Source organism: Micromonospora sp. AMSO31t, assembly GCF_008868175.1.
Classification (GTDB): Bacteria; Actinomycetota; Actinomycetes; order Mycobacteriales; family Micromonosporaceae; genus Micromonospora.
Genome location: NZ_WBKT01000024.1, coordinates 1 through 52,378, shown reverse-complemented (window position 1 = coordinate 52,378; position 52,378 = coordinate 1). Strand labels below are relative to the sequence as shown.

General features: G+C 74.4%; 48 protein-coding genes and 1 pseudogene. 28 read left to right on the top strand and 21 right to left on the bottom strand.

Translation table 11 applies throughout. The annotated features are described in order from the left end of the window. Window positions 1-218 precede the first annotated feature (218 nt). The 4 genes from F8274_RS08635 to F8274_RS08620 all read right to left on the bottom strand — a co-directional run bounded on the left by F8274_RS08635 (window position 219) and on the right by F8274_RS08620 (window position 4,148). Window positions 219-923, bottom strand: a complete 705-nt coding sequence (locus F8274_RS08635; RefSeq protein WP_151461759.1) for a fasciclin domain-containing protein — start codon at window positions 921-923, stop codon at window positions 219-221. 73 nt (window positions 924-996) lie between these two features. Continuing rightward, the gene (locus F8274_RS08630; RefSeq protein WP_225853676.1) at window positions 997-2,862 is read right to left on the bottom strand and encodes a M14 family metallocarboxypeptidase; all 1,866 of its coding nucleotides are present in this window, start codon (window positions 2,860-2,862) and stop codon (window positions 997-999) included. 106 nt (window positions 2,863-2,968) lie between these two features. Then, window positions 2,969-3,625 carry a response regulator transcription factor gene (locus F8274_RS08625; RefSeq protein ID WP_151461757.1) on the bottom strand — a complete coding sequence of 219 codons (657 nt, stop codon included), beginning with the start codon at window positions 3,623-3,625 and terminating at the stop codon, window positions 2,969-2,971. A gap of 94 nt (window positions 3,626-3,719) precedes the next feature. Beyond that, window positions 3,720-4,148, bottom strand: a complete 429-nt coding sequence (locus F8274_RS08620) for an NUDIX domain-containing protein (protein ID WP_151461756.1) — start codon at window positions 4,146-4,148, stop codon at window positions 3,720-3,722. A 93-nt stretch (window positions 4,149-4,241) separates the two neighbouring features. Here F8274_RS08620 and F8274_RS08615 point away from each other — a divergent pair, with 93 nt between their 5' ends. Continuing rightward, window positions 4,242-5,135 (top strand): alpha/beta hydrolase, encoded by an 894-nt coding sequence (locus F8274_RS08615; protein ID WP_151461755.1) that lies wholly within the window; start codon window positions 4,242-4,244, stop codon window positions 5,133-5,135. A 36-nt stretch (window positions 5,136-5,171) separates the two neighbouring features. Here the strand turns inward: F8274_RS08615 and F8274_RS08610 are convergent, their stop codons facing one another. After that, entirely contained in the window at window positions 5,172-5,672 is a 501-nt protein-coding gene (locus tag F8274_RS08610) for a GNAT family N-acetyltransferase (protein ID WP_151461754.1), read from the bottom strand. A gap of 63 nt (window positions 5,673-5,735) precedes the next feature. Continuing rightward, window positions 5,736-5,930 (bottom strand): DNA-binding protein, encoded by a 195-nt coding sequence (locus F8274_RS08605; protein ID WP_151461753.1) that lies wholly within the window; start codon window positions 5,928-5,930, stop codon window positions 5,736-5,738. Window positions 5,931-6,019: 89 nt separating this feature from the next. On the opposite strand from F8274_RS08605, the gene F8274_RS08600 reads away from it, so the two are divergent. Then, window positions 6,020-6,220 carry a hypothetical protein gene (locus F8274_RS08600; RefSeq protein WP_151461752.1) on the top strand — a complete coding sequence of 67 codons (201 nt, stop codon included), beginning with the start codon at window positions 6,020-6,022 and terminating at the stop codon, window positions 6,218-6,220. A 54-nt stretch (window positions 6,221-6,274) separates the two neighbouring features. Here F8274_RS08600 and F8274_RS08595 read toward each other — a convergent pair whose 3' ends face one another. Beyond that, window positions 6,275-7,672, bottom strand: a complete 1,398-nt coding sequence (locus tag F8274_RS08595; RefSeq protein WP_151461751.1) for a glycosyltransferase family 4 protein — start codon at window positions 7,670-7,672, stop codon at window positions 6,275-6,277. Between the two features lie 319 nt (window positions 7,673-7,991). On the opposite strand from F8274_RS08595, the gene glgX reads away from it, so the two are divergent. Genes glgX through treZ form a run of 3 tightly spaced genes read left to right on the top strand, consistent with a single transcriptional unit; the run spans window position 7,992 to window position 14,181 of the window. Then, complete coding sequence (glgX, locus tag F8274_RS08590; RefSeq protein WP_151461750.1) at window positions 7,992-10,112, top strand: glycogen debranching protein GlgX; 2,121 nt, start codon at window positions 7,992-7,994, stop codon at window positions 10,110-10,112. Window positions 10,113-10,114: 2 nt separating this feature from the next. Next, entirely contained in the window at window positions 10,115-12,451 is a 2,337-nt protein-coding gene (treY, locus tag F8274_RS08585; protein ID WP_151461749.1) for a malto-oligosyltrehalose synthase, read from the top strand. Continuing rightward, window positions 12,448-14,181: a malto-oligosyltrehalose trehalohydrolase gene (gene treZ / locus F8274_RS08580; RefSeq protein ID WP_151461748.1), complete on the top strand. Its 1,734-nt coding sequence runs from the start codon at window positions 12,448-12,450 to the stop codon at window positions 14,179-14,181. Before treY ends, treZ begins: the two co-directional genes overlap by 4 nt. 6 nt (window positions 14,182-14,187) lie before the next feature. Here the strand turns inward: treZ and F8274_RS08575 are convergent, their stop codons facing one another. The 3 genes from F8274_RS08575 to F8274_RS08570 all read right to left on the bottom strand — a co-directional run bounded on the left by F8274_RS08575 (window position 14,188) and on the right by F8274_RS08570 (window position 17,621). Next, window positions 14,188-15,930, bottom strand: a complete 1,743-nt coding sequence (locus tag F8274_RS08575) for a tetratricopeptide repeat protein (protein WP_225853675.1) — start codon at window positions 15,928-15,930, stop codon at window positions 14,188-14,190. Further along, a complete protein-coding gene (locus tag F8274_RS31810) occupies window positions 15,927-16,865 on the bottom strand; it encodes an AfsR/SARP family transcriptional regulator (RefSeq protein WP_225853674.1) in 939 nt (312 codons plus the stop codon). Before F8274_RS31810 ends, F8274_RS08575 begins: the two co-directional genes overlap by 4 nt. A 120-nt stretch (window positions 16,866-16,985) precedes the next feature. Continuing rightward, window positions 16,986-17,621, bottom strand: a complete 636-nt coding sequence (locus tag F8274_RS08570; protein ID WP_151461747.1) for a calcium-binding protein — start codon at window positions 17,619-17,621, stop codon at window positions 16,986-16,988. Window positions 17,622-17,769: 148 nt separating this feature from the next. Here F8274_RS08570 and F8274_RS08565 point away from each other — a divergent pair, with 148 nt between their 5' ends. After that, window positions 17,770-18,345, top strand: coding sequence for a GNAT family N-acetyltransferase (locus F8274_RS08565; protein ID WP_151461746.1), 576 nt, complete (start codon window positions 17,770-17,772; stop codon window positions 18,343-18,345). A gap of 10 nt (window positions 18,346-18,355) precedes the next feature. Here the strand turns inward: F8274_RS08565 and F8274_RS08560 are convergent, their stop codons facing one another. Then, entirely contained in the window at window positions 18,356-19,834 is a 1,479-nt protein-coding gene (locus F8274_RS08560) for a glutamate--cysteine ligase (protein ID WP_151461745.1), read from the bottom strand. Window positions 19,835-19,997: 163 nt separating this feature from the next. Between F8274_RS08560 and F8274_RS08555 the strand changes: the two are divergent. Beyond that, window positions 19,998-20,219 (top strand): annotated as a pseudogene (locus F8274_RS08555) (DUF3817 domain-containing protein); the annotation flags it as partial. A 128-nt stretch (window positions 20,220-20,347) separates the two neighbouring features. Here F8274_RS08555 and F8274_RS08550 read toward each other — a convergent pair. Together F8274_RS08550 and F8274_RS08545 are read right to left on the bottom strand one after the other, a co-directional pair. Beyond that, window positions 20,348-21,208, bottom strand: a complete 861-nt coding sequence (locus tag F8274_RS08550) for an alpha/beta fold hydrolase (protein ID WP_151461744.1) — start codon at window positions 21,206-21,208, stop codon at window positions 20,348-20,350. Window positions 21,209-21,245: 37 nt separating this feature from the next. Next, window positions 21,246-21,794: a hypothetical protein gene (locus F8274_RS08545; RefSeq protein WP_192579756.1), complete on the bottom strand. Its 549-nt coding sequence runs from the start codon at window positions 21,792-21,794 to the stop codon at window positions 21,246-21,248. 141 nt (window positions 21,795-21,935) lie between these two features. Here F8274_RS08545 and F8274_RS08540 point away from each other — a divergent pair, with 141 nt between their 5' ends. The 4 genes from F8274_RS08540 (at window position 21,936) to F8274_RS08525 (ending at window position 27,864) form a co-directional block, all read left to right on the top strand. Further along, window positions 21,936-23,060 (top strand): Vms1/Ankzf1 family peptidyl-tRNA hydrolase, encoded by a 1,125-nt coding sequence (locus F8274_RS08540; RefSeq protein WP_151461742.1) that lies wholly within the window; start codon window positions 21,936-21,938, stop codon window positions 23,058-23,060. Beyond that, entirely contained in the window at window positions 23,053-24,813 is a 1,761-nt protein-coding gene (locus F8274_RS08535) for a thiamine pyrophosphate-binding protein (RefSeq protein WP_151461741.1), read from the top strand. Before F8274_RS08540 ends, F8274_RS08535 begins: the two co-directional genes overlap by 8 nt. Before the next feature lie 277 nt (window positions 24,814-25,090). Further along, window positions 25,091-26,488: a hypothetical protein gene (locus F8274_RS08530; RefSeq protein ID WP_192579758.1), complete on the top strand. Its 1,398-nt coding sequence runs from the start codon at window positions 25,091-25,093 to the stop codon at window positions 26,486-26,488. A gap of 242 nt (window positions 26,489-26,730) precedes the next feature. Then, window positions 26,731-27,864, top strand: coding sequence for a SigB/SigF/SigG family RNA polymerase sigma factor (locus F8274_RS08525; RefSeq protein WP_151461740.1), 1,134 nt, complete (start codon window positions 26,731-26,733; stop codon window positions 27,862-27,864). Between the two features lie 140 nt (window positions 27,865-28,004). On the opposite strand, the gene ctaD is transcribed toward F8274_RS08525, so the two are convergent. From ctaD to F8274_RS08500, 5 genes are all read right to left on the bottom strand, one after another. Further along, the gene (gene ctaD / locus F8274_RS08520; protein ID WP_151461739.1) at window positions 28,005-30,005 is read right to left on the bottom strand and encodes a cytochrome c oxidase subunit I; all 2,001 of its coding nucleotides are present in this window, start codon (window positions 30,003-30,005) and stop codon (window positions 28,005-28,007) included. 59 nt (window positions 30,006-30,064) lie between these two features. Next, on the bottom strand, window positions 30,065-30,823 hold the full coding sequence (locus F8274_RS08515) for an ATP-binding protein (RefSeq protein WP_225853673.1): 759 nt from the start codon (window positions 30,821-30,823) through the stop codon (window positions 30,065-30,067). 88 nt (window positions 30,824-30,911) lie between these two features. Beyond that, window positions 30,912-31,376, bottom strand: a complete 465-nt coding sequence (locus F8274_RS08510) for a DUF4383 domain-containing protein (RefSeq protein ID WP_151461738.1) — start codon at window positions 31,374-31,376, stop codon at window positions 30,912-30,914. Between the two features lie 82 nt (window positions 31,377-31,458). Continuing rightward, on the bottom strand, window positions 31,459-32,613 hold the full coding sequence (locus F8274_RS08505; protein ID WP_151461737.1) for a glycosyltransferase: 1,155 nt from the start codon (window positions 32,611-32,613) through the stop codon (window positions 31,459-31,461). Between the two features lie 36 nt (window positions 32,614-32,649). Then, a complete protein-coding gene (locus F8274_RS08500; RefSeq protein WP_225853677.1) occupies window positions 32,650-33,630 on the bottom strand; it encodes a glucosyl-3-phosphoglycerate synthase in 981 nt (326 codons plus the stop codon). Window positions 33,631-33,878: 248 nt separating this feature from the next. Between F8274_RS08500 and F8274_RS08495 the strand changes: the two genes are divergently transcribed. From F8274_RS08495 to F8274_RS08465, 7 genes are all read left to right on the top strand, one after another. Beyond that, window positions 33,879-34,919, top strand: a complete 1,041-nt coding sequence (locus F8274_RS08495) for a Gfo/Idh/MocA family protein (protein ID WP_151461735.1) — start codon at window positions 33,879-33,881, stop codon at window positions 34,917-34,919. After that, window positions 34,912-36,000 (top strand): zinc-binding alcohol dehydrogenase, encoded by a 1,089-nt coding sequence (locus F8274_RS08490; RefSeq protein ID WP_151461734.1) that lies wholly within the window; start codon window positions 34,912-34,914, stop codon window positions 35,998-36,000. Before F8274_RS08495 ends, F8274_RS08490 begins: the two co-directional genes overlap by 8 nt. A 29-nt stretch (window positions 36,001-36,029) precedes the next feature. Then, window positions 36,030-37,778 carry an ABC transporter ATP-binding protein gene (locus F8274_RS08485; RefSeq protein WP_151461733.1) on the top strand — a complete coding sequence of 583 codons (1,749 nt, stop codon included), beginning with the start codon at window positions 36,030-36,032 and terminating at the stop codon, window positions 37,776-37,778. A gap of 109 nt (window positions 37,779-37,887) precedes the next feature. After that, complete coding sequence (gene secA2 / locus F8274_RS08480) at window positions 37,888-40,182, top strand: accessory Sec system translocase SecA2 (protein WP_151461732.1); 2,295 nt, start codon at window positions 37,888-37,890, stop codon at window positions 40,180-40,182. A 214-nt stretch (window positions 40,183-40,396) separates the two neighbouring features. Beyond that, window positions 40,397-41,113, top strand: a complete 717-nt coding sequence (locus tag F8274_RS08475) for a GAF and ANTAR domain-containing protein (RefSeq protein ID WP_192579755.1) — start codon at window positions 40,397-40,399, stop codon at window positions 41,111-41,113. Window positions 41,114-41,189: 76 nt separating this feature from the next. After that, a complete protein-coding gene (locus tag F8274_RS08470; protein WP_151461730.1) occupies window positions 41,190-41,693 on the top strand; it encodes a DUF2231 domain-containing protein in 504 nt (167 codons plus the stop codon). A gap of 43 nt (window positions 41,694-41,736) precedes the next feature. Continuing rightward, the gene (locus F8274_RS08465; protein WP_151461729.1) at window positions 41,737-42,495 is read left to right on the top strand and encodes a class I SAM-dependent methyltransferase; all 759 of its coding nucleotides are present in this window, start codon (window positions 41,737-41,739) and stop codon (window positions 42,493-42,495) included. 11 nt (window positions 42,496-42,506) lie between these two features. Here F8274_RS08465 and F8274_RS08460 read toward each other — a convergent pair whose 3' ends face one another. Then, window positions 42,507-43,430, bottom strand: a complete 924-nt coding sequence (locus tag F8274_RS08460) for a DUF3500 domain-containing protein (RefSeq protein ID WP_151461760.1) — start codon at window positions 43,428-43,430, stop codon at window positions 42,507-42,509. A 99-nt stretch (window positions 43,431-43,529) separates the two neighbouring features. Here F8274_RS08460 and F8274_RS08455 point away from each other — a divergent pair, with 99 nt between their 5' ends. The 8 genes from F8274_RS08455 (at window position 43,530) to F8274_RS08415 (ending at window position 49,056) form a co-directional block, all read left to right on the top strand. After that, window positions 43,530-43,907 carry a signal peptidase I gene (locus F8274_RS08455; RefSeq protein WP_151461728.1) on the top strand — a complete coding sequence of 126 codons (378 nt, stop codon included), beginning with the start codon at window positions 43,530-43,532 and terminating at the stop codon, window positions 43,905-43,907. Window positions 43,908-44,023: 116 nt separating this feature from the next. Continuing rightward, the gene (locus tag F8274_RS08450; protein WP_151461727.1) at window positions 44,024-44,476 is read left to right on the top strand and encodes a cysteine dioxygenase family protein; all 453 of its coding nucleotides are present in this window, start codon (window positions 44,024-44,026) and stop codon (window positions 44,474-44,476) included. A gap of 50 nt (window positions 44,477-44,526) precedes the next feature. After that, window positions 44,527-45,135, top strand: coding sequence for a winged helix-turn-helix domain-containing protein (locus F8274_RS32575; protein ID WP_151461726.1), 609 nt, complete (start codon window positions 44,527-44,529; stop codon window positions 45,133-45,135). A gap of 290 nt (window positions 45,136-45,425) precedes the next feature. Beyond that, window positions 45,426-46,034, top strand: a complete 609-nt coding sequence (locus tag F8274_RS08440; RefSeq protein WP_151461725.1) for a winged helix-turn-helix domain-containing protein — start codon at window positions 45,426-45,428, stop codon at window positions 46,032-46,034. Between the two features lie 103 nt (window positions 46,035-46,137). Then, window positions 46,138-46,767 (top strand): uridine kinase, encoded by a 630-nt coding sequence (locus tag F8274_RS08435; RefSeq protein ID WP_151461724.1) that lies wholly within the window; start codon window positions 46,138-46,140, stop codon window positions 46,765-46,767. Window positions 46,768-47,012: 245 nt separating this feature from the next. Continuing rightward, on the top strand, window positions 47,013-47,411 hold the full coding sequence (locus F8274_RS08430; RefSeq protein ID WP_151461723.1) for a TraR/DksA C4-type zinc finger protein: 399 nt from the start codon (window positions 47,013-47,015) through the stop codon (window positions 47,409-47,411). Between the two features lie 47 nt (window positions 47,412-47,458). Beyond that, on the top strand, window positions 47,459-48,331 hold the full coding sequence (locus F8274_RS08425; protein ID WP_151461722.1) for a DUF72 domain-containing protein: 873 nt from the start codon (window positions 47,459-47,461) through the stop codon (window positions 48,329-48,331). A 296-nt stretch (window positions 48,332-48,627) separates the two neighbouring features. Further along, window positions 48,628-49,056 (top strand): DUF2267 domain-containing protein, encoded by a 429-nt coding sequence (locus tag F8274_RS08415; RefSeq protein ID WP_151461720.1) that lies wholly within the window; start codon window positions 48,628-48,630, stop codon window positions 49,054-49,056. On the opposite strand, the gene F8274_RS08410 is transcribed toward F8274_RS08415, so the two are convergent. Beyond that, complete coding sequence (locus F8274_RS08410; RefSeq protein ID WP_151461719.1) at window positions 49,041-49,850, bottom strand: DUF72 domain-containing protein; 810 nt, start codon at window positions 49,848-49,850, stop codon at window positions 49,041-49,043. The two genes, F8274_RS08415 and F8274_RS08410, sit on opposite strands and share 16 nt — an antisense overlap. 9 nt (window positions 49,851-49,859) lie before the next feature. Further along, window positions 49,860-50,603 carry a PIG-L deacetylase family protein gene (locus F8274_RS08405; RefSeq protein WP_151461718.1) on the bottom strand — a complete coding sequence of 248 codons (744 nt, stop codon included), beginning with the start codon at window positions 50,601-50,603 and terminating at the stop codon, window positions 49,860-49,862. A gap of 199 nt (window positions 50,604-50,802) precedes the next feature. Here F8274_RS08405 and F8274_RS08400 point away from each other — a divergent pair, with 199 nt between their 5' ends. Then, on the top strand, window positions 50,803-51,090 hold the full coding sequence (locus F8274_RS08400; protein ID WP_151461717.1) for a hypothetical protein: 288 nt from the start codon (window positions 50,803-50,805) through the stop codon (window positions 51,088-51,090). Between the two features lie 9 nt (window positions 51,091-51,099). After that, entirely contained in the window at window positions 51,100-52,371 is a 1,272-nt protein-coding gene (locus F8274_RS08395; protein WP_192579757.1) for a cupin domain-containing protein, read from the top strand. Window positions 52,372-52,378: the final 7 nt, after the last annotated feature.

Here is a 52,378-nt window from a genome sequence, read left to right as displayed (position 1 = left end):
CCCGCACAGGGCGGTCCCCACGAGAAGAACGGCCGGCGCGCCTCCGAGCAACGGCGTCAGGCCGGCGAGCAGGAGCAGCGCGGCGACGCCGGCCGTTCTTCTCGTGGGGACCGCCCTGTGCGGGCGCTTCGACAGGCGCATCGGATGCCTCGTTTCACTCGGGGGCAGATCGAGCGAGCTGGATCGAACGTATGAGCTGCGGTTTCCTGGAGCAAGAGTCAGTGGGCGCGGTGCCCGCCCTCGCCGCCGGTGGTGGGCAGGCTGCCGAGCACGTGGTTGATGATGTGGATCCGCGCGCCGGCGGCCCGGTAGTCGGCGCACACGGTGTCGGCCTGACCGGCCAGGCGGGCCGTCCCCCCGCCCCCGGTGACCGTCACCGTGGTGCCGGCGAGCGTGGTGACCGTGCCCGCGGCCACCAGGTCGGCCAGCGACAGCGACCCGGCGACGAGGTGTTCGCGGAGCAGGCCGCGGAGCTTGTCCTTCTCGGCCAGCAACAGGTGGTCCAGGTCGTCCTCGGAGAACTTGGCGGCGAAGGCGTCGTCGGTCGGGGCCAGGATGGTCACCCCCGGGCCGCCGTGCAGGTCGGCGGACATGCCGGACGCCCGCACCGCCGCCTCGAAGGTGGTGAGGACGGGCAGCCACTGCAGGGCCGCCTCGGCCGGCTGACCGGCCAGCGCCGCCGGGTTGCCCGGGTCGCTGCCGGAGGGCAGCAGGTCGCACAGCGGGCCGCTCACGAGAGGCGCCGCGGTCGGTGCGGCGCCGCCGGCCGCAGCCGGCGAAGCGGCGCCGGGGCCGGAGCAGCCCGTGCCGGTGAGCATCAGGGCCAGCGCGCCCGCGGCGAGCGCGGCGGTCCGCCGCCGGCGGGCCGGCCACCGGAGCCGGGGGAGAGATCGGGATCGCGGGGGGATGACGGGCGGTTCCACGGCATTCTCCGGTCGAGTCGGGTCGTACCGGCAGGCCCGGGAGGCCGGACCTGCCGGTACGACGGTCAACGGGTCAGAGGCTCGCGCACTGGCCGCTCTTCGGGCCGAGCACCGAGTTGCCCAGCCCGAGGTCGACCGGTGCCGGGCTGTTGCCGCCGCAGCGCAGGGGGCCGGTCACGGTGTTGGCCGCGACCAGCGGCGCCTCGCCGCGGTTGTCCGACACCTCGACCGGGCCGGTGACCTTCGTGTCGACGACCACCACCGGGCCGGTGCCCTGCGCCACCCGGACCGGGCCGGTGACCGTGCTGTCGGTCAGGAAAACCCCGGCCGCGCCGGTGGCGTCCACCGGGCCGGTGATCGACGAGCCGGTGGCGACCAGCGTGCCGCCCGGCCGCACCCGGACCGGGCCGGCCACCGTGGCGTCCCGCAGGCAGGTGACGCCGGAGACCACCAGCGGGCCGGTGTGCCGGCCGGTCACCGTCGGGTAGACCCGCTCGGCGTCGACCAGCTTCTCCACCGCCTGCCCGTCGAGCAGCAGCGGAATGAGCCCGCGTTCGGGCTGGGCCAGCGGCACGAGGTACCTGCCGGCGACCGTGACGACCTTCCAGCCGTGCGCGGCCAGCCGCTGTGCCACGGTGGTCCGCTGGCCGGCCGGGCCGTCGGTGCGCTCGCCGTGGTACTGCTCCTCGGTGAGCCGGTAGGCGCACGGCACGTCGGTGAGGATCTGGTCCTCGCGCGGGGCGTCCAGGGGCGGCGGGGCCTCGCCCGCGTGGGGCGACGGGTACGCGGCGATCGGCCGGGAGCCGCGGAAGACGATCCGGCCGGTGTTCGACACCTGGAACGTGATCCCGCCGGCCCGCGCCGAGGTGATCTCCTTGAGGCTGGCGCGGTGGTAGTCGAGGAACTGGTTGAAGGTCCAGAGCGCCGAGTACGCCTTGCGCCGCCGGTTGTTCGCCGTGTTGCCCTCGTCCGGCCGGGTGGCGCCACCGGCGCTGCGCAGCTCCAGCAGGGAGTTCACCACGTTCTTGAGGCCCAGCGTGTTGCGCAGGATGGTCTCCTCGCTCAGCCCGACGTTCCCTCCGCCGTTGCACCCGTACGGGCAGGGCCACCAGCCGTCCTTGGCGCCCTGCGTGTACATGTGGCCCTCGATCATGTCCTGCGACTCGTCGAAGATCGGCTGGGCGACGTTCTGGTGCCGCGGCGGCAGCATCGGCAGGTCGCCGGCGCTGGAGTTGCCGAACTCGTGCCCGTCGTAGCCGGCCACCGGGCGGTAGTCGCGCAGCATCCGCACCAGCGCGAAGGTTTCCGGCTGGCGGATCAGCGAGTAGTCCCGGTTCAGGTCCTGGCCGGTGGAGTTGCCGCGGGTGTTGGCCGCCCGGCCGTCGCCGTTGATGGTGGGCACGATGAGCACCGTGGTGTGCGCCAGCAGGTCCAGCGTCCGGGGGTCGTTGCTGAACGCCAGCTGGCGGGCCATGATCAGGCACGCCTCCCGGTCACCGGGCTCGTTGCCGTGCACGTTGCAGTTGACCATCAGCGGTGAGGTCGCGGCCACCGCCGCCGGCGTGGCCGGCGGCGTGGGGTAACCGATGACGAACATGTTGATCGGGCGGCCCAGCGCGGTCCGGCCGATCTCGGTCACCCGCACCCGGTCGCTCAACTCGTCGACCGCCGCCGTGTACGCGTACTCGTTGACGTCGCTGGTGTACTGCGCCGCGAGCGTGGTCTCCCACTGGGTCCGGAGGTTCTCGCCGGGCACGGCGGGATCACCCCAGGGAGCGCGGGTGGTGCCGGCCACCGGCGCCGAGTACGGCTCGGCGGTGGCGCCGGAGCGGGCGCGGACCCGCCACTGGAACCGGCCGCCCGGGTTGAAGCCCGCGTCGGCGAAGGTGGGGGAGGAGTTGTCGATCTGGCGGTTCGGCCGCCAGACGCCGGTGATCACCGCCTCCAGAACAGGTGGGATGACTCGGTCCGGACAGCACACGCGAGTCGGCCCGTCCATGGTCGACAGAGAGCGATTTCTTGAGGTTGATCTGAGGATCGGCGCCTCAGGCCGGGCGGAGCCGGTAGCCCACGCCGCGTACGGTCTCCACCCGGCCGGCGTCGTCGAGCTTGCCCCGCAGGGCCGCGACGTGGACGTCGAGGGTGTGGCCGCCGCCCCAGGTGGTCTGCCAGACGTCCATGAGCAGCCGCTCCCGGGGCACCACCGTGCCGGCCTGCCGGGCCAGTGCCATCAGCAGCGCGAACTCCTTGCGGGTCAGGACCACCTCCCGGCCGCCGAGCCAGACCCGCCGGGCGTTCAGGTCCAGCCGCAGGTCGCCGACCTCCAGCGCCGCCTCCACTCGGGAGGCACGCGCGGCGCGGCGCATCACTGCCTCGATCCGGGCCTGCAGCTCCGCCATCGAGAACGGCTTCACCACGTAGTCGTCGGCGCCGGCCCGCAGCCCCGCCACTCGGTCCCGCTCGTCACCACGGGCGATCACCGCGATGATCGCGATGTCCTCGTTGTGCCGGCGGAACTCCCGGCACAACGCCAGGCCGTCCCGGTCCGGGAGGTTCAGGTCGAGCAGCAGCAGGTCCACGGGCCCGGCCCTGACCGCCTCCGACGCGGTCGTGGCCGTGATGACCGAGTTGCCCCGGCGGCGCAGCGCGGCGGCGAGCGCGGACGCGACTCGCAGGTCGTCCTCCACCAGAAGCACCCGCACCGCGTCTCCTCGAACCTCGTGCGACAGGTTCACGCGAGTCTGTCCGATCCGCGCCCGCCGCGACCAGCCCGGACGGACGATCACGACCAGACGATCATGCGGGTCGGACCGTCGGGCCGACCCCGAGGTGAAGCGGGAGGACCAGCGCGGAGGAGACCGCCAGGTCCCGGTCGAGCACCTCGTCGCGGGGGACGAAGACCATGGCCCGGCCTTCGCCGAGCACCACGTCCTCCTGACGGGCGTCGGTCGCGCCGCGGAAAACGTGGACCGTCACCGTGTGCGGGAAGCCCTCCTCGTCCGGGCGCGGGCCGCTCCAGAAGGGATGCAGCTCGCCAACGGTCAGGCCGGTCTCCTCCAGCAGTTCCCGGCGGGCGGCCTGTTCCGGTGTCTCGCCCGGCTCGATGTGTCCGCCGGGCAGACCCCACTGGTTCGGGGAGACGGGCGCGTGCTCGTCGCGATGCTGCAGGAGAACGGCGCCCGAGGGGTCGACGAGCAGGACGAGCGCCACGTCATAGCTGGCCATCGCGGAATCATTCCACGACGGCACCCCCGGCGCAGGACCGTCGGCGCCGAGCTTCCGACCAGCCGGAGCCGGCCGGCCCACTAGCATGATCTCGTGCCGGAGGACTTCATCGCTGACGACCAGCTGGCCGCGTTCCTGCGGACCGCGAGGGCCCAGCCCACCGTCGGCGAACCGGACGTGGCGACCTCGCGTCAGGCGTCCCGCGCACGGGCCGCGGCGCGGACGCCGGGACCGGACGTCCCGACCGTCGACACGACGATGGCCGGTGTCCCGGTCCGGGTGTACGCGGCGGGGGCGGACCCGGTGGTCGTCTACCTCCACGGCGGCGGGTTCGTCCTGGGAGATCTCGACACGCACGACGCGCGGGCGCGGCGGCTCGCCGTGGCCACGGCGGCGTCGGTGGTCGCGGTCGACTATCGACGCGCGCCGGAAGATCCCTGGCCGGCGGCGGTCGACGACGCGGTGGGGGTGGTCCGGCGGGTGGCCGGCGACGGGACACCGGTTGCCGTGGCCGGGGACTCGGCCGGCGGTCTCATCGCGATCCTGACGGCGCTGCGGCTGCGCCGCGAGGTCCCCCTGCTGGCGCAGCTGCTGCTCTGCCCGAACGCCGATCCCACGCTCCGGTGTCCGAGCGTCGAGGACAAGGGGCGCGGCTGGCTGCTCGATGCCGACACCCTTCGCCGCTGGGTCGCCATGTGGCTGCCCGACCCCGACACCCGCGACTCGCCGTCGACCAATCCGCTCGTCGCGGACGTGCGAGGTCTGCCGCCGGCCGTCGTCGTGACCGCGGAGCACGATCCGCTGCGCGACGAGGGTGAGGCCTACGTCGCGCGCCTGCGGGCCGCCGGCGTGCCGGTAACGCACCGACGCGAGCCCGGACTGGTCCACGACTTCCCGACGATGCGGGACGTGTCACCAGCCGCTGCCGCAGCGGAGGACCGTTTCCTCCGCGACGCCGCGCAGCTGCTGGGTCGACGACCCAGCTGACCTTCGGCAGCCGCCGCGCGCCGGGCGGACCGCCGGTTACTGGCCGCCGAGGCGCCTGCCCAGGGAGAAACCCGCGTCGGTGTAGCCGTGCCGACCGTAGAAGCGCACCGCACCGACGTTGCGGTGGTGGATGCCGGCGGACAGGTACGTGATCCCCCGGTCGGTCGCCCACCGTTCGGCGGCCTCCAGCAACGCTGCTCCCACCCCGAGCCCCCTCGCGTCGGGCAGCACGACCGTGTGCACCTGCGCCGACGGCTCAGGAAGCAGGATCTGATGCGCCGGCGGATCGGACTGCCGCAGCACCTCGATCATCCCGACGACCCGACCGTCCCGATCCTCGGCGACGAGAACCCCGTCCCGCCCCGCCTCGTCGCCCAGCATGGCCGTGAAATGACGCACCACCGCCGCACGCCGTGGAACGCGGTAGACGTCAGGATCGAGAGCGAGGTGGGCCTCGGCGTTGGCCAGCCGCAACTCCACCAACGAAGGAACATCCGCCAGGCCCGCCGGCCGAACCGTCAGCCCAAGCTCCCGCATGATCGCGATCCTAGGGCCGACGCAGCAGCCTTCGGGGACCTGTCATGTTCGGCAGGGCGGGGCTTAGTCCATTTCGGGCCGCTTCTCAGCGATCCACTTCTCGACGTCCTCGGCGAGCCAGACGTTGCCCATCTGGAGCGTGGCAACGGGCTCGGGGAAGTCCCGGCGGCTGGTGATCTGGTATGCCCGCTGCCGCGATACGCCGCCCAGGAGCACGCGGATTTCCGCCGAGCCGACCAGTCGCACCTTCTTGGACATGCCTCGGACGCTAGGTGTCCGACAACTAGTCACGTATCAGCTCGACGCACGCCTAGTAGTCGTGCGAACTAGTCATATATCATGCGCAGGTGACTAGCATCTGGGAACCCGAGCCGCCATTCCTCGTCATGGCCGCCGGCTTCATGGTGGATCTGCACACTCGCAAGCGCTGCCCGCACTGCCGCCAGGACGGGACATGTCCACGCGTGCAGCGCGCCAAGCGGCTGCTCCGGGCCTGGCGTCTGACGGTCGAGGAGCGACGGAGGCGGCGCTACTTCCGCTGTCCCTGACTCACCGCGACGGCCGCCGACCCCACGTGCGGTCGGCGGCCGTCGCGATCGGGGTCAGCGCAGGCCGGCGGCCGCGAGGAGGTTGCCCTCCGGGAGAGCGGGCAGGGTCCGGCCGGCGGTCATCCGCTGCTCGGTCCGGGCGGCCGTGAACGCGGGGTCGCCCGCGATGGCCGCCGCGTACGCGGCGCCCGTGTGGGACGCGATGGCCGACCAGCCGTACTGCTCCTGGACCATGGCGCGGGCGCGCCGGGCCAGCAGCCGCGCCCGGTCCCGGTCGGAGAGCAGCGCGTGCACCGCCTCGGCGAGCCCGTCCGGGTCCTGCGGGGCGAAGGTCAGCCCGGTGACGCCCGGCTCGACGATCTCGGCCAGCCCGCCGGTGCGGGACACCGCGAGCGGCGCGCCGGCGGCGGCCCCCTCCAGGGCCACCATGCCGAACGGCTCGTAGATGCTGGGCACCGCGAAGCAGTCCGAGGCGGCCATCACGGCGGGCAGGTCGGCGCCGCCGAGGAAGCCCGGCATGCTGACCGTGCCGCCGAGCCCGAGCCGGTGCACCTCGTCCTCCAGGGTCGCCCGGTACGGCCCGTCGCCGACGATCACGGCGCGCAGCCCGGGGTGCCGGTCGCGCAGCCGGGGGAGCCCGGCGAGCAGGTGCTGCACGCCCTTCTCGTAGACGAGCCGGCCGGCGAAGGTGACCAGTGGGCCGTCCCCGGCGAACCGGGCGCGGGCGGCGGCGACCGCCGAACCGGGCACCCGCCAGCGGTGCGGCTCGACGCCGTTGGGCACCACGTCGACGCGGGCGGGATCGACCCCGAACAGCGCGCCCACCTCGTCGCGCATGTAGCCGGAGCAGACGATCACCCGGCCCGACTCGGTGGCCAGCCAGTGCTCGACGCCGTGGATGGTGCGGTTCATCTCCTCGGGCAGCCAGCCCTGGTGCCGGCCGGCCTCGGTGGCGTGGATGGTGCTGACCAGCGGCACGTCCAGGTGCTCGCGCAGGGTCATGGCGGTGTGCGCGACCAGCCAGTCGTGGGCGTGGATGACGTCGTACGCGCCGGACTCGGCGGCGCGCAGGGCGGCCCGGGTGAGGGTGTGGTTGAACGCCATGGTCCAGGCCAGCAGCGAGCCGGTGGCGAGCGGGAAGGTGACCGGGTCCTCGGCGGCGCGGACGATCCGCACGCCGTCGGCGTATTCCTCCAGCGGCGCGCCCTCGGCGTGCCGGGTGACGACGGTGACCTCGTGGCCGGCGGCGGCCAGGGCGACGGAGAGCGCGTGCACGTGGCGGCCGAGGCCGCCGACGAGCACCGGCGGGTACTCCCACGACAGCATGAGGATGCGCTGCTTCCGGGCCGGCACGCCGGGCTGCGGCGGGATGGTGGGGCGGGAAGTGAGGGTGGGCCGGTGGGTCCGGTCCGTCGCGGTGGCGGGCTGCGCGCCGACCCGCAGGGTGGTCACATCGATCTCCGTCCATGCATGCTGGTACGCGCCGGCGTCACTGGCGGCGTGGGGAGCGTGGTGGGGTGGCCGAACGGCCGGGGTGGACCCGCGCGGGCACGCGCGTCCGCCATCCAGGAAAAGCCATCCCGCGCGAACCCGCATCTCGAAAAGGGCGATCGTGACGGACAACACCTGACGGTCCGGCCCGCCTCAGGTGGGTGGAATTCGGTTACCGTCCGAACGGGTGGATTGGCGGAGCGTGCGGCGGGGCATTAGCGGCGTGCGCACCGGCGGTCCGCCCGTCCGGTGCGCTCATGATCATGGCCGAAGGAGCGACATGCAGGTCTGGCCGGGCGAGAGCTATCCCCTCGGTGCCACCTACGACGGGATGGGAACCAACTTCGCGATCTTCTCCGAGGTGGCGGAGAAGATCGAGCTCTGCCTGTTCGACGAGTGGGACACCGGCGCCGAGCGCCGGGTCGAGCTGCGCGAGGTCGACGCGTACGTCTGGCACGCCTACCTGCCCGGCGTCGAGCCCGGCCAGCGCTACGGCTACCGGGTGCACGGGCCGTGGGACCCGGCCAACGGGCTGCGGTGCAACCCGCACAAGCTGCTCCTCGACCCGTACGCCAAGGCGGTCGACGGGGAGGTCACCTGGGACCCGGCCGTCTACGACTACGAGGTGGGCGGCGACCCGGACCGGCGCAACGACACCGACTCGGCGCCGTTCATGCCGAAGTCGGTGGTGGTGAACCCGTACTTCGACTGGGGCAACGACCGGCCGCCGCGCACGCCCTACCACCACTCGGTGATCTACGAGGCGCACGTGCGCGGGCTGACCATGCGCCACCCGGACATCCCGGAGGAGCTGCGCGGCACGTACGCGGCGATCGCCTCGCCCGTGATGATCGACTACTTCAAGCAGCTCGGGGTGACCGCTGTCGAGCTGATGCCGGTGCACGAGTTCGTGCACGACCACCGCCTGGCCGACCTGGGGCTGCGCAACTACTGGGGCTACAACACCATCGGCTTCTTCGCCCCGCACCACGGCTACTCGGCGCTGGGCCGGCTCGGCCAGCAGGTCCAGGAGTTCCGGGGCATGGTCAAGGCGCTGCACGCGGCCGGCATCGAGGTCATCCTCGACGTGGTCTACAACCACACGGCCGAGGGCAACCACCTCGGGCCGTCGCTGAGCTTCAAGGGCATCGACACCCCGAGCTACTACCGGCTCTCCGAGGACGACCGGCGCTACTTCGTCGACTACACCGGCACCGGCAACAGCCTCAACGTGCGCAGCCCGCACTCCCTGCAACTGATCATGGATTCGCTGCGCTACTGGGTCACCGAGATGCACGTCGACGGCTTCCGCTTCGACCTGGCGGCCACCCTGGCCCGGGAGTTCTACGAGGTGGACCGCCTCTCCACCTTCTTCGAGGTGGTGCAGCAGGACCCGGTGGTCGGCCAGGTCAAGCTGATCGCCGAGCCGTGGGACGTCGGCCCGGGCGGCTACCAGGTGGGCAACTTCCCGCCGCAGTGGACCGAGTGGAACGGCAAGTACCGGGACACCGTGCGGGACTTCTGGCGCGGCGAGCCGGCCACCCTGGCCGAGTTCGCCTCCCGGATCTCCGGCTCCGCCGACCTCTACCAGGACGACGGGCGCCGCCCGTTCCACAGCATCAACTTCGTCACCTGCCACGACGGGTTCACCCTGAACGACCTGGTCTCCTACAACGACAAGCACAACGAGGCCAACGGCGAGGAGAACCGCGACGGGGAGAGCCACAACCGCTCCTGGAACTGCGGCGTCGAGGGGGACACCGACGACCCGGGCGTGCTGGCCCTGCGCGCCCGGCAGCGGCGCAACTTCCTGGCCACGCTCATCCTGTCCCAGGGCGTGCCGATGCTCGGCCACGGCGACGAGCTGGGCCGCACCCAGCACGGCAACAACAACGCCTACTGCCAGGACAGCGAGCTGGCCTGGGTGGACTGGACGCGGGCCGACGAGGAGCTGCTGGCCTTCGTCCGGCGGCTCACCGAGTTCCGCACCCGGCACCAGGTGTTCCGCCGCCGGCGGTTCTTCACCGGCCTCCCCGTCGGCGGTCGGGCGGCCGGCTCCGCCCTGCCCGACCTGGCCTGGTACACGCCCGACGGCCGGGAGATGACCGGCGAGGACTGGGGCAACGACTTCGGCCGCTCCGTGGCGCTCTTCGTCAACGGCGACGGCATCCCGGAACGCGGCCACTACGGCCAGCGCCACCGGGACGACTCGTTCCTGCTGCTGTTCAACGCGCACGACGCGCCCCTGGACTTCACCCTGCCGCCGGGCGAGTTCGGGCAGCGGTGGGAGCTGGTCATCAGCACCGCGGACCCGGATCCGGAGAAGACACTGACGGTCGAGGCGGGCGGGAGTGTCTGCGTCCCCGACCGCTCGCTGCTGGTCCTGGAGAGGACGGCCTGACCATGCCCGACACCCCCCACCCCGATCAGACGACGGCGCCGACGACGCGGGTGGGGTCGACCTACCGCGTCCAGGTCCGCCCCGGCTTCGACCTCGACGCCACCGCCGGCCTCGCCGGCTACCTGGCCGACCTCGGCGTCACCCACCTCTACAGCGCGCCCCTGCTCACCGCCACCCCCGGCTCCCAGCACGGCTACGACGTGGTCGACCCCCGGGCGGTCAACCCGGAACTCGGCGGCGAGGGCGGGCGGCAGCGCCTCGTCCGGGCCCTGCGCGCGGCCGGCCTCGGCCTGGTCGTGGACATCGTGCCCAACCACGCCGGCGTGGCCCAGCCGGCCGCCAACCCGGCCTGGTGGGACGTGCTGCGCCGGGGCCGCGCCTCGGCGTACGCGGACTGGTTCGACATCGACTGGGACCGCGGCCGGCTGCTGCTGCCGGTGCTCGCCGACACCCCGGACGCCCTGGACGACCTCAAGGTGGTCGACGGGGAGCTGCGCTACCACGAGCACCGCTTCCCGATCGCCGACGGCACCGGGGCCGGGACGCCGCGCGAGGTGCACGACCGGCAGCACTACGAGCTGGTCGACTGGCGGCGCGGCGACAGCGAGCTGACGTACCGCCGGTTCTTCGCCGTGTCGGACCTGGCCGGGCTGCGGGTGGAGGACCCGGAGGTCTTCCGCGCCACCCACGCCGAGGTCCTGCGCTGGGCCGCCGCCGGTGACCTCGACGGCATCCGGGTCGACCACCCGGACGGCCTGCGCGACCCCGCCGGCTACCTGGCCCGGCTGCGCGCCGCCGCGCCCGGCGCGTGGCTGGTCGTGGAGAAGATCCTGGAGTACGGCGAGGAGCTGCCGGACTGGCCCGTCGACGGCACCACCGGCTACGACGCCCTGGCCGCGGCGGGCGGGCTCTTCGTCGACCCGGACGCCGAGGCGGCCTTCACGGCGCTGGACGGCCGGCTCACCGGCCGGCACACCTCGTGGCAGGACCTCACCCACGACACCAAGCTGGCGGCCGCCACCCGGCTGCTCGCCGCCGAGCTGAGCCGACTGGCCGCCCTCGTCCCCGAGCTGCCCGCCGAGCAGGTCCGGGCGGCCCTCGCCGAGCTGGCCGCCGCCTTCGGTGTCTACCGCGGCTACCCGCCCGAGGGCGCCCGGCACCTGGCCGCCGCCCGCGCCGAGGCCGGCCGCCGCCGCCCCGACCTGACCGCCGTGCTGGACGCGGTCACCGCCCGGCTCCGCGACCCCGACCACGAGCTGGCGGCCCGCTTCCCGCAGTTCTCCGGCGCGGTGATGGCCAAGGGCGTGGAGGACACCGCCTACTACCGGTGGAGCCGGTTCGTCGCGCTCAACGAGGTGGGCGGCAGCCCCGCCCACTTCGGCGTGCCGCCCGCCGAGTTCCACCGTGCCGCCGCCGCCCGGCAGGTCCGCTGGCCGGCCGGCATGACCACCCTCTCCACCCACGACACCAAGCGCGGCGAGGACGTCCGGGCCCGGCTCGCGGTCCTGTCCGAGCTGCCCGGCCGCTGGGCCGAGCGGGTCGCCGACTGGATGTCCCGGGCGCCGCTGGCCGACCCGGCCTTCGCCCACCTGCTCTGGCAGACCGCCGTCGGGGCCTGGCCCATCGAGCGCGAGCGGCTGCACGGGTACGCCGAGAAGGCCGCCCGGGAGGCGTCCGTGTCCACCGGCTGGGCCGACCCCGACCCGGCGTTCGAGCACGAGCTGCACGCCCTGGTCGACCGCATGTGCGACGACCCGGAGCTGCACGCCCAGCTCACCGCGTTCGCCGACGAGATCACCCCGGCCGGCTGGTCCAACTCGCTGGGGCAGAAGCTGGTCCAGCTCGCCATGCCCGGAGTGCCGGACACCTACCAGGGCACCGAGCTGTGGGAGAACTCCCTGGTCGACCCGGACAACCGCCGCCCGGTCGACTTCGCCGTACGCCGGGAGCTGCTGGCCCGGCTCGACGCCGGCTGGCGGCCCGCGGTGGCCGCCGACGGCGCGGCCAAACTGCTCGTGGTCTCGCGGACCCTGCGGCTGCGCCGGGACCGCCCGGAGCTGTTCACCGGCTACCGGCCGGTGCCGGCGCACGGGCCGGCCGGCGCGCACGCGGTGGCCTTCGACCGGGGCGGCGCGATCGCCGTGGCCACCCGCCTGCCGCTGCGGCTGGCCCGCGCCGGCGGCTGGCGCGACACGACGCTGTCGATTTCCGGCAACAGTGTTACCGACGTGTTCACCGGTCGGGTCTACAGTGGGTCTGACCTGCTGATGCACGATCTTCTGAGCAGCTATCCCGTCGCCCTCCTCGTTCCCACCGACTCCGTGGAGGCAGCCGCATGACCGAGTTCACGGTGTGGGCGCCCGAAGCCGCCCGGGTGCGGCTGCGCCTGCCCGGCGTCGCCGACCACGACATGCGCCCCTCGCCGGGCGGCTGGTGGCGGGTCGAGGTGCCCGACGCCGGCCCCGGCACCGACTACGCGTTCCTGCTCGACGACGACGAGCAGGCCCTGCCCGACCCCCGGTCGGCCTGGCAGCCGCAGGGCGTGCACGGGCCGAGCCGCCGCTACGACCACGCCGCGTTCGACTGGACCGACCAGGGCTGGACCGGGCGGCAGCTGCCCGGCAGCGTCCTCTACGAGCTGCACATCGGCACCTTCACCCCGGAGGGCACCTTCGACGCGGCGATCGGCCGCCTCGACCACCTGGTCGACCTCGGCGTCGACCTGGTCGAGCTGCTCCCGGTCAACGCCTTCAACGGCGAGCACAACTGGGGCTACGACGGGGTGTGCTGGTACGCGCCGCACGAGCCGTACGGCGGGCCGGACGGGCTCAAGCGCTTCGTCGACGCGGCGCACGCCAAGGGGCTGGGGGTGATCCTCGACGTCGTCTACAACCATTTCGGGCCCTCCGGGGCCTACGCGCCGCGCTTCGCGCCGTACCTCACCGAGCAGAGCAACACCTGGGGCCGCACGGTCAACCTGGACGGGCCGCACTCCGACGGGGTGCGTCGCTACATCGTCGACAGCGTGCTCATGTGGCTGCGCGACTACCACGTCGACGGGCTGCGGCTCGACGCCGTGCACGCCATGCCCGACTCCCGGGCCACCCACGTCCTGGAGGAGGTGGCCGCCGAGGTGGAGGCACTCTCCACCCACCTGGGCCGGCCGCTGTCCCTGATCGCCGAGAGCGACCTCAACGACCCGAAGCTGATCACCCCGCGGGAGGCCGGCGGGTACGGGCTGCACGCCCAGTGGAACGACGACGCCCACCACGCGCTGCACACCCTGCTCACCGGGGAACGGCAGGGCTACTACGGCGACTTCGGCTCCCTCGAATGCCTCACCGATGTGCTGACCGGCGCGTTCTTCCACGCCGGCACCTGGTCCAGCTTCCGCAACCGCAGCCACGGCCGGCCCGTCGACCGGCAGCGCACTCCGGGGCACCGGTTCGTGGCGTACCTGCAGAACCACGACCAGATCGGCAACCGGGCCACCGGGGACCGGATCTCCCAGACGCTCTCCGCCGGGCTGCTGCGGGTCGGCGCCACCCTGCTGATGACCGCGCCGTTCACCCCGATGCTGTTCATGGGGGAGGAATGGGCGGCCAGCACCCCGTGGCAGTTCTTCACCAGCCACCCGGAGCCCGAGCTGGCCACCGCCGTGGCGACCGGGCGCCGGCGGGAGTTCGCCGCGCACGGCTGGCCGCCGGGGGACGTGCCCGACCCGCAGGACCCGCAGACCTTCGTCCGGTCCCGGCTCGACTGGGCTGAGCTGGACAAGCCCGAACACCGGGAGATGTACGACTTCTACCGGCGGCTCATCGCCCTGCGCAAGCACCGACCCGACCTCGCCGACCCCCGGCTCGGCCACGTCGACGTCCGGCACGGCGACCAGTTCCTGCTGATGCGGCGGGGCGGCTGCCTCGTGGTGGCGAACCTGGCCGGCAAGCCGCAGCGCATCAACCTGCCCGGCGTGGTGCGCCGGGTGCTGCTCACCACCTCCGAGGGGGTCACCGTGATGCGCGACGGCATCGAGCTGCCCCCGGAATCCGCCGCGATCGTGGCCCTCTGACCCGTCTCACCCGTCGGGGCGCGCGGTCAGCTTCCGCCGTACCGCCTCGGAGTCGGCGTGGCCGAGCTCCTCGAACAGCACGAGGGACCGCCGCCAGGCGTCCCGGGCGGCGTCCGGCCGACCGGCCGCCGCCCACGTGTCGCCGAGATGGTCCAGCACGATGCCTTCGGCATGCCGGTCACCCATCTCGGCGAAGAGGGTGAGCGCCTGCTGGAAGCAGTCGACGGCCTGGCCGTACTCGCCCAGGTGGTGGTGGGCGAAGCCGATGCTGTCCCACGTGTTCGCCTGCCCGTACGCGCTGCCGACCTGCTGGGACAGGGCGAGCGCCCGGCGGCAGAAGGTGATCGCCTCGTGGTGCTCGCCGAGCTGGGAGTGGTACCAGCCAATCGCGTTGAGGGCGACCGCCTGCTTGAGCGGGCTCCCGACCCGCTCGTAGAGGGCGAGGCTCTGCCGACCGTGCGGCAGCGCCTCGCGGGGCCGCCGCTGCCGGTCGTGGAGCATGCTGAGGTCGAAGTGGGTGTGCGCCCGCCCCTCGTCGTCACCCAACGCGGCGAACAGGTCCAGCGCCGCGTGCAGGTTTGCCTGCGCCTCGGCGTACCAGCCGAGGTTGGAGCAGGCCCCGGCCAGGAGCCGGTGCGCCTGGGCCTGCGCCGGGCGGTCACCCAGCCGCCGGGTCGACTCGACCGCCCGGCGGGCCACCGTGGCCCAGTCGTGCCAGTGGCCCTGCCGGTCGAAGTAGGTGGCCAGGGTCCACGAGAGCTGCCCGGTCCGGGCGTCGAGACCGTTGCCGCCGGTGTGCTCGATGGTCGCGAGTAGCACCTGGTGTTCGCGGGTGAACCAGGCTAGCGCCGCCGCGAGGTCGTCGAGCCGCTCGGCGGTCACCCCGGGTGCGGCAGGGGTCAGGCTCAGCGGGTCGCGCTGCGGGGACAGCAGCAGCGCGGCCGCGTGCGCGGTGTGCAGGTGATGGTCGACCAGCCGGCACAGCGCGGACCGGGAACCAGCGGGATCCCCGGCTGCCCGCTCGGCCGCGAACACCCGGACCAGGTCGTGCATGCGGTACCGGCCCGCGACCTGCTCCTGGACGAGGTGCGCCACCCGCAGGTTCGTCGTCACCTCGTCGCCGTCGAGCACGTCCAGCGGGCTGGCCGCGGTGGTCAGCTCCGCCGCGATCGACGACAGGGCCAGGTCGGGGCGGAGCCCGGCGCGGGCCGCCACGATCCCGAGAGCCAGCGGCAGGCCACCGCAGAACCGCAGGATGTCCGCGACGGCGTCCGGCTGCCCCGCCACCCGCGCGGCGCCCACCTGCCGGACGATCAGCTCGCGGGCCTCACCGTCGGGCAGCACGTCCAGTGGCAGCGGTCGCGCGCCGTGGGTCGTGACGAGGCTGGCGAGCTGCCGGCGGCTGGTCACCAGGACCGCGCTCGTGGGGGTGCCGGGCAGCAGCGGGATCACCGTGGCGGCGTCGCGGGCGTCGTCGAGGACGACGAGCATCCGGCGGCCGGCGACCAGCGTGCGGTACAGCGACGCCTGGGCCTCCGGCTCGGCCGGGACGCGTGCCGGTTCGACACCGAGCGCTTCGAGGAAGCCGCGCACGGCCGCCGGCCACCCTACGGGGTGGGCGGTCGGGTCGAAGCCGCGCAGGTTGACGTAGAGCTGCCCGTCCGGGAAGCGGTCGGCGTTGGCGTGCGCCCACCGCAGGGCCAGCCAGGTCTTGCCGATCCCACCGCCGCCACCGATGGACGAGATCACGACCGGCGACCCGCCGTCCGGGTGCACCGCGTCGCCGAGTTGTTCGTCGAGGCGCGCGAGCTGGGCGGTCCGGCCGGCGAAGACCCCGGGCGATGCCGGCAGCTGCCGGGCACGGCGGCCGCAGCCGGTGTCGCGCCGGTCCGGCCCGCAGCCGCAGTCGGTTCGGCATCGCCCGCCGGGGGGAGGCCCGGCGCCGCGAGCACCGGGTCGGCGGTGAGGATCTGCTGGTACAGCAGTGCCAGGGGCGGGCTGGGATCCGTGCCCACCTCGGCGGCGAGCCGGCGACGCATCTGGTGGAACTGTTCGAGCGCGTCGGCCTGCCGCCCGCACCGGTACAACGCGAGCATGGCCTGCGCCGCGAGGCGCTCGTCCCACGGGTACCGGCCGCTCAGCGTAAGGACGTCGGGGAGGAGCCGCGCGTGCTGGCCGTGGCGCAGGGCGAGGTCGTTGCGGTCCAGTGCGGCCGCGAGTCGCTGCCGGTCGAGGGTCTGCCGGTAGGCCGCCAACCAGGGTGCGGCCAACCCGTCGAACGCCTCGCCGCGCCAGAGCCCCAGCGCCTGCTCCAGGCAGGCGATCGCAATCGCGTCGTCGTCGGTGCGCCGGGCCTGCTCGGTCAGCTCGTGGAAGCGGTGCAGGTCGACGCGGTCCGGGTCGACGGCGAGCAGGTAGCCGGGATGGCGGCGCACGATGCGGACCCCCTCCGCGCCGGCCAGCGCCTGGCGGAGCCGGGACAGGTAGCCACGCAGGGTGGCGGCGGCCCCGTCCGGCACCTCGTCGCCCCACACCCGGCTGATGAGCTGGTCGGTCGCGACCACCCGGTTGGGCTCGACCAGCAGCGCGGCCAGGACGCACTGCTGGCGGGCGTGACCGATCCCGACCGCCCGGCCGCCGATCCGGACGTCCAGGTCGCCGAGTACCCGGAACTCCACCGCCACGGACTGTCACGCTAGCCGCCGTCGACAGTGGCCGGAGTGGGCCTGACGAGGATCCGACAGGCAGCGGCGCGGCGGCCCGCGGGTGCGGTTTCCGACCCGCGGGCCGCCGTGGCGATCGAATCAGGGGCAGTTGATGGGGATGTCCACGGTGGGCCGGCAGTCGTCGAACACGACGTCCGGGCCGCCGTCACCGTCGTCGAAGAGGCCGGGACCGCCGACCAGGGTGTCCGCGCCCTGGTCGCCGAAGAGGTGATCGTCGTTGCTCCCGCCGTCCACGCGGTCGTTGCCGTCCAGGGCGCTCGGCCCGACGAAACGGTCCCCGTGGATCGTGTCGGCGCCGCCGTCACCGTGGAGGTTGTCGTTACCCAGGTCGCCCCAGATGCTGCCGCCGATCAACCCGCCGTAGACGGTGTCCGCGCCGCTGTTGGCCTGGATGCTGTCGTTGCCGTCGCGTCCGCAGATGATGTCGCCGTTCACGCTTCCGACGATGGTGTCGGAACTGGTCGTGCCGATGATGAACTCCGGGCCGTTGGTGTTGGGGCTGATGTAGAGCTGGTTCACCATCTCCACCGGGGCGTACCCGGCCGGCACCGGCGCCCCGGAGTACGGGCCGCAGTCGGCGGGGACCACCACGACGGCCGCGGACGCGGGCGAGCCGCCGCCGCCGGCCAGCCCCGCGGTGGCCAGGACGAGTGCCCCGAGCGCCGAGACGGCGCGGCGACCGGTACGGGGCGTGTAGAAGAACTGGTGTGGCATGACGCTTACTCCTTCTGCTGCTGGTGAGTGCGAGAAGCGTCGCCAACGGGCGTTGAAGGGACGTGCAACAAACGTTGAACCGCGGTGCCGCGTCCCGGCTCCCGTCTCCCGGGCAGCGGAGTGGGCCGCCGGCCGCTAGCCTGCGGTCATGGACGAGGCCGAGCCGCCGGCGAGGCTCGCCGGCATCGCGCACGAGGCGGGCGGCCACACCGTCCGGCTGCGTCCGGTGGCCGAGCCGGACCTGGCGATGTTCCGCCGGTTCGCCACCGAGCCGGGCCTCATCGGGCTGGACTGGGCCGGCTTCCGGGATGCCGGCGCGCCCGCCCGCCGGCACGCCGAGGACGGTCACCTGGGCGAGCGGGACGGCCGGCTGATCGTCCAGGTGGAGCCCGAGGAGGCCGCCGCCGGGCTCGTGAGCTACCTGCAGGGGAGCTACGGCGGACGCGCGCACTACTGGGAGATCGGCATCGCCCTGCTGCCCGAGTGGCGCGGCCGGGGGATCGGCTGGCGGGCCCAGGCGTTGCTCTGCGACTACCTGTTCGCGCACACCCCGGCGCGGCGGATCCAGGCCGGCACCCACCCGGAGAACCTGGCCGAGCAGCGGTCGCTGGAGAAGGCCGGGTTCCAGCTCGAAGGGGTGATCCGGGCCTGCGAGTTCCGGGCCGGCGCCTGGCGCGACGGCTGGCTCTACAGCCGGCTGCGCGACGACCCGTCCCCGCTCTGAGCCGCCACGGTCACGGGATCGGCCACTCGTGGACCGGGCGGTTGCTGTGCATGAGGTCGACGTAGTGGCGGACCACCTCGCGCAGCGCCTCCGGCCGGTCCAGGTGGTCGGCGGACTCCAGCCGGTGCAGCGTCTCCACCTGCCAGGTCGCGCCGTTGCGGCCGGTGAGGCAGCGCTGCTCGACGATGCCGAGCAGCCGGTCCCGCTCGGCCGGGTCGAGGCCCCACCGGTCGAGCCCGTGGTGGGCCAGCGGCAGGAGCCGGCGCAGCACCAGCTCGGTCACCGGCAGGTAGCCCAGCCCCGGCCAGAACACCTGGGCGTCGATGCCGTGCCGGGAGCAGTTGGTGAAGTTCTCCTCGGCCGCGCTGAACGACATCTGCGACCAGAGCGGCCGGTCGGACTCGGCGAGGGCGCGGACCAGGCCGAAGTAGAAGGCGCCGTTGGCGACGGTGTCCAGCACGGTCGGCCCGGCGGGCAGCACCCGGTTCTCGACCCGCAGGTGCGGGCGGCCCTTCAGCACGTCGTAGACCGGGCGGTTCCACCGGTAGATCGTGCCGTTGTGCAGCCGCAGCTCGGCGAGTTTCGGCACGCCGCCGGCGGCCAGGGTCTCCGCCGGGTCCTCCGGGTCACACACCGGCAGGAGCGCGGGGAAGTAGCGCACGTTCTCCTCGAAGAGGTCGAACACGCTGGTGATCCAGCGTTCCCCGAACCACACCCGGGGCCGTACCCCCTGGGCTTTGATCTCCTCGGCGCGGGTGTCGGTGGCCTGCTGGAACAGCGGCACCCGGGTCTCCCGCCACAGTTCCCGGCCGAACAGCAGCGGTGAGTTCGCGCCCAGCGCGACCTGGACGCCGGCGATCGCCTGGGCGGCGTTCCAGTAGTCGGCGAACTGGTCCGGGCTGACCTGGAGGTGGAACTGGGTGCTGGTGCAGGCGGCCTCGGGGGTGATGGTGTCCGCGGTGGTGGCCAGCCGCTCCACCCCGCTGATCGAGATCCGCAGGTCCTCGCCCCGGGCCGCGAAGATCTGCTCGTTGAGCAGCGCGTACCGCGGGTTGGCCGAGAGGGTCTCGGCGGTCAGGTGCTCCGGGCGCAGGGTCGGCAGGATGCCGACCATCACCATGTGCGCGCCGACCGCTCGGGCCTTCTCCTCGGCGGCGTTGAGGCTGGCCCGGACGTGCTCCTCGAACTGGGCCGTGCCGGTGCCGGTCAACCGGCGCGGCTCGACGTTGATCTCCACGTTGAACTGGCCCAGCTCGGTCTGGAAGCTGGGATCCGCGATCGCCTCCAGCACGTCGGCGTTGCGCATGGCCGGCTGGGATTCCTCGTCGACGAGGTTCAGCTCGATTTCCAGCCCGGTCATCGGCCGCTCCACGTCGAAGCGGGACTCGCGCAGCATCTCGGCGAACACGTCCAGGCAACGCCGCACCTTGTCGCGGTAGCGGGCCCGGTCCTCCCGGCTGAAGGTGCGCGCGCCGACGTCCTCGCCCATGGTCACCACCCTGTCACCGTTGGTCCCCCTAACCTCGCACGCCACGGCGGCGCGGGGAAAGAGCCGGGGGACCCATTACTACCCAGCTGTCCCGCCGGTGATCCCTGTCGCGTCGCACAGTGTCGTGGCCGGTCCGGCCGGTCCGGTTGGCTAGCATGGCCGGATGCGCGAGATCACCACCCGGCTGTTCGTGGCGGCGGCCATCGCCGAGGCCTGCTCGTGGGCCGCCCTGCTCGCCGGGATGGCCGTCAAGTACGGGCCGCCGCGCAACGAGATCGGCGTGCACGTGTTCGGCCCGGTCCACGGGGCGCTGTTCGTGGCGTACGGGCTGCTCGTGCTCGTGGTCGCCCGGCAGCGACGCTGGTCGCTGTGGCACACCGCCGTCGCGCTGGCCTGCGCGGTGCCGCCGTTCGCCACGGTGCTCTTCGAGCGCTGGGCCCGCCGCCGTGGCCTCCTCGGCACCCCGGCCCCCCACCGAGCGTCCGCTCACCCCGGTCGGCTGACCGCCGCGGGTCACCCGGCCAGGAAGTCGCCGAGCAGGGCGGCCAGCTCCGCCGGGGCCTCCTCGGCCATGTGGTGGCCGGAGGGGATCGACGCCGCCCGTACGTCGTCGGCCCAGTCCCGCCAGATCGCCGCCGGGTCGCCGTACAGGTCGACCATGTCGTCCCGCTCCGACCAGGCGAAGAGGACCGGGCAGCCGATCCGCCGGCCGGCGGCCCGGTCCGCGTCGTCCGCCGCCCGGTCCGGGCCCAGTCCCGCCCGGTAGTCCTCGCACATGGCGTGCACCGTGGCCGGGTCGTGGATGGCGCGGCGGTAGTCGGCGTACGCCTCCGCGCCCATCGCCTCCGGCGAGCCGCCGTACCAGGCGTCCGGGTCGGCGTTGATCACCCGCTCGGCCGGCTTGGCGAGCTGGCCCAGGAAGAACCAGTGCCACCAGCGGGCCGCGAACCGGGCGTCGCAGCGGGCGAGCGCCTCGCCGATCGGCACGCCGTCCAGCACGCCCAGCCGGGTCACCCGGTCCGGGTGGTCCAGCGCGGTCCGCATGGCCACGTAGCAGCCCCGGTCGTGCCCGACGACCGCCGCCCGGGGGTGGCCGAGCGCGTCGAGCAGCGCCACCACGTCGCCGGCCATCGCCCGCTTCGAGTAGACGGTGTGCGCCGGGTCGCTCGGCGGCTTCGACGAGCCGCCGTACCCGCGCAGGTCCGGGCAGATCACGGTGTGCCGGGCGGCGAGCAGCGGCGCGACCCGGTGCCAGGTGGCGTGCGTGCGGGGGTGGCCGTGCAGCAGCACCACCGGCGGCCCGGAGCCGCCGTGCCGGACCCGCAGGCGCACCGGGCCGACGTCGACGTGCTCCAGCGTGAATCCCGGGAACATGACCGAGCCGGTGCCCCCGTCGCCGGGGACGGAAACCTCAGCCGAGCGCCGAGCAGGCGGCGACGCCCGCCACCAGCAGCACGCCGAGCACCGCCTGGAGCAGCAGCGCCGGCCCCAGGTGCGACCAGACCGTCGCGGTGCGCGGGGTCAGCAACTGGCCGGTGGTCAGGTTGACGATCCGCTCGATCCGCGGCGGGAGGTCGGCGTCGCGCTGCGGGCGCAGCGTCAGCTGCACGTGGTCACCGGGGTGCAGGGCGCTCTGCGGCAGGTGGCCGTGCAGCTCCACCTCGACCAGCCGGTCGGCGGCGTCGCGCACCCGGACCGGGGTGACCAGGAACTCCGGCCCCTGCTTCAGCTCCTTGAAGCTGCGCCGGGCGCCGCCGCTGCCGCTGCTGAGCAGCGCCCGCACCAGCCGGACCAGCAGCCCCACCACGCTCGCGGCGGTCAGCACCCCGACCAGCACCGGCTGCCCCACCCGCACCTCGCGGGCGTAGCCCTCCAGGAGACGGACCAACCGGCCGGTGACGATCCGTTCCGTCGGGTGGACGGGGCGGCGGATGTGCAGCTCCGTGTTCATGTTCACCACCGAGAGTCCTGTTGTTTTCACTCATGGTATCGATCCCCCGGGTTGAACGACGTGAATGAACACCGGTCACGGGCCCGGCCCGGAAGGTGACATCCCGGGTCGCGCGGGTATGCGTGCGGCCGAGCTGGAAAGGGGTCGAGCATGCAGCTGTCGTTCCTGCGCCCGCTCTACGACCGTCCCGGGCCGTGGTGCTCGGTGTATATGGATGCCTCGCGGGACACCCACGACGCACGTCCGCAGGTCGACCTGCGCTGGCGCGCGCTCAAGGGGGACCTGATCGGGCAGGGCGCCGACCCGGCGACGATCGAGGCGATCGAGGAAGTGGTCCGCCGGCACCAACCGATGCCCGGCGACTACGGCATCGCGGTCTTCGCCACCCAGGGCCGGGTGGTGCTCACCGAATACCTCTCCGCGCCGCCACTGCGCGACCTGGCCTCCTGGTCCGCGCTGCCGCACACCATGCCGCTGGTCGCCCAGCGCGGCGAGCAGATCGCCTGGGTGCGGGTGCTGGCCGACCGGACCGGAGCCGACGCGGTCGCGGTCAGCGCCGGCGGGGTGCCGCGCCGGGCCACGGTGATCGGGCGGGAGACCGGGCAGCTGCGCCGGGTGCAGCCGGGCGGCTGGTCGCAGTCCCGCTACCAGCGAGCCGCCATGGAGGCCTGGCACCACAACGCCGGGGACGCCGCGGCCGCCGCCGCCGACCTGGCCGAGCGGGTGGGCGCCGACGTGCTGGTGGTCGCCGGGGACGTCCGGGCCACCGGGATGATCGCCGCCCAGCTGCCCGAGCGCTGGCAGGACGTGCTGGTACGCACCGACGCCGGCTCCCGTGACGTCGGCGCCGACGACACCCTGATGGACGACATCACCGTGCAGACCATCGCCGAGGTCGCCGACCAGCGGATCGCCACGGCGCTGGACCGCTTCGGCGTGCAGGAGGACGTCGGCGCCGGCCTCGACGCGGTGGTCTCCGCCCTGCAACGCGACCAGGTCGACACCATGCTCATCGTCGACGACGCGTCCGCCGACGGCGAGCTGTGGGTCGGCCCGGAACCCACCGAGATCGCCACGGACCCGGGACAGCTGCGGGACATGTCGGTGGCCGACCCGCAGAAGGTACGCGCCGACGCCGCGCTGCTGCGCGCCCTCATCGGCACCGACGCCGAGCTCACCGTGCTCGCGCCGGAGGAGGCGCCGGAACTCACCGACGGGGTCGGCGCGGTGCTGCGCTACGTCGACGCCAGCACGCCCGGGCGGGGCAATGGCTGACCGCACGGTGGCGGACCTGGTCGTCGAACGGCTGCGTGCCTGGCGGGTGCCCCGGGCGTTCGGCTACCCGGGGGCGGCCATCGCCCCCCTGGTCGCCGCGCTCGACGACGCGGGCGGGGACCCGGAGTTCATCCCCGCCCGGCACGAGGAGACCGCCGCGTTCATGGCCACCGGGCACGCCAAATTCACCGGCGAGATCGGGGTGTGCCTGGCCACACAGGGGCCGGCCGCGGTGCACCTGCTCAACGGCCTCTACGACGCCAAGCTGGACAGCAAGCCGGTGGTGGCGATCGTCGGCGAGGACGTCACGGGGCCGCTCGGCGGGGCGCACGAGGAGATCGGCCTGAGCCGGCTCTTCGGCGACGTCTGCAACCAGTTCGTCCGCTACGGCCGCACCCCGGACCAGGTGCCGGTCCTGCTGGACCAGGCGTTCCGCACGGCCGCGGCGACCCGCAGCCCGACCTGCGTGGTCCTGCCGCACGCGTTGCAGCTCGCCGCCGTGCCCGACCTGCTGCCGCAGACCGCCGGCGTGATGTCGGCGACCCCGGGCGAGCCGCTGGCCCGCGTGTTGCCGCACGACGCCGACCTGGACGCCGCCGCCTCGCTGATCGGCACCGGCCAGCGGGTGGCCATCCTGGTCGGCCAGGGCGCGCACGGCGCGGCCGGGGAGGTGATCGCCCTCGCCGACCGGCTCGGCGCGGGCGTGGCCACGTCGCTGCTGGGCAAGCCGGTGCTCGACGAGCGGCTGCCCTTCCACACCGGAGTGCTCGGCGAGGTCGGCACGACCGCCGCCGCGCAGCTCATGGGGGGCTGCGACACCCTGCTCATGGTCGGCACCAACGACCCGTGGACCGACTGGTTCCCGATGCCGGGCCAGGTCCGCACCGTCCAGATCGACATCGACGGCCGGCGGATCGGCACCCGCTACCCGGTGGACGTGCCGCTGGTCGGCGACGCCGCCGAGACGCTGCGCGCGCTGCTGGCCCGGGTGCCGGACCGGCCGAACGCGCAGTGGCGGGGCGTGGTGGAGAGCTCGGTCGACCGGTGGCGGGACGCCGCGGCCGAGCGGGCCGCCGCCCCGGCCGAGCCGGTGAACCCGCAGCTCGTCCTGCACGAACTCTCCGCCCGGCTGCCGCGCAACGGCTCCGTCGCGGTGGACGTCGGTTCCGTCATCTACTGGTACGCCCGGCACCTGCAACTGCCCCCGGGCGTCCGGGCCCAGCTGTGCGGCACGCTCGGCTCGATGGGCTGCGCCCTGCCGTACGCGGTGGCCGCGAAGCTGGCCCGGCCCGACGAGCCGGTGATCGCGCTGCTCGGCGACGGCGCCATGCAGCTCAACGGGCTCGCCGAGCTGATCACCGTGGCGCACCACTGGCAGGAGTGGCGCGATCCCCGGCTGGTGGTGCTGGTGTTGAACAACCGCGACCAGTCCGGGATGGGCGGTGGGCGCCCGCCCGGCGCGTTCGCGGCCCGGCGGCCCGACGTGCCGTACGCCGGCTGGGCCCGGCTGCTCGGCCTGCACGGGGTGCGGGTGGACCGCCCCGACCTGGTCGGTCCCGCCTGGGACGAGGTGCTCGCCGCGGACCGGCCCAGCGTGCTGGAGGCCGTGGTCGACCCGGCGGTGGCGCTGGACCCGCCCGAGCCGGCCCTGGCCGACCTGCGCGGCCTGTTCGCCGACGGCGACGCCGCCCGGCGGGTGCGGGAGCGGGTGCTGGAGACCGGCACGGCCGTGGAGGCGTCGGACCTGGTCTAGCGGGACCGGACCACCCCTCAGGCCGGCGCCGCCCCCTCACCGGGGGCGGTGCCGGCCGCTGTCTGCCGCCGCCCGGCCGCGCTGCTTTCGCCCCCGTTCCGCCCGCGACGGCCGGGCACGGCGGAAGGGCTCCGGTGCGTGCCGCGCGCGGTGCCGCCGCCCGCCCGCTGATTGGTCCGACCCGTGGGGTGATGCCCCGTTTAGACCCCAGAGGGACGGGAAGCCGGGCCGCGTGGTGAGCGAACGAGGCAAGGTGGGGCCGGGGCGGAAGGTGCCGGTGGGGCCGACGGCCGCCGGCGCCGGGCTGACCGGCGACCGGGCGGTGGCGGCGGGCAGCGCCGCCCGGCTCCTGGTCGCCGTGACGGCCCGCGCGCTGCGCGGCGACGACTGCGGCGACCTCGGCCACCCGGGGCCGCTGTCGCGCTTCACCGGGGCCCCGGAGCCGGTGCGCCGGGCCGCCGCGGCGCGGGCCGCCGGCCGGGCCGCGCTCACCCCCGCCCAGGTCGCCGACCTGGACGCCGAGCGGGTGGCCGGCTGGTTCGTCGACCAGTACCCGACCCGCCGCTGGCCCGGTGCGGTGCTCGGATCCCCGCACGGCGCGGCGGCGCACCTCGCCGTGGCGCTCGGGGTGCCCTGGCTGCCGGCCGGGTTCGAGGTGGCCGCGCACTGGACCCGGGGCGCGGTGGACCGCCCGGACGCCGCCCTCGACCATGGGGCCGCGCTGGCCGGCCGGCTGCTCGCCGCCAACGCCCGGGTGCACGTCCGGCAGGTGCACTGCCCCGCCAGCCGGGGCGCGTCGGCGGGCGCCACGGTGAGCCTCGCGGTGCGCTGGCGGGCCCTGCCCGGGGCGTACGCCCGGTTCCTGGCCGAGGGGCTGGAGCCCGGGGCGCCGGTGCTGCTGCTCCACGACGCGCGCACCTGGCCGGTGCGGGACGAGGGGAGCGGGCACAGCTTCCAGGTCGGCTGCCCGGCCAGCGGCCTCGACCCGGTCGACTTCCACCCGGACGCGCACGCGCTGCGCCAGGTGCTCCGCTCGGCGGGCGGCGACGGGGCGCGCTGGGCGCCGCCGGACGTCACCTCCCCGGCGGCGTTCGCCGAAAACGGCGTGGAGTCCGGTTTCGAGCACGACGCCCGCGAGTGGGGCGGCCGGCAGGGGCACCCGCTGCACCGGGTCGTCGTCCCGCAGCCGGACGCGCTGAGCGCGGCCACCGCTGACCTCTACCGGCGCTGGCTGCGCCGGGCCGGCAAGACCGGCGACCGCCTCGTGGTCGAGTGCGGCCGGCTGCTCGACCCGTGGCAGGTGCTCCGGGCGGGCCTGGTGCCCTACTGGTGCGAGAACGCGACCCGCCGCCGGGTGCAGGGGGCGGAGTGGTGGCTCGCCGGCAGCGAGCCGTTCAGCTCGGTGGACGTGCTGCCGGAGCCGCCCGGGGTGCGCTCGCCCGCCCTCGCGGGGCTGCCCCAGTGGCTCGCGGTGGCCGGGTTCGGGCGCCGCCGGCGCGCCCTCGACCGGGGCTCCGCGCGCGGCTACCCGGTCACCGTGGTGCCCACCCGCCGTGCCACGGAGGTGTTGCGCAACCAGCCGTACGACCTGCCCGTGCCGCCGCCGCTGCGGATGGCCGAGGCCCTCACCGCGCTGCGCGACGCGGGCGCCCACCAGGGGCTTCTGGTCTCCTGAGGCCGGCCGTCGGTGGGTCGCCGACCAACCTGGCGAAACATCCTCGCGATCCTGCGGACCGTGATTGAGTACCTACGGAGCGGGAACACCGCTCGCCGCGAGACGGCCCACGACGCCGTGCGGCGGGCGGCCGCCGCTTCCGGCGTGCCGTCACGTAACCCAACTTCCGGCCCGGTGCGTGGCCCGACCACGCGCACGACCGGTTCCGATCCGGGCGGGGGACCTTCCTGAGGGAGGCGCGGATGTTCGGACAGACCACAACACCCACACCACCACCGACCGAACGGGGCCTGGAGGACCTCGATGCGGCGGCGCTGGCGTACGCGGCACGGATCGCCGGCCTGCCACCCGAGCGGCGGCAGGAGGCACGGGACGACCTGGTGCGCTTCGCGCTGCCCTTCGCCGGGCGGCTGGCCCGCCGCTACCGGGGCCGCGGGGAACCGCTGGAGGACCTGGAGCAGGTGGCCCGCCTGGGCCTGGTGAACGCCGTCGACCGGTACGACCCGGAGCGGGGCTCGTTCACCGCGTACGCGGCGATCACCATCGTCGGTGAGATCAAACGGCACTTCCGGGACCGCACCTGGGGTGTGCACGTGCCGCGCCGGCTGCGCGACCTGATCCTGGAGGTCGGGCAGGCGACGGCGGCGCTGACCAGCGAGCTGTCCCGGGCGCCCACGGTCGCCGAGCTGGCCGAGCGGCTGGAGACGCCGGAGGAGGAGATCCTCGCGGCGCTGGAGTCGGCCGCCGGCTACAGCCCGGCCTCGCTGAACGCGCCGGTCGGCGGGGAGAGTTCCGCCGAGTTCGGCGACCTGGTCGGCGAGTCGGACAACGCCCTGGAGTCGGTCGACGACCGGGTCACCGTCAGCGGCCTGCTGCACCGGCTGCCGTGGCGCGAGCGGCGGATCCTCGCCATGCGCTTCTACGGCAACCAGACCCAGGCGGAGATCGCGGCCCGGTTCGGCATCTCCCAGATGCACGTGTCCCGGCTGCTCTCCCGGGCGCTGACCTGGCTGCGTCAGGCGATGCTCGCCGACGCCCCGCCACCGTGGCAGAACGGCGCGGCCGAGTCCGAGCCGGCCAAGGCGCGGATCTCGGTGAAGCAGAACGGCGACCGGGTGGTCGTCGAGGTCGGGGGAGAGGTCGACCGCGACGGCGCCGACCGGCTCCGCAAGGCCATGCTGGAGGCGGTCACCGGGCAGCCCCGCGAGGTGGTGGTCGACCTGGTGGGCGCGGGCGGCTTCGACGCGGGCGGGATCGCCGCGCTGATGGCCGGCCGGGACGCCGCCGCCCGCACCGGGGTGCCGCTGCGGCTGACCCGGGTGCAGCCCGCGGTGCGCCGCTCGCTCGCCGCGGCCGGCCTGCCCGCCGCCGACTGACCGATCAGGACCGCGCCGGCTCCCGTCCAGGAGCCGGCGCGGCGCCGTGTCCAAGGGAGGTCGCCCGTCCCTGCCTGCGTACCCGGGGGCGGAACACGGAAGGGCCGGCGCCCGTCGGGCGCCGGCCCTTCCGTGTCCGGTCAGTTCTCCGTGGTGTCCCCGTTCCCGCGGGGATGTTCCCAGCGGGGGTTCGACGGCCTGCTGCGCTGTGGACCCAGTTGGGTTTCCTCCGGCTCGTCGGTCTCGTCGAAGCTGGGCCGGCGCACCTCCTCCGGCTCCGGCACCTCGACCGGGCGGGCGCCGGACTGCGGCGCGGGCTGGTACTCGGCGGCCTCGCGGGCGCCGTGCGCGCCCTCGGCGGCCGGCGACTCCGGGGTGTACGGCACGTGGCGCAACTCCTCCGTGAAGTGCTGGGGCGGCTTGGTGGTGCGCTGCGGCAGGTCGCGGCCCAGGTCGGCGACGAGCGGACCGTACTTGGCGTCGAAGGCCGGCCGCTCGGAGCGGATCCGCGGCATCCGGTCGAAGTTGCGCAGCGGGGGCGGGCAGGTGGTGGCCCACTCGAGGGAGTTGCCGAAGCCCCACGGGTCGTCCACGGTCACCATGGCGCCGTAGCGCCAGGACTTCCAGATGTTCCAGATCACGAAGAGGGTCGACGCGCCGAGCAGGAAGGAGCCGAGGGTGGAGATCACGTTGAGCGTGGTGAAGCCGTCGCCGGGCAGGTAGTCGGCGTACCGGCGGGGCATGCCCTCGGCGCCGAGCCAGTGCTGCACGAGGAAGGTGGCGTGGAAGCCGATGAACATGGTCCAGAAGTGCATCTTCCCGAGGCGCTCGTTGAGCAGCCGCCCGGTCATCTTCGGGAACCAGAAGTAGAGCCCGCCGAACGCGGCGAAGACGATGGTGCCGAAGAGGACGTAGTGGAAGTGGGCCACCACGAAGTAGGTGTCGTGCAGGTGGAAGTCGGCCGGCGGGCTGGCCAGCAGCACGCCGGTGAGGCCGCCGAACAGGAACGTGACCAGGAAGCCGATGGCGAAGAGCATCGGCGTCTCGAAGGTGATCTGGCCCTTCCACATGGTGCCGATCCAGTTGAAGAACTTCACGCCCGTCGGCACCGCGATGAGGTAGCTGAGGATGCTGAAGAACGGCAGCAGCACCTGGCCGGTGGCGAACATGTGGTGTGCCCAGACGGTCATCGACAGCACGGTGATCGCGATGGTGGCGAGCACCAGACCGGTGTAGCCGAAGATCGGCTTCCGGGAGAAGACGGGGATGATCTCGGTGATGATGCCGAAGAACGGCAGCGCGACGATGTAGACCTCGGGATGGCCGAAGAACCAGAACAGGTGCTGCCAGAGCATCGGCCCGCCGGTGGTCGGGTCGTAGACGTGCGAGTGCAGGATCCGGTCGGCGGCGAGCGCGAACAGCGCGGCGGCCAGCAGCGGGAAGACCAGGATCACCAGGACGCTGGTGAGCAGCAGGTTCCAGGTGAAGATCGGCATCCGGAACAGCGTCATGCCGGGCGCGCGCAGCGTGATGATCGTGGTGATCAGGTTGACCGCGCCGAGGATGGTGCCCAGGCCGGAGAGCGCCAGACCGACCACCCACATGTTCCCGCCGACGCCCGGGCTGTGCTGCGCGGTGCTGAGCGGTGTGTACGCCGTCCAGCCGAAGTCCGCCGCACCCTGCGGGGTGATGAACCCGCCGAGGACGATCAGGCCCCCGAAGAAGTAGAGCCAGTACGCGAAGGCGTTGAGCCGGGGAAAGGCCACGTCCGGCGCGCCGATCTGCAACGGCACGATGTAGTTGCCAAACCCGAACACCATGGGCGTCGCGAACAGCAGCAGCATGATCGTGCCGTGCATGGTGAACAGCTGGTTGTACTGCTCGGGGGAGAGGAACTGCATGCCGGGCTGGCCCAGCTCCGCCCGCATGAGCATCGCCAGGATCCCGCCGACGACGAACCACGCGAAGGCCGTGCCCAGGTAGAGCAGGCCGATGAGCTTCGCGTCGGTGGTGCGCAGCAGCCGCCACAGGGAGTTGCCCTTGATGGCCTCCTGGACCGGGCCGGGATAGCCGCCGAACCGGGCCGGCGCGAGGATCGCAGGTCCCCGGTCTCGTGGCTCCCTGACTACCTGGTTAGGCATGGCTTCTCACCCCGTGTGACGACAGACAGGACGGGCACGAGTACCCGACCCTCTGCCCATCAAAGCAGGCGAGAGCGGAGAATTCGGTCAGTTCGCCGGTAGCATGGCCCAGACCACCTTGCCCGCGCCCGCCGGGGTGCTGCCCAGCGCTGGGTCAGCTCGCGCACCAGCATGAGCCCGCGTCCGCCCTCGGCCCGCAGGTCGTGCTCGGTCGCCGCCCGCGGGTCGTCCGGGCTGCCGTCCATGACCGCCACCCGCAGGTACGGCCGGCGCAGGGTCAGCGTCACCTGCATCGGGGTGCCGGCGTGCCGGACGACGTTGCCGACCAGCTCGCTGAGGACCAGCGAGGCGGGGCCGGCCAGCTCCGGGATCTTCCACCGGCCGCACGCGTCGGTGACCAGCTCGCGGGCCCGGCGGCAGGCGCCGGCCACCGGCTCCAGCCGGGCGCGCAGCCGCGGGGCCGCCACCGCCCCGGCCAGGGCCGCCGCCTCCGCGCAGTCGCGGCGGACCGGCACCACCCGGCAGGCGGTCGTCTCGGCGAGCCAGGTGGCCGCCTCCCGCGGCGGGGCGGACAGCACCATCGGCACGGCCGGCCAGTCCGCGGCCCGGCGGGCCGCGGCGGCGAAGACGGACAGCGCGAGCGGGTCGGTGACGTCGAGCTTCTCCAGGTCGACCACGAGAGCGTCCGGCTGCGTGGCGAGGCACCGGTCCAGGACCGTGTGCACGGAGCGCATCGTGCTCAGGTCGAGCGCGCCGGCCAGCCGTACGACGGTGACCGGCGTCTCGTCGCGGACCTCGCACCTGATCCGGGTCGACATCCAGGCCCTCGTTTCCATCTCGTCGGGACCCGGGAAATACCCGCGCCCGGGGCGGGTGAAACCGGACATCGGGCCCCGGTCGGCCTGCTCAGCGCCGGTTTCCACCCCGCGTGGTGAGCAGCCCGAGGGCGATCATGCCGACCCCGAGCAGGAAGTGCAGCCAGTTGTCCGCGCCGTTGAGCGGGATGAAGTTCGCGCCGCTGTCGTGGTCGACCACCACGCCGTAGAGCCACAGCACGAGGTAGATGGCCCCGCCGCCGACCAGGAACGTCCGGGCCCCGGAGATCGTCCGGGCCAGCAGCAGGCCGGCGACGCCGAACACCAGGTGCACGATGTTGTGCAGCACCGACACCTGGAACAGCCCGAGCAGCTTCGCCTCGGAGTCGTGCCCGGCGAACTTCAGGTCGCCGTAGTGGGTGGTGATGCCCGGGATGAAGCCCAGCACGCCGATCACCAGGAAGAGCACGCCGACGGTCGCCGCGGCCCGGCGTACCGGCGCCCGGCCGTCGGCCGGGTTGCGTCGCCCACGGGAGTGGGCCATCGAGTTCGTCATGCCGGCCTCCTCGCCAGACAAGGGACCGGGCGGCTTTCCCGGACACACCGGGGGCAAACGCCCCGCAACGCGAACCGTCGGCTCAGGCCGGCTGCAACGACCGGGCGGCGAGCCGGCGGACCCGCTGGTACAGCTCCACGTACCGCTGGGCCATCAGCTCCGGGGTGAACCGGACGGCCGCCTCGCGCCGGCACTCGTCCTCGTCGAGCAGCCCGGCGGCCAGCACCAGGTCGCCCAGCTCCTCCTCGTCGGCGGTGAGCAGCCCGGTGCGGCCGTGCTCGACCAGCTCCGGCAGGCAGCCCCGGGCGGTCGCCACCACCGGCGTGCCGAGCGCGAGCGACTCGACCACCGCCGTGCCGCCGGGCTCCTCCCACCGCAGCGGGAACAGCGAGGCCCGTGCCCCGGCCACCAGGTCGTCGCGCTCCCGCCCGGCGACCGTGCCCACCCACCGCACCAGGTCGCCGTCGACGTGCGGGGCCACGTGGTCGTGGAAGAACCGGACGTCCGGGTTCTGCCGGGCCTCGTCGCCCGCCGCCGCCAGCTCCTCAGGCCGGTGGTACGGCCCGACGGGCCCCGCCAGCACCAGCGGGAAGCCGACCTGCCGGGCCAGCCGCGCGCCCAGGTCCTGCCCCTTGCCCGGGTTGATCCGGCCCAGGATCACCACGTGCTCACCCTTGGCCACCGCCGGCCGGCGGTCCGCGCCGACGGCCAGCGGGGTGGACAGGTGCACGTGGCCGACCGAGTGCTCCCGGAGGGCGCGCGGCGCGCGGGCGAGCTGCGCGGCGGAGACGCCGTTGACGTGCACCCGGCCGCCGCCGTCGAGGTTGCCGTACAGCTCCGGGTGCTTGGCCAGGTCCCAGTGCAGGGTGTGCAGCGCCGGCGGGGCGTCCGGGCCCAGCGCCGCCATGGTGGCCAGCCCGACCGCCTCCACGTGGTCGTGCACCAGGTCGATGTCGTCGCGGGCGCGCAGCGCGCGGACCACCCCGTGCAGGTGCGCCTGGGCCACCCCGCACACCTGGTTGTACGGCCGTTGGAGGGCGTGGAACTGCCCGTCCGGGAAGACCGAGATCCGCTCGTCGACCGGCAGTGTGCTGCTCTCCACCGAGGCGAGCACCACCCGCACGCCGAGCCGGCGCAGCTCCGGCACCAGCGTGGCGACGACGTTTTCGATCCCGCCGTAGCCGGGCGGTGGCACGGACAGCCAGGGACCGGCGTTCATCAGGACGGTGAGGGTCATCGTGCGCGGTCCCTTCCTCGGGGGGCGCTCACCGGTTCACGCCGCGACGCGTCGCCGCGGCACCCGGTGTCGCAGCTGTGCCAGCGGCGGCCGTTCCTCGATCGAGACGTCGCTGACCACGATCTCGCGGTCCAGGTTGGGCAGCGCCTCCGAGCCGCCCCGCCGGAACTGGGTCAGCAGGGCGGTCGGCTCCAGGCCGGGCACCGCCCAGCCGCGGCGCTGCAACCGGGACCAGACGGTCAGCAGGATCTGCGCCGACATCCGGCCCAGCGCGGCGGTGTCCTGGTGGCGGTGCTTGCGCTCGCCCAGGTCCACCTGGGCCAGCGCGTCCAGCCCCACCAGCTCCAGCAGGTCGATGAGCATGGCCGTCTCGACGCCGTAGCCGGAGACGAACGGCACCTGCGCCAGCACCTCGCGGCGGCCCGCGTACTCGCCCGCGAGGGGCTGCACGAAGCCGGCCAGCTCCGGCCAGAACAGGTTCAGCAGCGGCCGGGCCGTCAGCTCGGTCACCCGCCCCCCGCCGTCGGCCTCCACCCCGCTGGTGCGGACCAGGGGCCGGTGGTAGAAGCCCTTCACGAAGTCGACCGACGGGTCGGTGAGCAGCGGCCCGACCAGCCCGGTGACGAAGTGCGGCCGGAACTCCCGCAGGTCGGCGTCGACGAACGCGACCACGTCGCCCTCCGCCGCCGCCAGCCCGGCCCAGAGGGCGTCCCCCTTGCCGCTGAGCCGGGGCAGCCCGCGCGTCATGGCGTCCTGGCTGACCACCTCGGCGCCGGCCGCCCGGGCCACCTGCGCGGTCCGGTCGGTGGATCGCGAGTCCACCACGATCAGCTCGTCCACCAGCGGCACCCGGTCCATCAGGTGCTGGCGGATCGTCGAGACGATCGCCCCGACGGTCGCCTCCTCGTTGCGGGCCGGCAGCACCACGCTGACCCGGCTCGCGCCCTTGGCGCGCAGCAGGCGGCGCGCCGGCCAGTCGTCGGCGGACGCGGTGCGGTACGTGGCCCAGGCCTCCACCACGGGTGAGACGGTCGACGTTGTATCCCGCACAGGCACACTCCCAGGTCGTGGCGGAACCACGGGCTTCTGGTTTGCCCAGTCCGCCGCCCGTGCTAACCGGATCATGCCGAACACCTGATCACCAGGCTGGTACCGGGCGGTTCCCGCCCGGTGAATTCGTGATTGCGCGTCCGTCCACGTTTGGCGCCGCGACCGGCGGGGGAGTGCTCTCGACGGTCCGTCTTCGCGGTGGAAGGGTCGGGAGTATGCGCGCGTGCCGGGTGGGACTTGTCGGAGCCGGCGGGGTGGCGCAACGCCATGCCCGCGTGTTGACGGGCTTCGAGGACGTGGAACTGCTCGGGGTGACCGACGTCGCCCGGGAGGCGGCGGAGGCGCTCGCCGGCGCGCACGGCGCCCGGACCTTCCGGGACGTGGACGAGCTGCTCGCCGCCGGCCCGGACGCGGTCTACGTCTGCGTGCCGCCGTTCGCGCACGGCCCGGTCGAGGAGGCGGTGATCGCCGCGGGCGTGCCGATGTTCGTGGAGAAGCCGGTGGCGGTGGACCTGGAGACCGCGGAGCGGGTCGCCGCGCTGGTCGAGCGGCGCGGCCTGCTCACCGCGGTCGGCCACCACTGGCGCTACCTGCACGTGGTGGAGGAGGCCCGCCGGCTGCTCGCCGACCGGCCCGTGCGGATGGTCAACGGGGCCTGGTTGGACAAGGTGCCGCCGGTCGCCTGGTGGACCCGGCGGGACCGGTCCGGCGGGCCCGTGGTCGAGCAGGCCGCGCACGTGCTGGACCTGGTCCGGCTGCTGGTGGGCGAGGTGACCGAGGTGGCCGCGTACGGCGACGGCAGCCCACCGCCGGTCGAGGGCGCGGACATCGACTCCGTCACGGCGGCCACCCTGCGCTTCGCGTCCGGCGCGGTGGGCACCCTAGCGGCGGCCTGCGTGCTCGGCTGGAAGCACCGGGCCGGCCTGGAGATCCTCGCGGACGGGCTGGCCCTGTCGCTGGCCGAGGACGGCCTGACCGTCTGCGACGGCGAGGGCGAGCGGCACCTGCCCGCCGACCCGGACGGCGCCCGGGTGGCCGTCGACAGGGCCTTCGTCGACGCGGTCCGCGGGGTCGGCGACGACGTCCGGGTCCCCTACGCCGAGGCGCTGCGCACCCAGCGGCTCGCCCTGGCGGTGGCCGAGTCGGCGCGTACCGGCCGCCCGGTGGCGCTGCCCACCGGGCCGGCCGCGCGGCTCACGGCCGCGGTCGCCGACGCGGCGCCGGCCGGGCCGACGGGGGTGACCGTCGATGCGTGACCGGGTGGTGGTGGTCAGCGGGCCGGGCCGGGTCGAGCTGGTCGAGCACGACGCGGCCGAGCTGCGCGAGGGCACCTTCCGGGTGGAGACCCTCTACAGCGGGGTCTCCGCGGGCACCGAGCTGAGCTACGTCAAGGGCACGAACCCCTATCTGCACGTCACCTGGAACGCCGGCCTCGGGCTGTTCCAGCCCGGCGAGGCCAGCACGCCCTACCCGGTCACCCGGCTCGGCTACATGCAGGTCGGGCGGGTGGTGGAGAGCCGCACGCCGGCCGTCGCCGTGGGCACGGTCGGCGCCATGACGTACGGCCACCGCAGCGGACACGTCGCCGACCCGGTCGCCGAACGGTTCGTGCCGCTGCCCGACGACCTCGACCCGCTGCTCGGCGTCTACGTCGCGCACATGGGCCCGATCTGCGCCAACGGCCTGCTGCACGCCGCCGCCGACCTCTGCGGCGCCGACGTCCGCTCGCTCGGCGACGGGGTGCGCGGGCGGCGGGTGGCGGTGGTCGGCGGCGGGGTGGTCGGGCTGCTCACCGCGCTGTTCGCCCGGCGGCACGGCGCCGCCTCCGTGGTGGTCCTCGACCCCACCCCGGCCCGGCGGGAGGTGGCCGAGGCGCTGGGCCTGGAGGCCCTCGACCCGGCGGCGGACGACCCGGCCGTGGTGCTCAAGACCCGCTGGAACCACGCCGCCGGCGACCGGGGTGCGGACGTGGTCTTCCAGTGCCGGGGCCAGGACTGGGCGCTCCAGCTCGCGCTGCGCCTGCTGCGCCCCCAGGGCACGGTGATCGACCTGGCGTTCTACCAGGCCGGCGCGGACGCGGTCCGGCTCGGGGAGGAGTTCCACCACAACGGGCTGGCGCTGCGCTGCGCCCAGATCGGCCGGGTGCCGCGCGGGCTGGCCCCCACCTGGGACCGGGAGCGGCTCTCCGCGGAGACCGTCGAGCTGCTGCGCCAGCACGGTGACCTGGTCCGCAAGCACCTCGTCTCCGCCGTGGTGCCGCTGGACGAGGCGCCGGCGCTGCTCACCGACCTGGCCGAGCGGCGTCGCTCCGAGCTGCAGGTGGTGCTCACCGGCTGAGCCTGGGCCGGCCCGGTTACGGTGCTGCCATGACCACCGACGTCGCCCGCCCGCCGGGGCTCGCCGCCCTGCTGCCGTACCTGCGCGCCCACCGCGGCACCCTCGTGGCGGTGGGCGTGCTGTCGATCACCGGCGCCGGGGCTGCGCTGGCCCAGCCCCTGCTCACCCGGAGTGTGCTCGACCGGATCACCGCGGGCCGCCCGGCCACGGGGCTGGTCGCCGTCCTGGTGGCTCTCGTCGTGGTCGGCGCGCTGCTCGGCGGCCTCCGCGACTTCCTGCTCCAGCGCACCGCCGAGGGGCTCGTGCTGGGCACCCGGCGGCGGCTCGCCGGGCACGTGCTGCGGCTGCCGATCGCCGAGTACGACCGGCGCCGCACGGGCGATCTGCTCTCCCGGGTCGGCGCGGACACCACGCTGCTGCGGGCGGTGGTCACCTCCGGCCTCTTCGAGACCGTCACCGGGGCGGTCATGGTGCTCGGCGCCGGCACCGCCATGCTGCTGCTGGACCCGCTGCTGTTCGGGGTGACCCTGGCCGCCGTCGCGGTCGGCGTCGGCTTCGCGCTCACGGTCGCCCGGCGGGTCCGCGGCCTGGCCCGCCAGGCCCAGGAACGGGTCGGCGAGATGACCTCCGCCGTCGAGCGGGCCATCTCCGCGGCCCGCACCATCCGGGCCAGCCGCGCCGAGCGGCGGGAGACGGCGACCGTGGTGTCGAGCGCGACCGAGGCGTACGCGGCCGGGCTGCGGGTGGCCCGGGCCCAGGCGGTGGTGGGTCCGGCCAGCACGGTCACCGTCCAGGGCGCCTTCCTGCTGGTGCTGGCCGTGGGCGGGGCCCGGGTGGCGTCCGGCGCGATCGGCGTGGGCGACCTGGTGGCCTTCGTGATGTTCCTGTTCTTCCTGGTGCTGCCGTTGGGGCAGGCGGTGCACGCGTACACCCAGTTGCAGACCGGGCTCGGCGCGCTGGCCCGGATCGAGGAGATCCTCGCCGTGCCGGGTGAGGGGGCGCACGAGCGGCCCGCGCCGGTCACCGCCCGGCCCGTCGCGACCGGGCCGGCGGCGGTCGAGTTCGACCGGGTCGACTTCGGCTACCCGGGCGGCCCGCCGGTGCTGCACGAGGTGAGTTTCACCGTGCCGGCCGGCACCCGCACCGCCCTGGTCGGCCCGTCGGGCGCCGGCAAGTCGACCCTGCTCGCCCTGGTCGAGCGCTTCTACGAGGTGACCGGGGGCACCCTGTGCCTGGACGGGGTCGACGTGCGCGACCTGCCCCGGGACGCGCTGCGGGCCCGGCTGGGCTACGTGGAGCAGGAGGCGCCGGTGCTCGCCGGCACGCTCCGGGACAACCTGCTGATCACCGCTCCGGACGCGGGCGACGACCGGCTGCGCGCGGTGCTCGACGAGGTCAACCTCGGGCACCTGGCCGAGCGGACCGCCGACGGGCTGGACGTGCAGGTCGGCGAGGGCGGCGTGCTGCTCTCCGGCGGGGAGCGGCAGCGGCTGGCGATCGCCCGGGCGCTGCTGGCCGGGCCACCGGTGCTGCTGCTCGACGAGCCGACCAGCAACCTCGACGCCCGCAACGAGGCGGCGCTGCGCCGGGCCATCGACGCCGTCGCGGTGCGCCGTACCCTGCTGATCGTGGCGCACCGCCTCTCCACGGTGGTGGACGCCGACCAGATCGTGGTGCTGGACGCCGGCCGGGTGGTCGCCGTCGGCACCCACGACGAGCTGACCTCGACCAGCCCGCTCTACCGCGAGCTGGCCACCCACCAGCTCCTCGTCGGTTGAGCGCGCGAAGCGCCCTGACCTGCGGAAACAATCCCGAATCCGGACACCGCCCGGCAACCGCCCCGCACGGGTGTCACAATCGGCTTCCGTTCGCGTACCGTTGCCGCTCATGGGTGTGTCGCAACGTCTGAAGACCAGGTTCCGGCGGTTCCTCCAGCGCCCGGGAACGACGGTCGACCTGGCCCCGCTGGAGAAGCTGCTGCCGGCGATCGAGGCCCGCGAGGCCGAGCTGGAGAAGCTCTCCGACGCGGAGCTGACCGAGGCGGCCGGGCAGGCCGCCGGCTACGAGGAGCTCTGCGCGATCGGCCGCGAGGCGGCCCGCCGCGGCCTCGACCAGCGGCCGTACGACGTCCAGCTGCTCGGCGCCATGGCGCTGCTGTCCGGCAAGGTCGCCGAGATGGCCACCGGTGAGGGCAAGACGCTGACCGCGGCCATCGCGGCCTACGGGCACGTCCGGATGGGCAACGGCCCGGTGCACGTGCTCACCGTCAACGACTACCTGGCCCGCCGCGACGCCGAGTGGATGGGCCCGGTCTACGCCCTGCTCGGGCTCACCGTCGGCTGGGTCAACGAGGCGTCCACCCCCGAGGAGCGGCGTGCCGCCTACGCCTGCGACGTCACCTACATCGCGGTCAGCGAGGCCGGCTTCGACTTCCTCCGCGACCAGCTCGTCACCGACCTGTCCGAGCGGGTCCAGCCGGCCCTCAAGACCGCGATCGTCGACGAGGCCGACTCCATCCTCATCGACGAGGCCCGGGTGCCGATGGTCCTCGCCGGCGCGGTCCCCGGCGAGCAGGACCCGGTGCACGCCGCCGCCGCGCTGGTCCGCGGGCTGCGCAAGGACCGGCACTACACGATCGCCGAGGACGGCCGCAGCGTCGCCTTCACCTCGGTCGGCCTGGCCACGGTCGAGGCCAAGCTGGGCGGCATCGACCTCTACGACGAGGAGCACGTCGGGCAGCTCTCCGCGGTCAACGTGGCGCTGCACGCGCACGCCCTGCTGCACCGCGACGTGGACTACATCGTCCGCGACAAGTCGGTCGAGCTGATCGACGAGATGCGCGGCCGGGTGGCCCAGCGCCGCCGCTGGCCGGACGGGCTCCAGGCGGCGGTCGAGGCCAAGGAGGGCCTGGACGCCACGGCCGAGGGCGAGGTGCTCGGCACCATCACGGTGCAGGCCTACATCGCGCTCTACCCGACGGTCTGCGGGATGACCGCGACCGCGGTCCTCGTCGGCGACCAGCTCCGCGAGTTCTTCGGTCTCGAGGTGGCGGTGATCCCGCCGAACACCCCGTGCGTCCGCGAGGACGAGACGGACCGGATCTACGCGACCCGGGCCGAGAAGGAGGAGGCGCTGATCGACGAGATCCGGCGCTGCCACGAGGCCGGCCGTCCGGTGCTGGTCGGCACCCTCGACGTGAAGGAGTCCGAGGGGCTGGCCGCCGGCCTGCACGCCGCCGGGGTGTCCTGCGTCGTGCTCAACGCCAAGAACGACGACGAGGAGGCGGAGATCATCGCCGAGGCCGGCGCGTACGGCGCGGTGACCGTCTCCACGCAGATGGCCGGCCGGGGGGTGGACATCCGGCTGGGTGGCAGCGACCAGGCCGACCGGGAGCGGGTCGCCGAGCTGGGCGGCCTCTACGTGATCGGCAGCGGCCGGCACGACAGCCGCCGCGTCGACGACCAGCTCCGTGGGCGGGCCGGCCGGCAGGGCGACCCGGGTGGTTCGGTCTTCTTCGTCAGCCTGGAGGACGACCTGGTCGTGCGGCACGCCGGCGACACCGTGCCGGCCTCGCCCCGGATGAACGCCGACGGCCTGGTCACCGACCCGCAGGTCGACTACGCCGTGGAGCACGCCCAGCGGGTCGCCGAGGGCGTCAACCACGAGATCCACCGCAACACCTGGCGCTACAGCCAGGTGATCGAGCAGCAGCGCAAGGCGCTGGCCGAGCGCCGGGAGCGGCTGCTGACCAGCGACATCGCCGCGCTCATGCTGCTGGAGCGGGTGCCGGAGAAGGCCGGCGAGATGGACGAGGACCTGCTGGCCGAGGTGGCCCGCAAGATCGCCCTCTACCACCTGGACCGGCTCTGGGCCGAGCACCTGGCCGAGCTCTCCGAGGTCCGCGAGGGCGTGCACCTGCGGGCGCTGGGCCGGCTGGACCCGCTGGACGAGTTCCACCGCAGCGCGGTGCCGGCGTTCAACGCGCTGATCCCCGAGATCGAGACGCGGACCATCGCCACCTTCGAGGAGACCGAGTTCGCCGACGGGTGGGAGCCGGACGCTGCCAAGCTGGTGCGGCCGACCGCAACGTGGACGTACCTGGTGCACGACAACCCGTTCGGCTCGGAGCTGGACCGGCTGATCGCCTCGGTGGGGCGGCGGCTCATCTCCGGCTCCCGCTGACCGTCCGCACAAGGGGTCCCTTCCGGCTCGCAACCCGCCGGAAGGGACCCCTTTGCGCGGTTTCGATCCCGGTTTGGGAGGGTAGTAGGCCGGGGCTTCGACTCAGGGAGATAGCGATCATGGGACAGGCAATGGCGCCGGACGGGCACACCGCGGGGACGCGCGCGGCGGTGGCGGAGGCCGTGGCCCGGTGAACCTCGATACGCGGGACCCCATGACGGACACGCTCGGGGTGCTGGAGACCGCCGCGCTGCTGCGGGAGCTGACCGCCGGCCTCATCGCGGTCACCGACTTCGACGAGGCGCTGGACCGGCTGGTCCGGATCGCCCGGGACGCCGTACCCGGGGTGGACTGCTGCGGTTTCACCGCGCTGCGTGCCGGTGAGCCCGCCGGGGTGGCCGCCTCCGACCCGGAGCGGGCCGAGCTGGACGACCTGCGGCACGGCCCGGACACGCCGGCCCTGACCGCCATCCGGCGGCGCGAGATGATCACCGCGGCCGACCTGGCCGGGGAGTCGCGCTGGCCGGCCTGGGCGGAGCGGGCCCGCGGGCTGGGCGTGCACGGGGTCATCGCCGCGCCGGTGGACGTGGACGAGCAGGTGATCGGCGCCATCAACCTCTACGCCGAGTCGGCCGCCGCGCTCACCCCCCGGCACCAGCTCACCGCCATGCTCCTCGCCGAGCACGCCGGGCTGCTGCTCGCCGCCACCCGGGACCGGCAGCGGCTGGCCGCCCGTGCCGACCAGCTCGACACGGCGGCGCTGGCCGACGGCGTGGTCGGGCAGGCCGTCGGGGTCATCATGACGCAGCGCGGCTGCCCCGCCCCGGAGGCCCTCGACGTGCTGCGCAGCGCCGCTTCCTCGTTGGACATCCCGCTGCGCGAGGTGGCCGAGCGGCTCCTGCTCACCGTCTCCCGGCCCCGGGACAACTGAGCGACATTCGTTTCGCCCCGGCGGGCCTCGGGTAGCACCCTGGACTGGTGAGCTGCGCGGACCTGGGGAGGAACCGATGGAGAGCCGGCTGCGGGTGCAGGGACACCCGATCCAACCGATGCTGGTGACGTTCCCGTTCGGGCTCTTCGTCAGCGCCGCGGTCTTCGACCTCGCCGACGTCGCCGGCGGACCGGCCTTCCTCGGTGAGGTGGGCTACTGGACGGCGGTCGCCGCCCTGGTCGCCGCCGCGCTCACGACGGTCGCCGGGATGGTCGACCTGTGGGACGTGCGGGCCGACCGGACCCGGCGGACCGCCATCACGTTCAACCTGGTCAACGCCGCGATGGCGGCGCTGTTCCTGCTCACCTGCCTGATCCGGGCCCAGGCGCCGCAGCGCGGCGCGAACGGCGTCGAGGTGGCCACCGAGCTGCTGGCGCTGGCCGTGGGCTCGGTCGGGGTGTGGCTGGGCTCCCGGCTCATGCGCCAGTTCGACCGGGGCCGGGCCGCGGAGCCGACCGGCTTCGAGGCGCTGCGGGACATCCCCGGCGCCACTGTGGAGATCATCCGCCCGAAGGCCTGAAAACGCCTTGCCGCCGGCCGCCCCCGGCCGCCAGGCTCGCCCGGTGGACACCGAACGAAACGCCGACGAGCTGATCGCCGAGGGCGCGGCGGCGCCGGTCGAGGGCTGGGGCTTCGCCTGGCTGGCCGGGCGGGCCAGTGAGGAACGCCCGCCCTGGGGGTACGCCCGCCTGGTGGGCGCCCGGATGGCCACCGTCCGTGCCGCGCTGGACATCGACACCGGCGGGGGAGAGGTGCTGGCCGAGGTGCCGGTCCCGCCGCCGCTGCTGGCCGCCACCGAGGCGTGGCCGCCGAACGTGCCGGTCGCCCGGCGCACCCTCCGCCGGGTCGGGGCCAGCGTGGTCCAGGTGGCCGACCGGCCGCCGCTGCCGTTCCGCGACGCCGCGTTCGACCTCGTGGTCAGCCGGCACCCGGTGGACACCTGGTGGGACGAGGTCGCCCGGGTGCTGCGCCCCGGCGGCAGCTACCTGTCCCAGCAGATCGGCGCCGGCACGGTCCGTGAGCTGAGCGAAGCCGTCCTCGGGCCGCTGCCGCCGCCGGAGCACCGCCACCCCGAGCAGGCGGTCGCCGCGGCCGAGGCCGCCGGGCTGACCGTGGTGGACCTGCGCACGGCCACCCTGCGGACCGTCTTCCACGACATCGGCGCGGTGGTCTGGTTCCTGCGCAAGGTGGTCTGGACGGTGCCCGGCTTCACCGTGGACCGTTACCGCGCCGAGCTGCGTCGCCTGCACGAGCGCATCCGCGCCGAGGGTCCGTTCGTGGCGCACGCCCAGCGCTTTCTCATCGAGGCCCGCCGCCCCTGACCCGGCCGGGGTCAGTGCGCGGCGGAGCGGTGGGCGGCCAGCACGTCGGCGCCGAAGTCGCTGTCCGGGCGGCGCAGCACGGTGTGCGCGTGGTTGCCGTCCTCGGTGGTGTTGTCGTACTCGATCAGCAGGTCGTCGCCCTGGATCCGGTAGTAGTGCCGCCGGCCCGGGCCGACCGGGCCGGCCCAGGCGAAGTGCAGCTCGCCGTCGGCGAGCCGGCGCGCCTCCCGGGTGGCCAGCTCCGGCGGGAGCCGGTCGAGGTAGAGCGCGACGAGTCCGTCGAGCAGCGCCCGGCCGGACGGGGCGAGCCGGCCGCGGGGCACGCCGAGCGGGTCGAGCCGCCCCGGCGCGGTGGGCCGGGTGGCGCTGATGATGTCGGCCGGCGCCTCGTCGGTGACGATCGCGGCGGCCCGGCCGGCCGGCCCGATGGCGTCGAGCAGCTCCCGGGCGAGGTCCTCCTCCGGCCCGAGCGGCCGGGAGACCGGCCGGCCGGCGTGCCGGACGGTGGCCGGGTTGGCGCCCAGGAAGACCGGGGCGGGGGAGACCTGGTCGTCGACCACGGTCATGCTGACCGACAGGTGGTGCCCCTCGAACCGCCACGCCCACCGGTCGTCGCGGGCCGGGTCGCCGAAGACCGCCACCCAGTAGTCGCCGCTGTGCCGGCCACGCTGCCAGCTCTCCGCCCGGTCCAGCACCTCCTCCAGCGCCACCACGGCCATGGCCTGGGCGTAGGCGGCGGGGCTGAGCGCGGTGGCCAGCAGCCGGTGCGCCGCCTTGCGGGCGGCGAGGGTCAGGTCGGCGAGGCTGACGCCGGGCCGGGGCCGGGGCCGGTACTCCAGCCACCGGCGCGCCGGCTCGTCGTCGAAGTCGTGCCGGGCCCGCTGTCGGGCCGGCTCGTCGAGCGCCGCCAGCAGCGCGTCGGCCGCCGCGCGCATCTGCTCGGGTACGGGATCCTCCACCGCCCTTGTATACCGTCCCGCGGCCGGTCCCGTCGGGCTGCCTGGTAGCTTGCCGAGCCGGCACGGGAGGCGCGGATGGACGATCGGGTGTACGTCGGCAACGCGGCGGTGGACGGGGCGACCGACGCGGGCTGGCTGCTGGGCCACTTCAAGCCGCCCGGCGACGTCCGGCACAGCACCGAGGTCGAGGTGAAGTGGGGCGTGCACCCCGCGGGGGAGACCCGCTCGCGGTGGGCCACGAGCGAGCGGCGTACCGCCCTGCTGGTGCTGATCAGTGGAGCGTTCCGGATCGAGCTGCCGGATCGCACCGTGGTGCTGCGCGCGCCCGGCGACTACGTGGTCTGGGGCCGGGGCGTGGACCACTCCTGGTACGCCGAGCGTGAGTCGGTGGTGCTCACGGTGCGCTGGCCGTCGGTCCCCGGCTACCGGGTGGAACCGCCCGTCCTTCGCTGACCTCCCGGCACGCGGACCGAAGCGTCCCAGCATGCGATATTACCTACTAAACCCATAGGGTTTAGAGACTATGCTGAGGGGGCAACGCCGCCCCGCACCGTGAGGACGCCCCGCCCATGACCAGCTCCAACCCGTCCGACCTGCTCGCCGTCGCCGCCCGGTGGGCCGATCCGACCGGCTGGCCCGTGCCGCTGCGCTTCGACCGCGCGCAGCGGTGGTACGCGCGGCTCGCCGCCGACGCCGAGCACGAGGTGTGGGCGCTGAGCTGGCTGCCCGGGCAGGGCACCGACCTGCACGACCACGGCGGATCCTCGGGCGCCTTCCTGGTCGTCGCCGGCGCCCTCACCGAGGAGACCGTCACCAGCGGCCGGCTGCGCCCGCACCAGCTCGCCGCGGGCGCCGGCCGCCGCTTCGGCCCCCGGCACGTCCACGTGGTCACCAACCGGAGCGGCCAGCCGGCCGTCAGCGTGCACGTCTACCGGCCCGCGCTGCGCCGGATGACCCGCTACCGCCTCGACGCCGGGCGGCTCCTGGTCGCCGAGGTGGCCGAGGCCGGCGTCGCCTGGTGAACCGGCCCGCGCTCCGACCCCCGACCGTCGCCCGTGGAAAGGACGCCACGATGGCGCAGACCCCCACCCGCTCCGAGAGCTGTCCGGTCCCACCGCCCGGCTCCCGGGGCATCGACCAGATCCTCGCCGCCGCCCGCGCGCGGCTGCGCCGCCTCGACCCCGAGCAGGCCCACCTGGCGGTCCGGGGCGGAGCCCTGCTCGTCGACATCCGGCCCGCCGGCCAGCGCGCCGCCCACGGCACCGTGCCGGGCGCCCTCGCCGTCGAGCGCAACGTCCTGGAGTGGCGCTTCGACCCGCGCTGCGCGGCCCGGCTGCCCCAGGCCGTCGACTACGACCTGCCGGTGGTCGTCCTCTGCCAGGAGGGCTACACCTCGTCGCTGGCCGCCGCCGCCCTCCAGGACCTCGGCCTGCACCGGGCCACCGACGTGGCGGGCGGCCTGCTGCTCTTCCTCGCCGAACATCCCCGGCGGGTGTTCACCCGGTTGCAACTTCTCGCCAACGTCTGGGGCTACGAGCACGCGGTCGCCCGCACCGTCGACGTCCACGTGCGCCGGCTGCGGGCCAAGCTGGGCGTCGACACGCCGCTGGTGACCACCGTGTACGGCATCGGCTACCGACTGGCCGACGAGGCCCGGATCGTGCTGGACCGCGAGCGCTGAGGCGCCGCCGTACCTGCGCGGCGTACCCGGTTCGCGGGTACGCCGCGTTCACGTTTGCGCATGCACCGGCCATTGTGAACCGGCCGGGGACCCCCCGTACCGGGTCAACTCGTCGCTCTGCTGTAATCAACGGGCCTCGTACGCAGAGCGAGCATCCGGCTCCGATGTGTTCGTCAATTGTCACATTCATGCAACGCAGCCGCCCCTTGACCCTCGCACAGGCGCCGGGAAGCATCGATGAAGCGGCGTCCCGGGCCGTGGGGAGATACCCGGACCAGCCAAGGAGGACCATGTCGGTCAGCCCCGCCTCGTCGCGCGCCGGATGGCATACGTCCCAACCCGCGGTTCCGGGTCGTCCCCCCGGCGGCCAGCGCCGTCCCGCCAACACCTCGGCGCCCATGCTCACGGTCACGTTGAACATCCCGCTGGCCTGCGAGGAGTCGCTCACCCCGGCCGCCCGCCGGCTGCTCGACGCGGCCCGTGAGCTGCTCGAACGCGGCGATGCCGTGATCAGCACCGGCGCCGCCCCGGCGGAGCGCCGCCCCGACGCGGTGCCGGCCAACCGCCCTCCGGGGCGCCCGCTCGCGCCGACCATCCCGACCCTGCACATCCTGGCCGCGTCCCGGTCCGTGCTCCGCGACGGCGAGCCGCTGCCGCTGACCCGGCTGGAGTTCGACCTGCTGCTGCACCTCGTCGCGCACCCCCGCCGGGTGTTCACCCGGCTGCAACTTCTCAATGCCGTCTGGGGCTACGAGCACGCCGGCGTCCGCACCGTCGACGTGCACGTGCGCCGCCTGCGCGGCAAGGTCGGGGTGGACGTCCCGCTGGTCACCACCGTCTACGGCGTCGGCTACCGGCTCGCCGACGACGCCCGGGTCACCATCGACCGCACCGGCTGACGCCGCCCCGGGTCCGGCCGCCACGTGCCGATCGCCCTCCGGACGGAGCCCCGACCGCCCGGCCGATCGCATGGTGACCCGTCCCGCCGGGCAGGATGATCGGATGCGCGTCCGCCCCATCACGCCCGAGCTGCTCGTCGCCGAGCTGGCCGACCGGCTCGCCGGCGCCGCCGTGCCCGGCCGGCTGCGGGTGGCCGTGGACGGGCCGCCGGCCGCCGAGCCGGACGTCCTCGCCGCCGCCCTGGTCGACCCGCTGCGCGCCGCCGGCCGCCCGGTCCTGCACGTGCGGGCCGCCGACTTCCTTCGGCCCGCCTCGGTCCGCCTCGAGCACGGCCGGACCAATCCGGACGCCTACTACGAGGGCTGGGTCGACGAGGCGGGCCTGCGCCGGGAGGTGCTCGACCCGGCCGGGCCGGACGGGTCGGGCCGGCTGCTCCCGTCGCTGTGGGACGCCGCCGCCGACCGGGCCAGCCGCGCCCCGTACGTCGACCTGCCGCCCGGCGGGGTGGTCCTGGTCAGCGGCGCGCTGCTGCTCGGCGGCGGCCTGCCGTTCGACGTGGCCGTCCACCTGGTGCTCTCCCCGGCGGCGCTGGACCGGCGGACCGACCCCGAGCTGCGCTGGACCCTGCCGGCGTTCGCCCGGTACGCCGACGAGGTCGACCCGGCGTCCTTCGCCGACGTGGTGGTCCGCGCCGACGACCCGCGGCACCCCGCCCTGGTCGAGGCCGGCTGACCCGGGCGGCCGGCCCGATTCGGGACGACCGCGGCCGGGGCGGCAGGGACGGGGACGCTCCGGACGGCGCAGCCGGGCAGGAACGGCGACGAAGAACGCGGAAATCCGCGGTTTGGCCGGTGGAGCGGGTGGGTAATCGCCCGGCTCACAGAGCACGGGTGATCTCGCCCGTGCATCCATCGGACCACGTTCCGGGGCGCTCGCGCCCCGGAGGTGTTATGAGGCCCCAGGAAAGGCAGGCAGCGATGCTCGTCCACGACACGACAGCCACGGGCCGCTCCCAGGCGGAGGTCGACCAGATCCGGCAGTCCCTGACGTCGCGGTACGACGAGCTGACCGCGGAGTACGAGCAGGCCGTGCTGCAGAGCCAGGTGCTCCGGCTGGTCGAGGTCGGCGACACCGCCGGCGACGACCAGGCCGACAGCGGCACCAAGACCGCCGAGCGGGACACCGCCCAGTCCCTGCTGCGCACCATCCTCGACCGGCGCGCCCAGTTCGAGCACGCACTCACCCGGCTCGACGAGGGCACCTACGGCTTCTGCGAGGGCTGCACCGCGCCGATCCCGGTCGAGCGGCTGGAGATCTTCCCGTCCGCCACGTCCTGCGTGTCCTGCAAGCAGACCCGGGAGCGGCGGGCGGCCTGAACGTCGCCCGGGTTGCCGGTCGGTCCCGGTAGCGGTGGACTCACCAGATGGGTGACATCAAGGTGGGCACCGCCTCCTGGACCGACCGGACCCTGCTCGACTCCGGCTGGTACCCGGCGAGCGCCGACACTGCGGAGAAACGGCTCTCCTATTACGCGCGGCAGTTCCCACTGGTCGAGGTCGACGCCACCTACTACTCGCCGCCCGCCGAGCGGACCGCGCAGCTGTGGGTGGACCGCACCCCGCCCGGCTTCACCTTCAACATCAAGGCGTTCAGCCTGCTGACCGGGCACCCGACCCGGGTCTCCGCGCTCTACAAGGACCTGCGCCCGGACACGGAGAAGAAGAACCTCTACCCGGACGACCTGCCGCCGCAGGCGTACGAGGACGTCTGGACCCGGTTCCTGTCCGCCCTGGACCCGCTGGTCGACGCCGGCAAGCTGGGCGCCATCCTGTTCCAGTTCCCGCCCTGGTTCACCATCCGGCGGGACAACAAGCAGTACCTGCTCGAGGTGGCACGCCGGTGCGCACCGCTGCGCCCCGTCTTCGAGTTCCGGCACGCCTCCTGGTTCGACGGCGACAACGCCGAGGAGACGCTGGGCTTCCTGCGCGAACACGAGCTGCCGTTCGTCTGCGTGGACATGCCGCAGGGACACAAGTCGTCCGTACCCCCGGTGCTGGCGGCCACCGCGGACCTCGCGGTGGTGCGCTTCCACGGGCACAGCGACAAGTGGACCAGTAAGGACATCCACGAGAAGTTCGGCTACGACTACTCCGACCGGGAACTGCGCGACTGGGCGCCGAAGCTGCGCGAGCTGGCCGGCGAGGCCGAGCGCACCCACGTGCTCATGAACAACTGCTACCGCGACTACGCGCAGCGCAACGGGACCACCCTGGCGGGCCTGCTCGACGCCGGCTGACGGTTCACCCGCACCGGGTGAGGGCGGCTCACCCGGTGCGCCAGCAGCATGGACGGTGTGCGCGGTCCGTCGACCGGCGCGACCGCGCGGCCGAGGAGGAGGTGGGGTCATGACGGTGCGGGTCGTAGCGGATAGACGCCGTGGCGGGGTGCTGCACGTGGTCGGGACTCCCGACGCGCCCCGGCGGGGCGGGCGGCCCGGTCGGTTCAGCCCGACCCGGCTCTGGCGGGGGCCCAGCGGGCCGCCGCGACGCACCGACGACCGACGCTGGGAAAGCGACGCACGGGGGTGGGCAGATGGCTGAGCAGTTGATTTCGGCGTTCGAGTCCTCGCTGGACAAGACGAACGTGATCCTCAAGGAGATCGAGTCGGCGTACGGCTGGCCGAAGGCGCAGCGCAACCAGTCCTATGCGGCGCTGCGCACGGTGCTGCACCTGCTGCGGGACCGGATGCCGGTGCAGGAGAGCGCCGAGTTCGCCCAGCAGTTGCCGGTGCTGGTGCGCGGCATCTACTTCGACGGCTGGCAGCCGGAGAACGTGCCGATCAAGCTGAACCGCGACGACTTCCTCTACGAGGTCCGCCAGGGCTTCCCGTACGACGTGGAGGGCGGCCCGCAGCGGGTGGTGCAGGTGGTGCTGGACACCCTGCGCCGGCACGTGACGCAGGGCGAGTGGGAGGACGTGAAGGCCACCATGCCGAAGGACCTGGGTCACATGATTCCCTGACCGGCTCCGTTCCCGGCCCGCTCCGCCGCACCGGCGGGGCGGGCCGGCGGCGTCCGGGTGACCGGCAGCCCGGCCCGCCGGGCCAACCCGGCGAAGGCCACCGCGTCGACGATGGCCGCGCCGCCCGGGTCGTTGTTGAAGTAGACGTACGCCGGCTCGCCGCCCGGGAACGCGGCGGCCAGCCGGCGCACCCAGGTGGCCAGCGCGGCGCGGCCGTAGCGGGGCCAGGGCCGGGCCCGGCCCTCGTGCAGCCGCAGGTAGCCGAAGTCGGTGGTGCGCCACAGCGGGGTGACCGGGCGGCTCAGCCGGTCCGCCCAGACCAGCGCCGCCCGGTGACGCTCCAGGACCCGCCGGGTGTCGTCGGTCCACCAGGACGGGTGCCGGGGCTCCACGGCCACCCGCACTTCGGCGGGGAACAGCCGCAGCGTCGCGTCCAGGGCCGCGGGGTCGGCCCGCATGGTGGGCGGGAGCTGGACCAGCACGGGCCCCAGCCGGTCGCCCAGCCCGGTCGCCCGGTCCAGGAAGCGGGCCACCGGCTCGGCCGGCTCCCGCAGCCGCTTGATGTGGGTCAGGTAGCGGCTCATCTTCACCGCCACGCAGAAGTCGTCGGGCGTGCGGTCCCGCCAGGCCACGAACGTGTCCCGCTCGGGCAGCCGGTAGAAGGCGTTGTTGACCTCGACCGTGGCGAACCGCGCGGCGAAGTGCTCCAGCCAGAGCCGCTGCGGCAGCTTCGCCGGGTAGAAGCGCTCCCGCCAGTCCCGGTACTGCCAGCCCGACGTGCCGACCAGGATCATCGCGGCCGCCTAGGCGAGGTCGATCCGGAACACCTCGAAGGCGGCCCCGTACCGGACGCCCAGCCGGGTGCCGGCCGGCCGGGCCAGCCCCTCGAGGAACTCCTCGGCGTCGAAACCGCCGTCGCCCAGCCCGCTCAGGTACGCCCCGTGCGCCCGCAGCGACGCCACCCCCCGGTCGAAGCTGGCCGTCACGTCCACCCCGTGCCCGGCCTGCGGGGAGCCGGCCGCCCACACCTCGCGGACCCGGGACCACGGCCCCACCCCGTCGGTGAGCTGCTCCGGGAAGATCCAGCGGTTGCCCGCGTCGCGGACGGCGTCCAGCGTGGCCCGGCCGCAGGCGATGTGGTCGGCCTGGTTCAGCGCGTACGCCCCGTCCCAGGTGTCCCGGAAGTTGTTGGTGACCACGATGTCCGGGCGGTGCCGGCGCACCACGGCGGCGATCGCGCGGCGCAGCGCCACGCCGTACTCCAACAGGCCGTCGGGGAGGCCGAGGAACTCCACGGTGTCCACCCCGACCACGGCGGCGGACGCCCGCTGCTCCTCCTCCCGCAGCACCCGGCTGCGCTCCGGCGGCATGCCGTCGATGCCCGCCTCGCCGCTGGTGAGCAGGCAGTAGACGACCTCCTTGCCCTGCCCGGTCCAGCGGGCCACCGCGGCGGCCGCGCCGAACTCCAGGTCGTCCGGGTGGGCCACCACGGCGAGCGCCCGCTGCCAGTCCTCGGCCAGCGGCGTCAACGGCTCCGGCTGCCCCACGGCCACCCCCCTTTCCGCGTGCTCCTTCCCGCCATCCTGGCACCGGACGCGCCCCGCCGCCCGCCGAGCTCGCCGGGGCCCGGCGAACCGTCCGTGCGGCGCGGTCGCGGCGTCTACGGTGTGGTTAGAGAAGATCGGGCGTGGGGTACCACCCGCTGCACACGGACCCCGACGAGGGGCGGCACACCGAGGGAGACCCATGGCACTCAACGACGACGACATGCAGACCACCGGCGGCGGCGGTGCCGAGGGCCCGGCCGACGGTGGCGCGACCCCGGGCCAGCAGGACGGCGGCGCCGACGGCGGCGCGGACCGTGGCGCGGAGCGCGGCCTGGACGAGGGTGCCGACACCGGCGCGGAGGGCCCGGCCGACGGTGGCGCGACCCCGGGCCAGCACGACGGTGGCGCGGACGGCAGCGCCGAGGGCCCGGCCGACGGCGGCGCGACCCCCGGTCAGCGCGACGGCGGCGCCGACGGCAGCGCCTGACGGATGGCCGTGACGCACCTCGACCCGCCGGGCGGCCACGGCCGCCCGGCGGTTCCGTCTTCCGCGGCCGACGCCCTCGCCCGCTGCGTGGCGGTCGAGCCGGCCAAGTTCGCCGCCGACCACTGGGGGCGCAGCCCGCTGCTGTCCCAGGCCGCCGAGCTGCCGAACCCCGCCGGCTTCACCGACCTGCTCAGCCCCGCCGACGCCGACGAGCTGCTCAGCCGGCGCGGCCTGCGTACCCCGTTCCTGCGGGTCGCCAAGGAGGGCCAGTTGGTGCCGGCGGCGCGGTTCACCGGCGGCGGCGGCGCGGGCGCCGAGATCGGCGACCAGGTCCTCGACGAGAAGATCCTCGCCCTGTACGCCGACGGCGCCACCCTGGTCCTCCAGGGCCTGCACCGGACCTGGCCGGCGCTTGTCGACTTCGCCCGCGACCTGGGCGCCGCGCTGGCCCAGCCGTTGCAGGTCAACGCCTACCTGACCCCGGCCCGCAACCAGGGCTTCGCCACCCACTACGACACCCACGACGTGTTCGTGCTCCAGGTGGACGGGCGCAAGCACTGGCGGATCCACCCGCCGGTGCTGCCCGACCCGCTGGAGAAGCAGCCGTGGGGCGGCCGGGCCGACGAGGTCTCCGCCGTCGCCGAGGGTCGGCCCGCGCTCGACGTGGTGCTCGCACCCGGCGACGCGCTCTACCTGCCGCGCGGCTGGCTGCACAGCGCCGAGGCGCAGGAGTGCAGCTCGCTGCACCTGACCGTCGGCATCCGGGCGCTGACCCGGTATGCCCTGGTCGAGGAGCTGCTGGCCCTCTCCGCCGAAGACGCGCGGCTGCGCGCCGGGCTGCCGTTCGGCGTCGACGTGGCCGACCCGGACGCCATCGAGCCGGAGCTGACCGAGACGGTCGAGGCGCTGCGCGACTGGCTGCTGCGCGCCGATCCGGCCGCGGTGGCCGCGCGGCTGCGCGACCGGGCCTGGCCGGCCGCCCGCCCGGCGCCGATCCGGCCCCTCGCCCAGGCCGCCGCCTTGGCGGCGCTCGACCCGGACAGCCGGGTCGCGCCCCGGGCCGGGCTGCGCTGGCAGCTCACCCCGACGGGGGACGGGAAGGTGGCGCTGCGCCTCGTCGACCGCACCATCACCCTGCCCGGCACCTGCGAGCCGGCGCTGCGCGCGCTGCTGGCCGGCGAGGTGACCCGGGTCGGCGACCTGCCCGGCCTGGACGACGACGCCGACCGCCTGGTCCTGGCCCGCCGCCTCCTGAAGGAAGCCGTCCTGACCCCGGCCTGACCCCCGC

Excerpts from the sequence above, each read along its gene's own strand:
- F8274_RS08620 (WP_151461756.1), bottom strand. The coding sequence starts at position 4,148 with ATGGCCAGCTATGACGTGGCGCTCGTCCTGCTCGTCGACCCCTCGGGC.
- F8274_RS08610 (WP_151461754.1), bottom strand. The coding sequence starts at position 5,672 with ATGCGGGAGCTTGGGCTGACGGTTCGGCCGGCGGGCCTGGCGGATGTT.
- F8274_RS08605 (WP_151461753.1), bottom strand. The coding sequence starts at position 5,930 with ATGTCCAAGAAGGTGCGACTGGTCGGCTCGGCGGAAATCCGCGTGCTC.
- glgX (WP_151461750.1), top strand. The coding sequence starts at position 7,992 with ATGCAGGTCTGGCCGGGCGAGAGCTATCCCCTCGGTGCCACCTACGAC.
- treY (WP_151461749.1), top strand. The coding sequence starts at position 10,115 with ATGCCCGACACCCCCCACCCCGATCAGACGACGGCGCCGACGACGCGG.
- treZ (WP_151461748.1), top strand. The coding sequence starts at position 12,448 with ATGACCGAGTTCACGGTGTGGGCGCCCGAAGCCGCCCGGGTGCGGCTG.
- F8274_RS08570 (WP_151461747.1), bottom strand. The coding sequence starts at position 17,621 with ATGCCACACCAGTTCTTCTACACGCCCCGTACCGGTCGCCGCGCCGTC.
- F8274_RS08565 (WP_151461746.1), top strand. The coding sequence starts at position 17,770 with ATGGACGAGGCCGAGCCGCCGGCGAGGCTCGCCGGCATCGCGCACGAG.
- F8274_RS08560 (WP_151461745.1), bottom strand. The coding sequence starts at position 19,834 with ATGGGCGAGGACGTCGGCGCGCGCACCTTCAGCCGGGAGGACCGGGCC.
- F8274_RS08550 (WP_151461744.1), bottom strand. The coding sequence starts at position 21,208 with ATGTTCCCGGGATTCACGCTGGAGCACGTCGACGTCGGCCCGGTGCGC.
- F8274_RS08540 (WP_151461742.1), top strand. The coding sequence starts at position 21,936 with ATGCAGCTGTCGTTCCTGCGCCCGCTCTACGACCGTCCCGGGCCGTGG.
- F8274_RS08535 (WP_151461741.1), top strand. The coding sequence starts at position 23,053 with ATGGCTGACCGCACGGTGGCGGACCTGGTCGTCGAACGGCTGCGTGCC.
- F8274_RS08525 (WP_151461740.1), top strand. The coding sequence starts at position 26,731 with ATGTTCGGACAGACCACAACACCCACACCACCACCGACCGAACGGGGC.
- ctaD (WP_151461739.1), bottom strand. The coding sequence starts at position 30,005 with ATGCCTAACCAGGTAGTCAGGGAGCCACGAGACCGGGGACCTGCGATC.
- F8274_RS08515 (WP_225853673.1), bottom strand. The coding sequence starts at position 30,823 with ATGTCGACCCGGATCAGGTGCGAGGTCCGCGACGAGACGCCGGTCACC.
- F8274_RS08510 (WP_151461738.1), bottom strand. The coding sequence starts at position 31,376 with ATGACGAACTCGATGGCCCACTCCCGTGGGCGACGCAACCCGGCCGAC.
- F8274_RS08505 (WP_151461737.1), bottom strand. The coding sequence starts at position 32,613 with ATGACCCTCACCGTCCTGATGAACGCCGGTCCCTGGCTGTCCGTGCCA.
- F8274_RS08495 (WP_151461735.1), top strand. The coding sequence starts at position 33,879 with ATGCGCGCGTGCCGGGTGGGACTTGTCGGAGCCGGCGGGGTGGCGCAA.
- F8274_RS08490 (WP_151461734.1), top strand. The coding sequence starts at position 34,912 with ATGCGTGACCGGGTGGTGGTGGTCAGCGGGCCGGGCCGGGTCGAGCTG.
- F8274_RS08485 (WP_151461733.1), top strand. The coding sequence starts at position 36,030 with ATGACCACCGACGTCGCCCGCCCGCCGGGGCTCGCCGCCCTGCTGCCG.
- secA2 (WP_151461732.1), top strand. The coding sequence starts at position 37,888 with ATGGGTGTGTCGCAACGTCTGAAGACCAGGTTCCGGCGGTTCCTCCAG.
- F8274_RS08475 (WP_192579755.1), top strand. The coding sequence starts at position 40,397 with ATGACGGACACGCTCGGGGTGCTGGAGACCGCCGCGCTGCTGCGGGAG.
- F8274_RS08470 (WP_151461730.1), top strand. The coding sequence starts at position 41,190 with ATGGAGAGCCGGCTGCGGGTGCAGGGACACCCGATCCAACCGATGCTG.
- F8274_RS08460 (WP_151461760.1), bottom strand. The coding sequence starts at position 43,430 with ATGCGCGCGGCGGCCGACGCGCTGCTGGCGGCGCTCGACGAGCCGGCC.
- F8274_RS08455 (WP_151461728.1), top strand. The coding sequence starts at position 43,530 with ATGGACGATCGGGTGTACGTCGGCAACGCGGCGGTGGACGGGGCGACC.
- F8274_RS08450 (WP_151461727.1), top strand. The coding sequence starts at position 44,024 with ATGACCAGCTCCAACCCGTCCGACCTGCTCGCCGTCGCCGCCCGGTGG.
- F8274_RS32575 (WP_151461726.1), top strand. The coding sequence starts at position 44,527 with ATGGCGCAGACCCCCACCCGCTCCGAGAGCTGTCCGGTCCCACCGCCC.
- F8274_RS08440 (WP_151461725.1), top strand. The coding sequence starts at position 45,426 with ATGTCGGTCAGCCCCGCCTCGTCGCGCGCCGGATGGCATACGTCCCAA.
- F8274_RS08435 (WP_151461724.1), top strand. The coding sequence starts at position 46,138 with ATGCGCGTCCGCCCCATCACGCCCGAGCTGCTCGTCGCCGAGCTGGCC.
- F8274_RS08430 (WP_151461723.1), top strand. The coding sequence starts at position 47,013 with ATGCTCGTCCACGACACGACAGCCACGGGCCGCTCCCAGGCGGAGGTC.
- F8274_RS08425 (WP_151461722.1), top strand. The coding sequence starts at position 47,459 with ATGGGTGACATCAAGGTGGGCACCGCCTCCTGGACCGACCGGACCCTG.
- F8274_RS08415 (WP_151461720.1), top strand. The coding sequence starts at position 48,628 with ATGGCTGAGCAGTTGATTTCGGCGTTCGAGTCCTCGCTGGACAAGACG.
- F8274_RS08410 (WP_151461719.1), bottom strand. The coding sequence starts at position 49,850 with ATGATCCTGGTCGGCACGTCGGGCTGGCAGTACCGGGACTGGCGGGAG.
- F8274_RS08400 (WP_151461717.1), top strand. The coding sequence starts at position 50,803 with ATGGCACTCAACGACGACGACATGCAGACCACCGGCGGCGGCGGTGCC.